The sequence below is a fragment of the Mycobacterium sp. genome (assembly GCF_036490025.1).
Classification (GTDB): Bacteria; Actinomycetota; Actinomycetes; order Mycobacteriales; family Mycobacteriaceae; genus Mycobacterium.
This window is the reverse complement of sequence record NZ_DASXEP010000104.1, coordinates 1-55131: the sequence shown is the minus strand read 5'-3', so window position 1 is coordinate 55131 and position 55131 is coordinate 1. Positions and strand designations below refer to the sequence as shown.

At 66.0% G+C, this 55131-nt stretch carries 57 protein-coding genes, 4 tRNA genes and 3 pseudogenes (1 of these 64 only partly in view); 28 read left to right on the top strand and 36 right to left on the bottom strand.

Annotation, left to right across the window (positions count from 1 at the left end; translation table 11 throughout):
- Nucleotides 1-674, bottom strand: partial view of a PAC2 family protein gene (locus tag VGG53_RS11780; RefSeq protein WP_331518234.1) — the 5' portion only. Its footprint begins 313 nt before the window's first position; only the first 674 of its 987 coding nucleotides appear in the window; the start codon lies at nucleotides 672-674; its stop codon lies off the left edge, out of view.
- A gap of 236 nt (nucleotides 675-910) precedes the next feature.
- On the opposite strand from VGG53_RS11780, the gene VGG53_RS11775 reads away from it, so the two are divergent.
- Together VGG53_RS11775 and VGG53_RS11770 are read left to right on the top strand one after the other, a co-directional pair.
- Nucleotides 911-1687: a trypsin-like serine peptidase gene (locus VGG53_RS11775; RefSeq protein WP_331518233.1), complete on the top strand. Its 777-nt coding sequence runs from the start codon at nucleotides 911-913 to the stop codon at nucleotides 1685-1687.
- Between the two features lie 114 nt (nucleotides 1688-1801).
- A complete protein-coding gene (locus VGG53_RS11770; protein ID WP_331518232.1) occupies nucleotides 1802-2860 on the top strand; it encodes a DUF4192 domain-containing protein in 1059 nt (352 codons plus the stop codon).
- A gap of 10 nt (nucleotides 2861-2870) precedes the next feature.
- On the opposite strand, the gene VGG53_RS11765 is transcribed toward VGG53_RS11770, so the two are convergent.
- The 3 genes and pseudogenes from VGG53_RS11765 to VGG53_RS11755 form a co-directional block, all read right to left on the bottom strand.
- The gene (locus VGG53_RS11765; RefSeq protein WP_331518231.1) at nucleotides 2871-3563 is read right to left on the bottom strand and encodes a metal-dependent transcriptional regulator; all 693 of its coding nucleotides are present in this window, start codon (nucleotides 3561-3563) and stop codon (nucleotides 2871-2873) included.
- A gap of 121 nt (nucleotides 3564-3684) precedes the next feature.
- Nucleotides 3685-4674 (bottom strand): sigma-70 family RNA polymerase sigma factor SigB, encoded by a 990-nt coding sequence (sigB, locus tag VGG53_RS11760; RefSeq protein ID WP_331518230.1) that lies wholly within the window; start codon nucleotides 4672-4674, stop codon nucleotides 3685-3687.
- Between the two features lie 137 nt (nucleotides 4675-4811).
- A pseudogene (locus tag VGG53_RS11755) lies at nucleotides 4812-5197 on the bottom strand (DUF3099 domain-containing protein); the annotation flags it as partial.
- 61 nt (nucleotides 5198-5258) lie between these two features.
- On the opposite strand from VGG53_RS11755, the gene VGG53_RS11750 reads away from it, so the two are divergent.
- On the top strand, nucleotides 5259-5498 hold the full coding sequence (locus VGG53_RS11750; protein WP_331518228.1) for a DUF3039 domain-containing protein: 240 nt from the start codon (nucleotides 5259-5261) through the stop codon (nucleotides 5496-5498).
- Here the strand turns inward: VGG53_RS11750 and VGG53_RS11745 are convergent.
- The gene (locus tag VGG53_RS11745) at nucleotides 5485-6474 is read right to left on the bottom strand and encodes a YihY/virulence factor BrkB family protein (RefSeq protein WP_331518227.1); all 990 of its coding nucleotides are present in this window, start codon (nucleotides 6472-6474) and stop codon (nucleotides 5485-5487) included. The genes VGG53_RS11750 and VGG53_RS11745 overlap by 14 nt on opposite strands.
- A gap of 62 nt (nucleotides 6475-6536) precedes the next feature.
- Nucleotides 6537-6734, bottom strand: a complete 198-nt coding sequence (locus VGG53_RS11740) for a DUF7455 domain-containing protein (RefSeq protein ID WP_331518226.1) — start codon at nucleotides 6732-6734, stop codon at nucleotides 6537-6539.
- Between the two features lie 124 nt (nucleotides 6735-6858).
- On the opposite strand from VGG53_RS11740, the gene VGG53_RS11735 reads away from it, so the two are divergent.
- Nucleotides 6859-7227, top strand: coding sequence for a DUF952 domain-containing protein (locus tag VGG53_RS11735; RefSeq protein WP_331518225.1), 369 nt, complete (start codon nucleotides 6859-6861; stop codon nucleotides 7225-7227).
- Here VGG53_RS11735 and VGG53_RS11730 read toward each other — a convergent pair.
- The 3 genes from VGG53_RS11730 to ppgK all read right to left on the bottom strand — a co-directional run bounded on the left by VGG53_RS11730 (nucleotide 7173) and on the right by ppgK (nucleotide 10152).
- A complete protein-coding gene (locus VGG53_RS11730; protein WP_331518224.1) occupies nucleotides 7173-7589 on the bottom strand; it encodes a RidA family protein in 417 nt (138 codons plus the stop codon). The two genes, VGG53_RS11735 and VGG53_RS11730, sit on opposite strands and share 55 nt — an antisense overlap.
- Before the next feature lie 81 nt (nucleotides 7590-7670).
- Nucleotides 7671-9212 carry an RNA polymerase sigma factor gene (locus VGG53_RS11725; RefSeq protein WP_331518252.1) on the bottom strand — a complete coding sequence of 514 codons (1542 nt, stop codon included), beginning with the start codon at nucleotides 9210-9212 and terminating at the stop codon, nucleotides 7671-7673.
- Nucleotides 9213-9345: 133 nt separating this feature from the next.
- Nucleotides 9346-10152, bottom strand: coding sequence for a polyphosphate--glucose phosphotransferase (gene ppgK, locus VGG53_RS11720; protein WP_331518223.1), 807 nt, complete (start codon nucleotides 10150-10152; stop codon nucleotides 9346-9348).
- A gap of 100 nt (nucleotides 10153-10252) precedes the next feature.
- On the opposite strand from ppgK, the gene VGG53_RS11715 reads away from it, so the two are divergent.
- Nucleotides 10253-11128 carry an inositol monophosphatase family protein gene (locus VGG53_RS11715; protein WP_331518222.1) on the top strand — a complete coding sequence of 292 codons (876 nt, stop codon included), beginning with the start codon at nucleotides 10253-10255 and terminating at the stop codon, nucleotides 11126-11128.
- A 20-nt stretch (nucleotides 11129-11148) separates the two neighbouring features.
- Here the strand turns inward: VGG53_RS11715 and cei are convergent, their stop codons facing one another.
- Entirely contained in the window at nucleotides 11149-11799 is a 651-nt protein-coding gene (cei, locus tag VGG53_RS11710) for an envelope integrity protein Cei (RefSeq protein ID WP_331518221.1), read from the bottom strand.
- Between the two features lie 186 nt (nucleotides 11800-11985).
- On the opposite strand from cei, the gene VGG53_RS11705 reads away from it, so the two are divergent.
- The gene (locus VGG53_RS11705) at nucleotides 11986-12288 is read left to right on the top strand and encodes a DUF4193 domain-containing protein (RefSeq protein WP_045382353.1); all 303 of its coding nucleotides are present in this window, start codon (nucleotides 11986-11988) and stop codon (nucleotides 12286-12288) included.
- A 24-nt stretch (nucleotides 12289-12312) separates the two neighbouring features.
- Here VGG53_RS11705 and VGG53_RS11700 read toward each other — a convergent pair whose 3' ends face one another.
- Complete coding sequence (locus VGG53_RS11700) at nucleotides 12313-12789, bottom strand: DUF3093 domain-containing protein (protein WP_331518220.1); 477 nt, start codon at nucleotides 12787-12789, stop codon at nucleotides 12313-12315.
- Nucleotides 12790-12814: 25 nt separating this feature from the next.
- Between VGG53_RS11700 and dut the strand changes: the two genes are divergently transcribed.
- On the top strand, nucleotides 12815-13279 hold the full coding sequence (gene dut / locus VGG53_RS11695) for a dUTP diphosphatase (protein ID WP_331518219.1): 465 nt from the start codon (nucleotides 12815-12817) through the stop codon (nucleotides 13277-13279).
- Nucleotides 13279-14100: a DUF3710 domain-containing protein gene (locus VGG53_RS11690; protein ID WP_331518218.1), complete on the top strand. Its 822-nt coding sequence runs from the start codon at nucleotides 13279-13281 to the stop codon at nucleotides 14098-14100. Before dut ends, VGG53_RS11690 begins: the two co-directional genes overlap by 1 nt.
- A gap of 1 nt (nucleotide 14101) precedes the next feature.
- On the opposite strand, the gene VGG53_RS11685 is transcribed toward VGG53_RS11690, so the two are convergent.
- Nucleotides 14102-14800, bottom strand: a complete 699-nt coding sequence (locus VGG53_RS11685; RefSeq protein WP_331518217.1) for an alpha/beta hydrolase — start codon at nucleotides 14798-14800, stop codon at nucleotides 14102-14104.
- 123 nt (nucleotides 14801-14923) lie between these two features.
- Between VGG53_RS11685 and VGG53_RS11680 the strand changes: the two genes are divergently transcribed.
- Nucleotides 14924-15292: an OB-fold nucleic acid binding domain-containing protein gene (locus VGG53_RS11680; protein WP_331518216.1), complete on the top strand. Its 369-nt coding sequence runs from the start codon at nucleotides 14924-14926 to the stop codon at nucleotides 15290-15292.
- A 103-nt stretch (nucleotides 15293-15395) separates the two neighbouring features.
- The gene (locus tag VGG53_RS11675; protein WP_331518250.1) at nucleotides 15396-16028 is read left to right on the top strand and encodes a DUF3159 domain-containing protein; all 633 of its coding nucleotides are present in this window, start codon (nucleotides 15396-15398) and stop codon (nucleotides 16026-16028) included.
- Here VGG53_RS11675 and VGG53_RS11670 read toward each other — a convergent pair.
- Entirely contained in the window at nucleotides 15979-16641 is a 663-nt protein-coding gene (locus VGG53_RS11670; protein WP_331518215.1) for a TrkA family potassium uptake protein, read from the bottom strand. The two genes, VGG53_RS11675 and VGG53_RS11670, sit on opposite strands and share 50 nt — an antisense overlap.
- A 61-nt stretch (nucleotides 16642-16702) precedes the next feature.
- On the bottom strand, nucleotides 16703-17371 hold the full coding sequence (locus VGG53_RS11665) for a TrkA family potassium uptake protein (protein ID WP_331518214.1): 669 nt from the start codon (nucleotides 17369-17371) through the stop codon (nucleotides 16703-16705).
- An 80-nt stretch (nucleotides 17372-17451) separates the two neighbouring features.
- Here VGG53_RS11665 and VGG53_RS11660 point away from each other — a divergent pair, with 80 nt between their 5' ends.
- Complete coding sequence (locus VGG53_RS11660; RefSeq protein ID WP_331518213.1) at nucleotides 17452-19443, top strand: APC family permease; 1992 nt, start codon at nucleotides 17452-17454, stop codon at nucleotides 19441-19443.
- Nucleotides 19444-19475: 32 nt separating this feature from the next.
- Entirely contained in the window at nucleotides 19476-20654 is a 1179-nt protein-coding gene (locus VGG53_RS11655) for a class I SAM-dependent RNA methyltransferase (protein ID WP_414688950.1), read from the top strand.
- Nucleotides 20655-20658: 4 nt separating this feature from the next.
- On the opposite strand, the gene VGG53_RS11650 is transcribed toward VGG53_RS11655, so the two are convergent.
- The 5 genes from VGG53_RS11650 to VGG53_RS11630 form a co-directional block, all read right to left on the bottom strand.
- Nucleotides 20659-21966: an ArsB/NhaD family transporter gene (locus VGG53_RS11650; RefSeq protein WP_331518211.1), complete on the bottom strand. Its 1308-nt coding sequence runs from the start codon at nucleotides 21964-21966 to the stop codon at nucleotides 20659-20661.
- Between the two features lie 300 nt (nucleotides 21967-22266).
- Nucleotides 22267-23556 carry an ArsB/NhaD family transporter gene (locus VGG53_RS11645; RefSeq protein ID WP_331518210.1) on the bottom strand — a complete coding sequence of 430 codons (1290 nt, stop codon included), beginning with the start codon at nucleotides 23554-23556 and terminating at the stop codon, nucleotides 22267-22269.
- A 244-nt stretch (nucleotides 23557-23800) separates the two neighbouring features.
- Complete coding sequence (locus VGG53_RS11640) at nucleotides 23801-24247, bottom strand: CBS domain-containing protein (RefSeq protein WP_331518209.1); 447 nt, start codon at nucleotides 24245-24247, stop codon at nucleotides 23801-23803.
- 112 nt (nucleotides 24248-24359) lie between these two features.
- Nucleotides 24360-24803: a CBS domain-containing protein gene (locus tag VGG53_RS11635; protein WP_331518208.1), complete on the bottom strand. Its 444-nt coding sequence runs from the start codon at nucleotides 24801-24803 to the stop codon at nucleotides 24360-24362.
- 28 nt (nucleotides 24804-24831) lie between these two features.
- On the bottom strand, nucleotides 24832-26133 hold the full coding sequence (locus tag VGG53_RS11630) for an ArsB/NhaD family transporter (RefSeq protein ID WP_331518207.1): 1302 nt from the start codon (nucleotides 26131-26133) through the stop codon (nucleotides 24832-24834).
- 349 nt (nucleotides 26134-26482) lie between these two features.
- On the opposite strand from VGG53_RS11630, the gene dxs reads away from it, so the two are divergent.
- On the top strand, nucleotides 26483-28399 hold the full coding sequence (dxs, locus tag VGG53_RS11625; protein WP_331518206.1) for a 1-deoxy-D-xylulose-5-phosphate synthase: 1917 nt from the start codon (nucleotides 26483-26485) through the stop codon (nucleotides 28397-28399).
- A gap of 40 nt (nucleotides 28400-28439) precedes the next feature.
- Here the strand turns inward: dxs and VGG53_RS11620 are convergent, their stop codons facing one another.
- From VGG53_RS11620 to VGG53_RS11610, 3 genes and pseudogenes are all read right to left on the bottom strand, one after another.
- Complete coding sequence (locus VGG53_RS11620) at nucleotides 28440-29753, bottom strand: ribonuclease D (protein ID WP_331518205.1); 1314 nt, start codon at nucleotides 29751-29753, stop codon at nucleotides 28440-28442.
- Nucleotide 29754: 1 nt separating this feature from the next.
- Nucleotides 29755-30386, bottom strand: a pseudogene (locus VGG53_RS11615) (DUF3000 domain-containing protein).
- A gap of 154 nt (nucleotides 30387-30540) precedes the next feature.
- Complete coding sequence (locus tag VGG53_RS11610; RefSeq protein ID WP_331518204.1) at nucleotides 30541-31353, bottom strand: enoyl-CoA hydratase/isomerase family protein; 813 nt, start codon at nucleotides 31351-31353, stop codon at nucleotides 30541-30543.
- Nucleotides 31354-31467: 114 nt separating this feature from the next.
- Between VGG53_RS11610 and hemE the strand changes: the two genes are divergently transcribed.
- Both hemE and VGG53_RS11600 read left to right on the top strand, forming a co-directional pair.
- Nucleotides 31468-32517, top strand: coding sequence for a uroporphyrinogen decarboxylase (gene hemE, locus VGG53_RS11605; RefSeq protein WP_331518203.1), 1050 nt, complete (start codon nucleotides 31468-31470; stop codon nucleotides 32515-32517).
- A complete protein-coding gene (locus tag VGG53_RS11600) occupies nucleotides 32514-33887 on the top strand; it encodes a protoporphyrinogen oxidase (RefSeq protein WP_331518202.1) in 1374 nt (457 codons plus the stop codon). Before hemE ends, VGG53_RS11600 begins: the two co-directional genes overlap by 4 nt.
- Nucleotides 33888-33928: 41 nt before the next feature.
- Here VGG53_RS11600 and VGG53_RS11595 read toward each other — a convergent pair whose 3' ends face one another.
- Nucleotides 33929-35119 (bottom strand): transposase, encoded by a 1191-nt coding sequence (locus VGG53_RS11595; protein ID WP_331518201.1) that lies wholly within the window; start codon nucleotides 35117-35119, stop codon nucleotides 33929-33931.
- A gap of 146 nt (nucleotides 35120-35265) precedes the next feature.
- Between VGG53_RS11595 and hemQ the strand changes: the two genes are divergently transcribed.
- Together hemQ and VGG53_RS11585 are read left to right on the top strand one after the other, a co-directional pair.
- Nucleotides 35266-35961 (top strand): hydrogen peroxide-dependent heme synthase, encoded by a 696-nt coding sequence (gene hemQ / locus VGG53_RS11590; protein ID WP_331518200.1) that lies wholly within the window; start codon nucleotides 35266-35268, stop codon nucleotides 35959-35961.
- A 24-nt stretch (nucleotides 35962-35985) separates the two neighbouring features.
- On the top strand, nucleotides 35986-36738 hold the full coding sequence (locus VGG53_RS11585; protein WP_331518199.1) for a class I SAM-dependent methyltransferase: 753 nt from the start codon (nucleotides 35986-35988) through the stop codon (nucleotides 36736-36738).
- Here the strand turns inward: VGG53_RS11585 and VGG53_RS11580 are convergent.
- Entirely contained in the window at nucleotides 36735-38285 is a 1551-nt protein-coding gene (locus tag VGG53_RS11580; protein WP_331518198.1) for an FAD-dependent monooxygenase, read from the bottom strand. The two genes, VGG53_RS11585 and VGG53_RS11580, sit on opposite strands and share 4 nt — an antisense overlap.
- Before the next feature lie 73 nt (nucleotides 38286-38358).
- Between VGG53_RS11580 and VGG53_RS11575 the strand changes: the two genes are divergently transcribed.
- Nucleotides 38359-38991 carry a TetR/AcrR family transcriptional regulator gene (locus VGG53_RS11575; RefSeq protein WP_331518197.1) on the top strand — a complete coding sequence of 211 codons (633 nt, stop codon included), beginning with the start codon at nucleotides 38359-38361 and terminating at the stop codon, nucleotides 38989-38991.
- On the opposite strand, the gene msrB is transcribed toward VGG53_RS11575, so the two are convergent.
- The 4 genes from msrB to VGG53_RS11555 all read right to left on the bottom strand — a co-directional run bounded on the left by msrB (nucleotide 38943) and on the right by VGG53_RS11555 (nucleotide 43114).
- A complete protein-coding gene (gene msrB, locus VGG53_RS11570) occupies nucleotides 38943-39356 on the bottom strand; it encodes a peptide-methionine (R)-S-oxide reductase MsrB (protein WP_331518196.1) in 414 nt (137 codons plus the stop codon). The two genes, VGG53_RS11575 and msrB, sit on opposite strands and share 49 nt — an antisense overlap.
- On the bottom strand, nucleotides 39353-40651 hold the full coding sequence (gene aftC, locus VGG53_RS11565; RefSeq protein WP_331518195.1) for an arabinofuranan 3-O-arabinosyltransferase: 1299 nt from the start codon (nucleotides 40649-40651) through the stop codon (nucleotides 39353-39355). The genes msrB and aftC overlap by 4 nt, the downstream gene beginning before the upstream one ends.
- Nucleotides 40652-40742: 91 nt before the next feature.
- Nucleotides 40743-42311, bottom strand: a complete 1569-nt coding sequence (locus tag VGG53_RS11560; protein WP_414688949.1) for an alpha/beta fold hydrolase — start codon at nucleotides 42309-42311, stop codon at nucleotides 40743-40745.
- A 5-nt stretch (nucleotides 42312-42316) separates the two neighbouring features.
- Complete coding sequence (locus VGG53_RS11555; protein ID WP_331518194.1) at nucleotides 42317-43114, bottom strand: pyrimidine reductase family protein; 798 nt, start codon at nucleotides 43112-43114, stop codon at nucleotides 42317-42319.
- A gap of 34 nt (nucleotides 43115-43148) precedes the next feature.
- Between VGG53_RS11555 and zapE the strand changes: the two genes are divergently transcribed.
- Nucleotides 43149-44174 (top strand): cell division protein ZapE, encoded by a 1026-nt coding sequence (gene zapE / locus VGG53_RS11550; RefSeq protein WP_331518193.1) that lies wholly within the window; start codon nucleotides 43149-43151, stop codon nucleotides 44172-44174.
- On the opposite strand, the gene VGG53_RS11545 is transcribed toward zapE, so the two are convergent.
- The 4 genes from VGG53_RS11545 to VGG53_RS11530 all read right to left on the bottom strand — a co-directional run bounded on the left by VGG53_RS11545 (nucleotide 44171) and on the right by VGG53_RS11530 (nucleotide 46544).
- Complete coding sequence (locus VGG53_RS11545; protein WP_331518192.1) at nucleotides 44171-44707, bottom strand: GNAT family N-acetyltransferase; 537 nt, start codon at nucleotides 44705-44707, stop codon at nucleotides 44171-44173. The genes zapE and VGG53_RS11545 overlap by 4 nt on opposite strands.
- Nucleotides 44695-45201 carry a hypothetical protein gene (locus tag VGG53_RS11540; protein WP_331518191.1) on the bottom strand — a complete coding sequence of 169 codons (507 nt, stop codon included), beginning with the start codon at nucleotides 45199-45201 and terminating at the stop codon, nucleotides 44695-44697. The genes VGG53_RS11545 and VGG53_RS11540 overlap by 13 nt, the downstream gene beginning before the upstream one ends.
- An 80-nt stretch (nucleotides 45202-45281) precedes the next feature.
- The gene (locus VGG53_RS11535; protein WP_331518190.1) at nucleotides 45282-45995 is read right to left on the bottom strand and encodes a Clp protease N-terminal domain-containing protein; all 714 of its coding nucleotides are present in this window, start codon (nucleotides 45993-45995) and stop codon (nucleotides 45282-45284) included.
- Nucleotides 45996-46058: 63 nt separating this feature from the next.
- Nucleotides 46059-46544 (bottom strand): polyketide cyclase, encoded by a 486-nt coding sequence (locus tag VGG53_RS11530; protein WP_331518189.1) that lies wholly within the window; start codon nucleotides 46542-46544, stop codon nucleotides 46059-46061.
- Nucleotides 46545-46737: 193 nt separating this feature from the next.
- Between VGG53_RS11530 and VGG53_RS11525 the strand changes: the two genes are divergently transcribed.
- The 3 genes from VGG53_RS11525 to VGG53_RS11515 all read left to right on the top strand — a co-directional run bounded on the left by VGG53_RS11525 (nucleotide 46738) and on the right by VGG53_RS11515 (nucleotide 49113).
- The gene (locus tag VGG53_RS11525; RefSeq protein ID WP_331518188.1) at nucleotides 46738-47079 is read left to right on the top strand and encodes a DUF732 domain-containing protein; all 342 of its coding nucleotides are present in this window, start codon (nucleotides 46738-46740) and stop codon (nucleotides 47077-47079) included.
- Nucleotides 47080-47172: 93 nt separating this feature from the next.
- Nucleotides 47173-48276, top strand: coding sequence for an LLM class flavin-dependent oxidoreductase (locus VGG53_RS11520; protein ID WP_331518187.1), 1104 nt, complete (start codon nucleotides 47173-47175; stop codon nucleotides 48274-48276).
- A gap of 552 nt (nucleotides 48277-48828) precedes the next feature.
- On the top strand, nucleotides 48829-49113 hold the full coding sequence (locus tag VGG53_RS11515) for a hypothetical protein (protein WP_331518186.1): 285 nt from the start codon (nucleotides 48829-48831) through the stop codon (nucleotides 49111-49113).
- Between the two features lie 61 nt (nucleotides 49114-49174).
- On the opposite strand, the gene VGG53_RS11510 is transcribed toward VGG53_RS11515, so the two are convergent.
- From VGG53_RS11510 to VGG53_RS11500, 3 genes are all read right to left on the bottom strand, one after another.
- A tRNA-Val gene (locus tag VGG53_RS11510) sits at nucleotides 49175-49249 on the bottom strand.
- 16 nt (nucleotides 49250-49265) lie between these two features.
- A tRNA-Cys gene (locus VGG53_RS11505) sits at nucleotides 49266-49336 on the bottom strand.
- A 28-nt stretch (nucleotides 49337-49364) separates the two neighbouring features.
- Nucleotides 49365-49437 (bottom strand) — tRNA-Gly (locus VGG53_RS11500).
- A gap of 169 nt (nucleotides 49438-49606) precedes the next feature.
- On the opposite strand from VGG53_RS11500, the gene VGG53_RS11495 reads away from it, so the two are divergent.
- The 6 genes from VGG53_RS11495 to VGG53_RS11470 all read left to right on the top strand — a co-directional run bounded on the left by VGG53_RS11495 (nucleotide 49607) and on the right by VGG53_RS11470 (nucleotide 54723).
- Nucleotides 49607-49678, top strand: a tRNA-Val gene (locus VGG53_RS11495).
- Between the two features lie 196 nt (nucleotides 49679-49874).
- Complete coding sequence (locus VGG53_RS11490) at nucleotides 49875-52379, top strand: SpoIIE family protein phosphatase (protein ID WP_331518185.1); 2505 nt, start codon at nucleotides 49875-49877, stop codon at nucleotides 52377-52379.
- Nucleotides 52379-52699, top strand: a complete 321-nt coding sequence (locus VGG53_RS11485) for an STAS domain-containing protein (protein WP_331518184.1) — start codon at nucleotides 52379-52381, stop codon at nucleotides 52697-52699. Before VGG53_RS11490 ends, VGG53_RS11485 begins: the two co-directional genes overlap by 1 nt.
- Before the next feature lie 87 nt (nucleotides 52700-52786).
- Nucleotides 52787-53023: an acyl carrier protein gene (locus VGG53_RS11480; RefSeq protein ID WP_331518183.1), complete on the top strand. Its 237-nt coding sequence runs from the start codon at nucleotides 52787-52789 to the stop codon at nucleotides 53021-53023.
- A 63-nt stretch (nucleotides 53024-53086) separates the two neighbouring features.
- Nucleotides 53087-53545: a lipoprotein LpqH gene (locus VGG53_RS11475; protein WP_331518182.1), complete on the top strand. Its 459-nt coding sequence runs from the start codon at nucleotides 53087-53089 to the stop codon at nucleotides 53543-53545.
- A 44-nt stretch (nucleotides 53546-53589) separates the two neighbouring features.
- The gene (locus VGG53_RS11470; protein ID WP_331518181.1) at nucleotides 53590-54723 is read left to right on the top strand and encodes an MAP_0585 family protein; all 1134 of its coding nucleotides are present in this window, start codon (nucleotides 53590-53592) and stop codon (nucleotides 54721-54723) included.
- 256 nt (nucleotides 54724-54979) lie between these two features.
- Here VGG53_RS11470 and VGG53_RS11465 read toward each other — a convergent pair.
- Nucleotides 54980-55131 (bottom strand): annotated as a pseudogene (locus VGG53_RS11465) (hypothetical protein); the annotation flags it as partial.

The window sequence follows — 55131 nt, the reverse complement described above, 5'->3', positions numbered from 1 at the left end:
TAGTCGGTCTGCGCCAGGTAATGCGGGACGTGAACGGTGAAGCCGACGACCTCATGTCCGTGCTGGGCCATCCGGTATTCCAACAGGTTCGACGCGCTACCGGGAACTTGCACCTCCGAAATCCACGGCGTGAAGTCGGCTATCAGCTCGCGGTTGTTGGAGTGGGCGGTCAACGTGACCGGCCGGGTGTGGGGAACCGCCATCGGGATGGTGCCCAGGCCGATGGTTTGCCGGACACCGAGACGCTCCGCCAGCAACCGCACGGCGGTGATGAAGCGCTCCCATTTCAAGTCCGGCTCCATGCCGGCCAGCAACAGGAAAGGGGTCCCGACACTGTCGTGCATGGCATGCAGGCTGAGCTCGGGATCGTCGTAATTGGTGAAGTGGTCGGTCTTGAACGTCATCAGCGGACGCCGCGACCGGTAGTCGAGCAACTCGTCGATCGCAAACGAGGCCACCAACTCGGTGTCCAGGATGTCTTTGAGGTGGCCGGTGGCCAGCCGGATCGCGTGGCCGGCGTCCGAAAAGCCTTCCAGTGCGTGAACCAGAACCGGGCCGCGCCCATCAGTCGACGCCAACTGTGGCGCCGGGAACTCGAGTTCGTACATCCCGTTCTGCTCGGGCTGGTAACGCTGACCCCGGTCGGGTGTGTCGGGGGGCTCGTTGTGGCCCATCGCTGTTGCCTCCTCGCCACGGTGCGGTTTGTGCCGCGCCGTGTCAGATAGTGTCCCTCAGATCGGCGAGCAACGGATACCGGACCCGCTTGTACTTCGCGCCGATACGCTGCAAAACACGGTCAGTACTGGCCGCATTCCAACCGGGGTACCCGCTTCGCGCAGCGCCGAATTCGGCGGGCCGACATCGCGCCCGTCATCGCCGGTGCCCACCGAATCGGGCATGATCGATACCGATGCGCATTTTGGCGGCGACGGTGGGCCTGGCCATGGTTTTGGCCGGCTGCGGACATCAAGCCCAATCTGCACCCGATACCAGCAAACCCGACAAGCCCGCCGCGAACCGGGTGATCGCGGGGCCCGTCGACCCGGACCCACGAGTGGGAGCGATCTTCCTCTCCGACGGTGATCTGCACGCCTGTACCGGCTCGGTGTTGCATTCGCCGACCGGAAATCTGGTGCTGACCGCCGCACACTGCCTGAACGGCGGGACCCCGGCACGGTTTGTTCCCGGCTTCGCCCGCAAAGCCGCCCCCGACGATTTTTGGACGGTGGACGCGCTGTATCTGGATCCGCGATGGCTGGCGAACAGGGACCCGCTGGCCGACTATGCGATCGTGCGGGTGAGCCGCCCGGCCGGCGGATCGGTCGAGGTCGTGGCCGGCCAGGCGCTGTCACTGGGCACCGCACCGGCGCGGGGGAGCCGGGTTACGGTGGTCGCCTATCCCGCCGGCGTCGGCGGCCTGCCCATCGGCTGTCAGGCCGGCACCGGACTCAGCGACGGCGGGTACCCCGAGCTACCGTGCGCGGGCCTGGTCGACGGCACCAGCGGCGCGCCCTGGATCAACGGCTCGACTGTCACCGGGGTGATCGGCGGGCTGCACGGCGGCGGCTGCGCGCAGAACCTGTCCTACTCTTCGCCGTTCGATGAGCACATCACTGAGCTCTTCGCGCGTGCGCAGGAAGGTGGTTCGGGCGACGCGCCGCCGAGTTCATTCGACGACGAGTGCTAGCTGGAACGTCGCGGGAGCAGGTGTTATCCCCAGCCGCGGGTTCATCCACAGCACGCCGGTCGCGCCAGGGCTGCCGCCGACGGGGTGACGGTGTCAGTTGCCAGCGTCGTCGCCATGACCAAGCAGCGACGCGACTTTGAACTGAACCGACCCGGCGCGGTGATCGCCGCGCTCCCGGCAGTGCTGGGCTTCGTGCCGGAAAAATCGTTGGTGTTGTTATCGATCGACGGCGGCGAACTCGGGTCGGTGATGCGAGTCGACCTGTCCGACGAGCTGGCCGACCAGATCGGGCATCTGGCGGAGGTTGCCGCGGCCGCCGGGCCCGAGGCGGCCATCGCGGTGATCGTCGACGCCGACGGCGCAGGCTGCCCGGTGTGTAACGAGCAATACCGCGACCTGTGCCTGACGCTGACCGGCGAACTGTCCCGGCACGACATCGCGCTGTGGGCGGTGCACGTCGTCGACCGGGTGGCCATGGGCGGACGCTGGCATTGCGTGGACCGGTGCGGCGCGGGCGGTGTCGTCGATGATCCGGGCTCGTCGCCGCTGGCGGTGGCGGCGGTGTTCGACGGGCGCCGGCTCTACGGGCGGCGCGCCGACCTGCAGGCGGTCATCGCGGTTCACGACCGAGCCCGCAGTGCGTCGCTGACCCCTCTGATCGCCGAACACGCTGCGACCCGCGACGAGGCGCACCGGGTGAGCCCGGCGGCCTGCGTCCGTCGCGATGTCGAGGACGCGATGGCTGCCGCCGCCCGGGTCGGCGACGGTCAGCCGCTCTCCGACACCCAGCTTGCCGGCCTGGCGTGCGCGCTGGCCGACGTAGAGGTACGAGACACGCTGTATGCCCTGGCAGTCGGTCACAGCGCCGGTGACGCCGAGGCGCTGTGGGCGTTGTTGTCGCGCAGTCTGCCCTCGCCGTGGCGTGCTGAGGCCTTGGTGTTGCTCGCGTTCAGTGCCTACGCCCGCGGCGACGGACCACTGGCCGGGGTATCGCTGGAGGCCGCGCTGCGTTGTGAACCGGGCCACCGGATGGCGGGCATGCTCGACACCGCTTTGCAGTCAGGCCTGCGGCCCGAGCACATTCGGGAGCTGGCGATCACCGGGTACCGGTTGGCCGAACGGCTAGGCGTGCGGCTGCCGCCGCGACGGGCGTTCCGCCGCCGGGCGGTGTGAATGGCCCGGTCTAAACCTTTTCGACCTTGACGGCGTGGGCCATTTCGTGCGGCAGGCTGACCTTCTCGTGGCCCGGGATCACGATCGTCACGCCACCTGCCGGGTTGGATTCGGCGGTCACGCGGGCGTTGGGAACAACGCCGGCGTCCTTGAGGCGGGTGATCAGGTCGATGTCGCCCTGCACGTGCTCGGTCAGCTGGCGCACCACGACCGCGACGGGCGGACCGGCCGGCAGTTCCGTCAACCGCACCAGGTTGCCCTCGTCGGCGCCGAACCCGTCACCGATGCCCAGATCGATGAGCCCAGGAATCGGGTTGCCGAACGGCGACGTGGTCGGGTTGTTGAGCACTTTCATGAGCCGGCGTTCGACGTCCTCACTCATGACGTGCTCCCAGCGACACGCCTCGGCGTGGACCTCTTCCCACGGCACACCGATGACGTCGACCAGCAGCCGCTCGGCCAGCCGGTGCTTGCGCATCACCGAGACCGCCAACGTCCGGCCTTTGTCGGTCAGCTCGAGATGGCGGTCACCGGCCACATGCAGCAGCCCGTCCCGCTCCATCCGCGATACGGTCTGGCTGACCGTGGGCCCGCTCTGGTCAAGCCGTTCGGCGATCCGGGCACGCAGCGGGGTTACGCCCTCTTCCTCGAGGTCGTAAATGGTCCGCAGGTACATCTCGGTGGTATCAACCAGGTCGTTCATTCCGCACCCTCCATCGCCGCCGAGTCTACTTGCCCAGCTGCGCGAATGGCTCGCTAACACTCCAGCGCAGCAGTATGCCCGCCACGGGCGTGGCGGGCATACATGTCGAGCGTGCGGCTTGTCAGCTTGCGTACGACCGCAGCCGGTCGGCTCGCTCGCCGTTGCGCAGCTTGGCCATCACCTCGCGCTCGATTTGGCGAACCCGTTCGCGGGACAGACCGAACAGCTTGCCGATCTGATCGAGCGTCCGGGGCTGTCCGTCGTCGAGCCCGAATCGCAGCCGGATCACCTGGTGCTCACGCTCGTCGAGCGTGGCGAGAACGCTGCGAATGTCGGTGTGCAGCAATTCGGCGATCACCGAGTTCTCCGCGGACATCGCTTCGGCGTCCTCGATGAAGTCACCCAGCGGCGCTTCCTCTTCGGATCCGACCGGCATGTCGAGGCTGACCGGATCGCGGCTGTGCTCGAGCAGGTCGTTGATCTTCTCCACGGGGATGCCCGATTCGGCAGCCAGCTCGTCGTCGGTGGCTTCGCGGCCGAGGCTCTGGTGCATCTCGCGCTTGATGCGCGCCAGCTTGTTCACCTGCTCGACCAGGTGAACCGGCAACCGGATGGTGCGGCTCTGGTCGGCCATGCCCCGGGTGATCGCCTGGCGGATCCACCACGTCGCGTAGGTGGAGAACTTGAATCCCTTTGCGTAGTCGAACTTTTCCATGGCGCGGATCAGCCCGAGGTTACCTTCCTGGATGAGGTCCAGCAGCGGCATCCCGCGGCCGGTGTAGCGCTTGGCCAGCGACACGACCAGCCGCAGGTTGGCTTCCAGCAGGTGACTTCGTGCGGCTTCGCCATCGCGGACAACGGCCGCCAGGTCGCGCTTGCGGTTCTCGCCGAGGCGCTTGCGGGTCTCCAGCAGATGCTTGGCGTACAGGCCGGCCTCGATGCGCTTCGCGAGCTCGACTTCGTCAGCCGCGTTGAGCAGGGCCGTTTTGCCGATCCCGTTCAGATACACCCGCACCAGGTCCGCGGCTGGGCTCTGAGCATCCAGGTCGCTATCTACCCGGCGTGCGGTGGGATTTGCCATGGCGGCCTCCTGATCGGCGTCAACTGTCATGGGGTACAACGACCCAACCGGGGTAGTAGTTCCCACCGGGTGGCCATCTCACACCCGCTGACGTGCGTGAATGTCCGCCCGCCCTGAGAATGTGCTGAGAACCCCCTGCAGCGCCGGGCTATTCGGAACCGGCGCCCGCCGTGAAAGGCGATTCCGGTTGCGGCGCTGAGCGACTACGACCCTCGATTGCGGGTCGTTCGGCCGTCGGGAAGAGCGGGGTCCGCCGCACGGACTCATCGAATCGTCGTGGTTCCTCGGCGCGCCGGGGCGGACGGTCGTTGGCGATCAGCACCGCAATCCAGGGCAACGGGATTGACGCGGCGATGATCGCCAGTGAGATAAGACCGTTGTGCCACAGGCCGTATGCGACGGCGGCCAGCAGCAGCGCCGGAATACGAAACGACATGATCGTCAGATATTTCCGCACGCGCTGACGGTGTTGGACTTCGTACGCGGGTGCGGCGGCGGTGATGAGGATCGGTCGGCCATCGTCGTCGAAACCCAGCTCTTGGCTGCGCCTCATTTCTCCACTGTTGCACAAATTGGCACACGGCGGGGTGCGCAGTTCCGGCACAATATGTGCCATGGAGACCCAGACGATCGAACGCACCGACACCGACGAACGCGTCGACGACGGGACCGACAGTGACACCCCGAAGTTCTTCCACTACGTCAAGAAGAACAAGATCGCCGAAAGCGCGGTGATGGGCACGCATGTTGTGGCGCTGTGCGGCGAGGTGTTTCCGGTGACGAAGTCGGCGAAGCCCGGCTCGCCGGTGTGCCCGGACTGCAAGCGGATCTACGAGTCGCTCAAGAGGAGCTGACCGGATCGGTGCGCGCGGAGGACGGTTCCTCATCGTCCGTTGCCACACCGGCGTCGTCGACGACCTCCTGGGCGCGCTTGACCAGCCACCGCCGCAGCCGGTGGGCGTGCGTGCGCGGTGCCGGCCACTCCTCCTGGATGGCGGCGTTGAACTCCGCGCCCAACATGATCGAAAAACCCGCAAAGAACGCGAACAACAGAAACGCGATCGGGGTGGCCAGTGCGCCGTAGGTGTAGCCGGTACCGGTGATGTAGCGCAGGTAGATGCGCAGCCCCAATGTGGCGATGACGAATGCCACGCTCGCCAGTGCCGCACCGAATACCAGCCGGTGCGTCGGCAACGGTTCCGGCAGGGCCACGCGGTACAGGACGACCACGGTGGCGATCAGTCCGGTGAGCAACGCCGGGTAGTACCCGTAAGCCAGCACGTCCTGCAAACCGTCGGGAATCAACTCGGCGAGCTTGCGCGGCCCGCGCACCATCAGCGGGGCGGTGACGATGACGAAGAGCAGCATCACCACATACAGTCCGAGCGCGAACAGTCGCTGACGCACCGGATGCCGCAGCGGGGTCTGATCGTGCGCCTCGACGACCGAATCGACAAAGGCAGAGATTGCCGACGACCCGGCCCATAGTGAAATGAGAAAGCCCAGCGACACCACTTCTCCGCGGGCGCCGCGATCGATGTCGTGGATGGTCGGCTCGATGATCTCGTGAACGACGCTTGGCGAGAACACCTTGTTCGACATCGACACCAGACGTTGCTCGATCACCGACATCGTGTCGGGCCCGAACAGCGGCGCCACGTAGGCGAGGCTGCCCAACATTCCCAGCAGCAGTGGTGGCAGTGACAACGCCGACCAGAATGCGGCCTGCGCGGACTCCGAAAAAATCGAGTCGTCCCAGCTTTTCGACAACGCCCGCCGGGCGATGCGCCAGATGTGATGTCGCGAAGGTTTGACTGGGTGGTAGGTCATGACCCGTTCAGGATTCCTGACGAAGGCATCTACCGCCAGGATTGCAGGTGGCGAGTTGCGTCTTAAGCCTCGACCACGTCGCCGCTGATTTCCAGCACAGCGGACAACTCGATCAGCTTCGCCTCATGCTCGTTGGCGTGGTGCTGGCAGAACAGCAGCTCTGCGCCGGAGGGCAGCTTGGCGCGGACCCGTGCAGCAGCGCTGCATCGATCGCACCGATCAGCCCGGGTTAACTCTGGACTGGTCAACGTCGCATTCATGGCTACTCCGTTCTGCCTTCTCCACTGTCTCAGATGACAACGCGTTTGACCGTCTTCACCGGGTGTTTACCCGCTGTGTCGTTTCTCACGCCTGCCCCTTTGGCGCTCCGGGCAGGATGGCCGTATGAGCCGTCACGCGCCGGTGCTGGTACACCTGTGTTCCACCGCTGAGTGGTCGGTTGCCCGGATCCGTGGCGACCTACGACCCGAGTCGCTTGCCAGCGTCGGCTTCGTCCACTTGTCGACGCCCGAGCAAGTGCATCTGCCTGCCAACCGCCTCTATCGCGGCCGCCACGACCTGGTTTTGCTGCATATCGATCCGACCCGTCTGGACTCACCCATTCGTTGGGAACTAGGTGTAGCAACTGATCCGGAGTCGATGCTGTTCCCGCATCTGTACGGAGCCTTGCCCGTTGACGCTGTGATCAATATCACCAGCTACCGGCCGACCGCTGATGGTGCTTTCCCGGCGATCGGATCGGCCGGCGAGTAAGCGTCGACTTCGACCTCCACCAACAGCTCCGGGGCGATGAGCGCCGCCACTTCGACCATGGTGGCCGCAGGGCGGATCTGGCCGAATACGTCGGCATGCACCGCCGCGACCTCGCGCCACCGAGAAATGTCGGTCACGTAGATGCGGGTACGGACCACATCGCTCAGCACCGCGCCCGCCTCGTTGAGGGCAATTTCGATGCGACGCAATGCTTCTCGTGTCTGCGCGCCGATGTCGCCGACGGGTCCGGGACCGGTCGTCCCGGCCACGGCGACGTGTGGCCCGACGCGCACCGCGCGCGAGTAACCCACGGTTGACTCGAAGTCGGATCCGGACGAGACGAGGATGCGGCTGGTTGACATGCCGTCAACCTAGGACAGTTGTTTCTCCGGCGCAGCTGGATTAATTGCGCGACAAGTCTTTTAGCGACCGTTGAACGGTCGCTAGTCGAGGTAGTCGCGCAGCACCTGAGAACGGCTGGGGTGACGCAATTTCGACATCGTCTTCGACTCGATCTGGCGAATGCGCTCACGGGTGACCCCGTACACCTGGCCGATTTCGTCGAGGGTGCGAGGCTGGCCGTCGGTGAGGCCGAAGCGCAGCCGCACGACGCCGGCCTCACGCTCGGACAGCGTCTCCAGCACCGACTGCAACTGGTCTTGCAGCAAAGTGAACGACACCGCGTCGACGGCCACCACCGCTTCGCTGTCTTCGATGAAGTCGCCGAGCTGGCTGTCGCCCTCGTCGCCGATGGTCTGGTCCAGCGAGATCGGCTCCCGGGCGTATTGCTGGATCTCCAGCACCTTCTCCGGGGTGATGTCCATTTCCTTGGCCAGCTCTTCGGGCGTGGGCTCGCGGCCCAGGTCCTGCAGCAGCTCACGCTGAATACGGCCCAGCTTGTTGATCACCTCGACCATGTGCACCGGGATGCGGATGGTGCGGGCCTGATCGGCCATGGCGCGGGTGATCGCCTGGCGGATCCACCAGGTTGCATACGTCGAGAACTTGTAACCCTTTGTGTAGTCGAACTTTTCGACTGCACGGATCAAGCCGAGGTTGCCCTCCTGGATCAGGTCGAGAAACGCCATGCCGCGGCCGGTGTAACGCTTGGCCAGCGAGACCACCAGTCGCAGGTTGGCTTCCAGCAGATGGTTTTTCGCGCGGTCGCCGTCACGGCAGATCCACACCATGTCGCGGCGCTGGGCGGCGGGCAGCTTTTCGCCGCGGTCGGTCAGCTCCGTCATCAGCTGGGTCGCGTAGAGGCCGGCTTCGATCCGCTTGGCCAACTCGACTTCCTCTTCGGCGTTGAGCAGCGCCACCTTGCCGATCTGCTTGAGGTACGCCCGGACCGAGTCCGCGGACGCCGTCAACTCGGCATCCTTACGGGCCTGCCGCAGAGCTTCCGACTCGTCCTCATCCCAGACGAAATCGCCTGAGGCCTTGTCCTTTTCGCTCGGCTCGACAATCTCTTCGTCGTCGGCTGATTCCGCGCCGGCGGCTTTGGCCGGCTTCTTCGGGGACGCTTCGCCGGTCGCGGCCGGCTCGGTGTCGTCGGCCGGGTCGACCTCGAGATCTTCGAGGTTCAGGTCTTCTGCGTCGAGTTCGATCTCGTCGTCGGGTCCGGCTTCGAGTTCGGCGTCGCTGTCCAGGTCCCCGATCTGTTCGTCGGCCGTCGTGGCCTCGGCGTCCGCGGCGCCTTTGGAGGTCGCTTTCTTCGGGCGACCACGGGCCGGTGCCGACTTGGCCGCCGCGCCCTTGGTGGCGGCGCGGGTTTTGGTTGCGGTGGCGGCTTTGGCGGCCTTTGCCGGCGCTTTGGCTGTCTTGGTGGCTGAGCCATTGGCGGCCTTGGCCGGCGAACGCTTTGCCGCGGTAGCGGCGGGGGATTTGGCTGCGGTGCGCTTCACCGGCTCATCGGTTGCCGGTCGTGCCTTGGTCGCTGCCACGTAAACCCCTTCGGTAGAACTCACTTCCGGTGCTCTAGGCATGCTCATCCGGAAAATGTCGGCTATGTCGGATGTTGGCGTCGATTACCAGGTTGGATATTCGCCGCTATCGGTTGGGCGGCTGCCGGTGACCATTGTAACGACAGCATGGCAATACTCCCGCCAGAGCACGCAATCAGTGCGTCACGTCGCGCGTCGCCGCCATCGCCGCTCCGACGATTCCGGCGGTGTTCTGCAAGGCAGCGGCAACGACCGGGGTCCGGTTTTTCAGCAGCGGCACCCATTTGTCGGCTTTGCGGCTGATTCCGCCGCCGGCGATGAACAACTCAGGCGACATCGCGTTCTCGATGGCGACCAGTACCTTCGTCACCTGCTTGGCCCACTTTTTGTAGCTCCAGCCGCGCCGGTCTCTGACCGAGGACGCGGCGCGGTGTTCGGCCTCTTTCCCCCCGACTTCGAGATGTCCGAACTCGGTGTTGGGCAGCAATATCCCATTGTGAATGACCGCCGAGCCGATTCCGGTCCCGAATGTGAGCAGCACCACCACACCGGTGGCGTCTTTGCCGGCGCCGTAGCATTCCTCGGCCAATCCGGCCGCGTCGGCGTCATTCAGAACGACGACCCGCTGACCGTGCAGTTCCGCGCTGATGATGTCGCACGCATTGGTGCCGATCCACTTTTTGTCGACGTTGGCGGCGGTCCGGACGATGCCGTGCGTGACGACGCCCGGATAGGTCACACCGAGCGGGCCGGTCCACCCGAACTCGCTCACGACCGCGGCGATCGTCTTGGCCACCGCCGACGGGGTGGCTGGGTGGGGTGTCAGCAACTTGACCCGGTCGCCGATCAGCTGACCGGTGTCGAGGTCGACGATGCCGCCCTTGATTCCGCTTCCGCCGACGTCGATGCCGAAACCGCGGCGTGGCGGCGTCGTGGTCCCGCCGCCCGCGGACGACGTGCTGGTCGAGTCGGCACTGGTCATCGAATCTCCTCGGCGAGACGTAAGTGTCGACCAAACCCTAATGCGTAGCTGTTACCCCCGGCGTTGCGGAACCCGGAGACACCTGTGATGCGATGAGTCGGTGAGCACACCTGAGAACCAACCGGCGCAGCTGCAGGAGGTGGCCGAGACGCTGGCCGGCGAAGCGGCCGAGTTCGTCCGGCGCCGCCGTGGCGAGGTCTTCGGCGCCGACGCGGGCGCCGGCGGCGATGCCGCGGTGCAGACAAAGACGACCCCGACCGACCCGGTCACCGTCGTGGACACCGAAACCGAACGGCTGCTGCGTGATCGGTTGGCGCAACTGCGATCCGGCGACGCCGTTCTCGGCGAGGAGATCGGTGGCCCCACCGATCCGGCGGGCACCGGCGCCGGCACCGTGACGTGGGTGCTGGACCCCATTGATGGCACGGTGAACTTCGTCTACGGGATTCCGTCGTACGCGGTGTCGGTGGCGGCGCAGATCGACGGTGTCTCGGTGGCCGGCGCGGTCGCCGATGTCGTCGGCCGACGGCTGTACTCGGCCGCGGCCGGACTGGGTGCGCAGGTGACCGACGCCGAGGGCACCCGCCGGCTGCGGTGCAGCGCCGTCGATGACTTGTCGCTGGCGTTGGTGGGCACCGGATTCGCCTACTCCAGGCAACGCCGCATCGTCCAGGCGGAGCTGGTGTCGAAAATCCTTCCGGTGGTCCGCGATGTGCGCCGGATCGGCTCTGCGGCACTGGATTTGTGCATGGTCGCGGCCGGGCGACTCGACGCCTACTACGAGCACGGTCTACACGTGTGGGACTGCGCGGCCGGGGCGCTCATCGCCGCCGAGGCCGGCGCCCGCGTGCTGCTGCCCGAGCCGGGGGACCCGCAGCAGACTGCGGCCCTGGTGGTCGCCGCGGCACCCGGGATCGCCGACCAGTTGCACACGGCACTAAGGCAATTCGACGGCCTGGCCCCGATTCCGGGCTGACCGGACAGCGGCTGCCGCGATCAGCAGGTGCCGGCGTGGATCTTCGCCAGCAACGCGGAATCGGACGGCTCGGTGGCGCCCGGGCGTAGTCCGGCGAGCACCGCGGCGATGTCATCGCTGTGTGCCAGCGCACCGAACTCGGTGCCGAGCACCAGGTCGACCGAGTCGTCGCTGCGGTCGTCGCGGTACAGCTCGGCGCACGGCGCCACCAGCCACACCGCCGCCGCGCCGGCCTGCCCGGCCTCGCCGAAACGGATCTGCCCCTGGCAGTTCAGCCGGGTGTGGTCATAGACGGGGTCGTTGGCTGCGGCCGGCTGCGCGAATCCCAGGTCCCGCAAGGCGCCGGCGACGTCGGCGGCCTGACCGCCCCGCCCGCTGGCGTTGAGGACGCGGACTTTGGCATCGGGCAGCTTCGCCGGTGCGACGTTGACCATCGTGCTGCGCGACACCGCGGTACCCAGGCGGGGCTGGCCTGGATCGGTCGGCTCGGGCGGCGGGTTGCACACCGTTGCCTCGTGGACTTCGGGCGGACGGGTCAACGCGATCGTCCACACCACCGCGCTGGCCACCAGCAGCACCACGAGCAGGGCGATCGCGGGCCGGGCGTTGCGACGACGGAACGGGCGCCCGTGCTTGTCGAACGCGGTGCCTTCCGTGATTTGCGCGACCACGGTGGCACTCTAAGGCACTCCGAAGGCCGATGTTTAGCGCGAGGTAGCGCGGCTAAATCGCGGATGTGACGTAAATCACAGTTGAACTCGGTGTCATACGGGCACGAATCGTTTGGTGGATGCGTTCGACGCTGGTACAAAGCTTTGCTTGCGGGGTTTCCCTGCAGGGTTACGAGGGGACAGATGATGGCTACCGATTACGACGCCCCACGGCGTACCGAAACCGACGACGTTTCAGAGGATTCCCTCGAGGAACTCAAGGCACGGCGAAACGAAGCGGCGTCGGCGGTGGTTGATGTCGACGAGTCGGAGTCCGCCGAGTCGTTTGAGCTGCCGGGCGCCGACTTGTCCGGCGAAGAGCTGTCCGTGCGGGTGGTGCCCAAGCAGGCCGACGAATTCACCTGCTCGAGCTGCTTTCTCGTGCAGCACCGCAGCCGGCTGGCCAGTGAGAAGAATGGCGTGATGATCTGTACGGACTGCGCGGCCTGATTCCGATGGTCGGGACGTCTCCGACTAACTGCGCAACGCCGACAACACCCGCTGCGGGTGGCGGGAGCTCACCAGCCAGTACGGCGTCGGGTCGTCGGCGTCATCCAGCACGACGAGCACCATCGGGCCGACCCAGCCCCGGTGCACGACGTATGCCGCCGGGTCGAGCTGTCGTCCCAGTGCCGCCGACTTGGCGGAGCGGGGAATGTCGGCGGACCGGGCGATCACGGTGACCGGCAGATGCGCCTCGCCGGCCCACAGTTCGACTCCGGCGTCACCGGCGGTGATCCGGATCTCGATGCGGCCTAGCCACAGCAATGCTCCGGTGGCTACCACGAACAGCGCGGCGAACGGTAGCCAGCGCGGCAGGCCTGGCACGCCCATGTTGACTTCGACCGCGATGAGCGCCGCCAGCGCGAAACCCAGTGGCCACCACCACCACGGCACCCACAAACGTTCGCGATACCGCGCGCTTTGCGGCGTGACTGGCGTCCCTGACACGCGGTCAAGGGTAATCTGTGCCCCCGTGTCGACCAGTCTGGCGGTTGTTCGTCTCGACCCCGGGCTTCCGCTGCCCGCCCGGGCCCATCACGGTGATGCCGGCGTGGATCTCTACAGCGCCGAAGACGTCGAGCTCGCGCCCGGGCACCGGGCGCTGGTGCGGACGGGGATCGCGGTGGCGATCCCGGTCGGGATGGTGGGGTTGGTGCACCCGCGGTCCGGATTGGCTGCGCGAGTAGGGCTTTCGATCGTCAACAGCCCTGGCACGATCGATGCGGGTTACCGTGGTGAGATCAAGGTCTCGTTGATCAACCTCGACCCCTCGGTGCCGATTGTCGTCAACCGTGGAGACCGGATCGCCCAGTTGCTGGTGCAGCGCGTCGAGTTGGTCGACCTGGTCGAGGTGTCCTCGTTCGACGAGGCTGGATTGACCGATACCACCCGTGGCGCCGGCGGCCACGGCTCCTCCGGCGGACATGCGAGTCTGTAATGGCATTCGGTAGGCGTAAACCCGCAGAGCAATCAGTCGACGAGCCGGAATCCGTGGGCGCACATCGAGAAAAGGAAGCGTCCGTCGTGAATCCGGTTGCCGACGAGCTCGATGGCCCGTTCGACATCGAGGATTTCGACGACTCCGCGGCCGCCGCGGCAGGCCGCCTCGACCTCGGCTCGGTGCTGCTGCCGCTGCCCCCGTCCGCCCAGCTGCAGGTTGAGCTGACCGAGACCGGCGTGCCCAGCGCGGTGTGGGTGGTGACGGCCAACGGCCGCTTCACCATTGCCGCGTACGCCGCACCCAAGACCGGCGGCCTGTGGCGCGAGGTGGCCGGCGAACTGGCCGAGTCGCTGCGCAAGGACGGGGCTGCGGTGCGCATCGAGGATGGTCGCTGGGGTCGTGAGGTGGTCGGCACCGCGACCGGCGTAGTGCGGTTCATCGGGGTCGACGGCTACCGCTGGATGATCCGCTGTGTGGTGAATGCATCAGCGGAGTCCGTCGATGCGTTGACTGATGAAGCGCGGAATGCGTTGCTGGACACGGTGATTCAGCGTGGTGACACTCCTCTTCCAGTGCGCACACCGCTGCCGGTGCAGCTGCCCGAGCCGATGGCTTCACAGCTGCGTGAGGCTGCGGCCGCCCAGGGCGCGGCCGGAGGGCAGGGGGTCGTCGCGCCGCCGACCGGTGACGTCGCCGGCGAGGCCGGCGAGGACCTAGTCGGCGAAGACGTCGCGGGCGAAGAAGGCACTCCGACGCCGACCGAGCGCCGCAGTGCCTCCGGGTCGGCGATGCAGCAGCTGCGCGGCACCGGCGGCTAGTTCAGGAAGCGTCGAGCGCCGCCAGACAGGCGGCACCGAGCGCGGCCGGGTCTACGCCGATTTGGTCCAGGGTTACCGTGCGTAGCGCTGCCTGCGGAGCGGCGTCCGCCCATTGACGCCCGACGTCGAGCGGGTGGATCGGGTCGTCGCTGGCCGCGGCGACGCCCATCGGCGCCGTCAGTCGTTGCAGCTGCGCGTGAGTCGGGGCGACGTAGCCGGCCGCCGCCTCCATGGCGTCGGGCAGATGCGGCCACTGGCTCCGCCACGACCGGGTCAGCTCCTCGGCCAGCCACGGCGGACTGGACGCGCGCATCTGTGCCGTCGTCGCGTCCAGGCCGTCCTCGCGCAGCTGTCGAGCGCAGTGCCGCGCCGCGGTCGCGGCCGGCGAGCTGTCGGGTGCACCAGTCCAGGGCGGCAGCGCGGCCAACACCGCGACGGTGCGCTCGGGATGGCTCAGCGCCCACGCCACGGCCACCGCGGCGCCGATCGACACGCCGCCGACCACGATCGGGCCGCCACGCGCGGCGTCGTCCAAGTGGTGCAGATAGCCGTCGATCAAGCGGTCGGGTTGCGATCGCGGCGCCAGCAACCGGGCGCCGGCGTCGCGCAGTGGCCTGGCAAACGCCCGACTGACGTAGTCGTCGTCGGACCCCGTTCCCGGCAGCATCACGGCGGTCGCCCCGCGCAGGTCGATAATCACTCCTCGATACTGCCCCGGCGCCGCGTGGCATTGGGGAACCATTGCGTCTACGGTGTCCGTTGGGATAAGAGGACCGGCGTTACCGGTCCGGTGCGAACCAAGTGCGGATGCTCAGGAGAGGTCATGGCGGCGGAAGGTTATCTGCGCCGGCTGACTCGTCGGTTGACGGAGGACCCCGAGCAGCGTGATGCCGAGAAGCTGTGCGACGAGGCGGTGACCACCGGCGCGCAGCGGGCGATCGACTGCCGGCGCGGCGAAGAGGTCACTGTGGTCGGAACACTGCGCAGTGTGGAATGCAACGGAAAGGGTTGCGCCGACGGCGTTCGCGCGGAACTCTTCGACGGCACCGACACCATTGAGCTGGTCTGGTTGGGGCAGCGCAAGATTCCCGGGATCGAGTCGGGCCGAACGCTGCGGGTGCAGGGCCGACTGGGCAAGCTGGAAAACGGCACCAAAGCGATTTACAACCCGCACTACGAAATTCAGCGGTGAGGCGCGCTCGGTGAACCGTGCGACAGACGCCGGCGACAGGGCTGACGCCGTCGAGGGCGAAGTGGATTCAGTCGATACCAGACGCACCCCGGCCGACCGGGTGATGGAACAACTGGGCGGCGTTGCGGGGATCATCTACTCCTCGGCGCCGGTGCTGGTGTTCGTGGGCACCTCGCGGCTGATGGGCCTGGCCGCGGCGGCCGGCGCCGCCCTCGGGATCGCCACGCTGATCCTGCTGTGGCGGCTGGTCCGACGCGAATCGGTGCAGCCGGCGGTGTCCGGGCTCATCGGCGTCGCCGTCTGTGTGCTGATCGCCTACCTGCTAGGGGAGTCCAAGGGCTATTTCCTGCTAGGCATCTGGACGTCGTTGCTGTGGGCGGCGGTGTTCGGGGTGTCGATGCTGATCCGACGGCCCGTCGTCGGCTACCTCTGGAGCTGGCTGCACGGCCACGACCGAGAATGGCGCAACGTGCGTCGCGCGGTCTACGCCTTCGACGTCGCCACGCTCACCTGGGTGCTGGTGTTCGGCGCCCGTTTCGTGGTGCAGCGGGTGCTCTATGACACCAATCACACGGGGTGGCTGGTGGCGGCACGGATCGGGATGGGCTGGCCGCTGGCCGCGGCGGCGGCCCTGGTGACTTTCCTGGCGATCAGGGTGGCTCAGCGCGCCGTGCAGAACGCCTCGGTCACTGTGGCGGCAGTAGCAGCCGGTGCAGCTCCTCTTCCGCCTCGGTGACTGCGACGAACAACAGCTCGTCGCCACCTTCGAGCGGCTCGTCGCCCTGCGGCACGATCACCCGGGGCCCACGCAGAATCGTCACCAGCGCAACGTCCCGGGGCAGCTGCAGCTTTCGCACCGGCTTGCCGCCCCACCGGGTGTTGTCGGGCAGCGTGATCTCCACCAGGTTGGCCTGACCTTTACGGAACTCCATCAGCCGGACCAGGTCCCCGACGGCGACCGCCTCTTCGATCAACGAGCACAGCATCCGTGGGGTGGACACCGCCACATCGACGCCCCAGGCGTCGGTGAACAGCCACTCGTTGCGGGGGTCGTTGACGCGGGCCACCACCCGCGGCACCGCGAATTCGGTCTTGGCCAGCAGGCTGAGCACCACGTTGGCCTTGTCGTCGCCGGTGGCCGCCACCACGACGTCGAATTCCTGCAGTTGCAGCGACTCCAGCACGCTCACCTCGCAGGCGTCCCCGAGCCGCCAGTGCGCGGCCGGGATGGCGTCGACGTCGATGTGTTCGGGGTTGCGCTCGATCAGCGTCACGTCGTGTTCGTTGCCGACCAACTCGCGGGCCACCGAGCGGCCGACCGCGCCGGCACCTGCGACGGCGACTCTCATCTGGGGCCCCCGCTGGCCCCTGCGACGCAGGCGTCGCAGCCAAGCCCGTCGTCGGCGCGTTTCATTCGAGGTCCTCACTGGGAGGCAACGCCGCGATGGCCACTGCCTCGGCTGCGCGCCCGGATATGGCGGCGATGTAGACCTGATCGCCGGCCTGAATGACCGTCTTGGGTTCGGGCAGCACACCGGTGCCGAATCGGATCAGGAATGCCACCCGGGCGCCGGTGGCCGTCTCCAGCTGGGTGGCCGGGCGGCCCACCCAGTCCTCGTGCAACGCCACTTCGACCACGGCGACGGTCCCGGTGGGGTCGCGCCACTTGGTGGTCTCAGTCTCCCTGGTGAGTGCGTTGAGCAGCCGGTCCGTCGTCCACGGCACGGTGGCAATCGTGGGAATGCCGAGACGTTCGTACACCTCGGCGCGTTTGGCGTCGTAGATCCGCGCGACGACCCGCCGCACGCCGAACGTTTCCCGGGCCAGCCGGGCCGAGATGATGTTGGAGTTGTCGCCGGATGACACCGCCGCGAACGCCTCGGCTTCCTCGATACCGGCTCTGAGCAGCACATCCCGATCGAATCCCAAGCCGAGCACGCGTTCACCGGCGAACTCGGGGCTCAGCCGGCTGAACGCGGTGCTGTCACTGTCGATGACTGCGACGTCGTGGCCGATCCGGGACAGTCCGTCCGCGACCGACGAGCCCACCCGACCGCACCCCATCACAACCACACGCACTTGCGGGTCCTCCCGGGGCCGGAACGTTGTCGTCAACAGAACCGTACCGGCGGGCACGGTTACGCTTACTCTTGGCTCTCGTGTCCAAACTTTCGACTGCGGCGCGTCGATTGGTTTTGGGTCGGCCGTTTCGCAGCGACCGGCTGAGCCACACGCTGCTGCCCAAGCGGATCGCCTTGCCGGTGTTCGCTTCCGATGCGTTGTCCTCGGTGGCCTACGCCCCCGAAGAGATCTTCCTGACGCTGTCTGTGGCTGGGCTGGCGGCGTACTCGTTGACACCGTGGATCGGCCTGGCGGTGGCGGCGGTGATGCTGGTGGTGGTGGCCAGCTACCGGCAGAACGTACATGCCTACCCGTCCGGCGGCGGCGACTTCGAGGTGGTCACCACCAACCTGGGTGCCAACGCCGGTCTCACCGTGGCCAGCGCGCTGATGGTGGATTATGTTCTCACGGTGGCTGTTTCGACGGCCTCGGCCATGTCGAACATCGGATCCGCGATTCCGTTTGTGGCCAACCACAAGGTGCTGTTCTGCGTGAGCGCGATCGTGTTGGTGATGGCGCTCAACCTGCGCGGTGTGCGCGAATCCGGGGTGGCCTTCGCGATCCCGACGTATGCGTTCATCGTCGGCGTAGGCATCATGCTGGGCTGGGGCCTGTTCCGGATCTACGTGCTAGGCGAGCCGATCCGGGCTGAATCCGCCGAGTTTGTCATGCATGCCGAACGCAGCTCGATCACCGGTTTCGCGCTGGTGTTCCTGGTGGCGCGGTCGTTCTCGTCGGGCTGCGCGGCGCTGACCGGTGTCGAGGCGATCAGCAACGGGGTCCCGGCCTTTCGAAAGCCCAAGTCGCGCAACGCGGCAACGACACTGCTGATGCTGGGAACAATCGCGGTCAGCCTGTTTATGGGCATCATCCTGCTGGCCAAAGAGACCCGCGTCAAGATCGTCGACAATCCGGCCACGCAGCTGAGCGGTATCCCGCGCGACTATCAACAGAAGACTCTGGTGGCGCAGATCGCCCAAGCGGTCTTCGGCAGCTTCCAGATCGGGTTCCTGCTGATCGCCGCGGTAACCGCGCTCATCCTGGTCTTGGCGGCCAACACGGCGTTCAACGGGTTCCCGGTGCTGGGCTCGGTGCTGGCGCAACACAGTTACCTGCCCCGCCAGCTGCACACCCGTGGAGACCGGTTGGCATTTTCGAACGGAATCGTGTTTTTGGCGGTGGCGGCGCTGGCGGCGATCATCGCGTTTCGGGCGCAAGTCACCGCGCTGATCCAGCTCTACATCGTCGGGGTGTTCATTTCCTTCACGCTGAGCCAAATCGGCATGGTCCGGCACTGGACCCGGTTGCTGCGCAACGAAACCGACCCCGCGGTGCGGCGAACGATGATGCGCTCCCGGGTGGTCAACACGATCGGATTCGTGGCCACCGGATCGGTGCTGCTCGTCGTGATGGTCACCAAGTTCCTTGCCGGAGCCTGGATCGCGGTGGTGGCCATGACACTGCTTTTCGCCGTGATGAAGCTGATCCGCAAGCATTACGACACGGTCAGCCGGGAAATCGAGCAGCCCGCCGACGACGAAGACGTCGTTTTGCCCAGCCGCAATCACGCGGTCGTGCTGGTGTCGAAGTTGCATCTGCCGACACTGCGCGCCCTGGCCTATGCCCGCGCGACGCGGCCCGATGTGCTGGAGGCCGTGACGGTCAGCGTCGACGACGCGGAAACCCGTGCGCTGGTCCACCGCTGGGAAGACAGCAATATCAATGTGCCGCTGAAGGTCATCGCGTCGCCGTATCGCGAAATCACCCGCCCGATATTGGATTACGTCAAACGGGTAAGCAAAGAGTCGCCGCGTAGCGTGGTGACCATCTTTCTTCCGGAATATGTTGTGGGCCACTGGTGGGAGCACGTGCTGCATAATCAGAGCGCGTTGCGGCTCAAGGGCCGGTTGCTGTTCATGCCGGGGGTGATGGTGACATCGGTTCCCTGGCAACTCAATTCGTCGGAGCGTCTGAAAACCATGCAACCGCATGCGGCGCCTGGTGATGCACGCCGGGGGATTTTCGATTGACATCAGAATCCACCGCGCCGCCGCCGTCGGCACTGGAGCACCTGACGTTGACCGTCGGGGATCCGGCCAACGGGGGCAGCTGCGTTGCCCGCCACGACGGTCGGGTGGTGTTCGTCCGCTACGCGCTGCCCGGTGAGCGGGTGCGGGTCCGGGTCACCGCCGACCGGGGGTCTTACTGGCACGCCGAGACGATCGAGGTGATCGAACCGTCCGGCGACCGGACCGCGTCGCTGTGCCCGATCGCCGGTGTGGACGGCGCCGGCTGCTGCGATCTGGCCTTTGTCGACCCGGTGGCGGCTCGCGCGCTGAAAGCTGCGGTGATATCCAATCAGCTTGCCCGCCTTGGCAATTACCAATGGAACGACGCTGTCCAGCCGATATCGGACGCTGGGCCCACCGGCTGGCGGACGCGGATCAGGCTCGACGTCGGTGCCGACGGCCGCGCCGGCTTTCATCGCTACCACAGCGACGAGCTGGTGACCGATCTCAACTGCGGGCAACTGCCGTCCGGGATGGTCGACGGGCTGGCCGGCACCGACTGGCCACCAGGTGCGCACCTGCATGTCGTTCTCGACGACGACGGTCAGCGGCACGTGGCACGCACCGTGCGCCAGGGCCGGCGAAATTCGACCGATGTGGTCGAGGGCGGTCAGCTGAGCGTTCAGCGGGCCGGGCGGCGTAATTGGCACCTGCCGGTCACGGCCTTCTGGCAGGCCCACCGCGACGCGGCGCGGACCTACAGCGACCTGGTGGGCGAGTGGGCTCAACTGGAACCCGGGATGACCGCGTGGGATCTCTACGGCGGCGCAGGGGTATTCGCCGCGGTTCTGGGTGACGCGGTGGGGGAGTCCGGGAAGGTGGTCAGCATCGACAGCTCACGGGCGGCGTCGCGGGCGGCACGCGCCAGCCTGGCCGATCTTCCGCAGCTCAGTGTGATCAGCGATTCGGTTCGGCGGGCGCTGACCGCGCAACGCGGGGGCGCCGACGTGGCGGTGCTGGATCCGCCTCGTGGCGGCGCCGGACGCGAGGTGATCGACCTGCTGGCCGCGGCCGAGGTGCCGCGGATTGTCCATATCGGTTGTGAGGCAGCGTCATTCGCTCGCGATGTCGGCCTGTATCAGCGTCACGGTTACGCGGTCGACAAAATCGCGGCATTCGACTCGTTCCCGCTGACCCATCACATCGAATGCGTTGCGCTGCTGACCCGCTGACTGCTTAGGCGAGGACGAAGTAGCGCAGCCACAGATAAAGCGCGCAAAGGATAGTAGACATCGCGGTGATCACGATGCCCTTGCGGGTGAACTCCCAGAATGAGATCGCGTTGCCGGACCGCACAGCGATGCCAATCATGACGATGTTGGCGGTGGAGCCCACCGCGGTCAGGTTGCCGCCCAGGTCGCCCCCAAGTGCCAGCGACCACCACAACACGTTGTGGTGCTCATGATGCGGCATGGCTGAGGCCAGATGGGTGACGATCGGTGTCATGGTGGCCACATAAGGGACATTGTCGATCAGGCCGGATGCCAGTGTTGACACACCCAGGATCAGCAGGGTCGTGAAAAGCACATTGCCCCCGGTTGCGCCGGCTGCCAGCTCACCCAGGCGTTTGATGAAGCCGGTCTTGAGCAGTGCGCCCACCATGATGAACAGGCCGACGATGAACAACAGGGTGTCCCACTCGACGCTGGACAGATAGTCCGACTTCTCCAGCTTGGACACCAGGATGAGGGCACCGGCGCCCAGCAGCGCCACCAGCGACGGCTGAATGTGGATCGAGGGGGACACGATGAACCCGACGAACACCACACCCATAACCGCGCCGCATCTAACCAACAGCCGGCTATCGCGCAGCGCTTCACGCTCGTTCAGCGACATCACATCAGCAACCCGTTCGGGGGAGACCGTGGAGAAGCCACGAAACAGCAACGGCGAAACGGCGACAAAGACCAGCATGATGATGACGACGATCGGTGCCATGTTGAACAGGAAGGCGTTGAACGACAGTCCCTTACGTGCGCCGATGATGATATTGGGTGGGTCACCGACCAACGTCGCTGCGCCGCCGATGTTCGAGGCGAACACCTCGGCGATCAATATTGGTACCGGGTTGATCGCCAGTCGGTCACACACCAGCAAGGTGACTGGGGCGATCAACAACACCGAGACCACGTTGGGTAGCAGCGCCGAGGCCAACGCCATGACGAGGGTCAGCAGGATCATGATGCGCACCGGAGACCCGTTGGCGCGCTTGGCCGCCCAAATTGCAGCGTATTCGAATACCCCGGTCTGGAGCAGGATGCTGACGATGATCATCATGCCCAGCATCAAAAAGATGACATCCCAGTCGATTCCGGTCTCCTGGGAGTAATACACGTCGGGCGCGTCGATGGCCGGCAAAATTATCATCAAGCCCGCGCCAACTAGTGCGACCGTGGTCTTGTTGAACCTTTCGCTGATAATGAACGCATAGGAGATGACGAACACCGCGACCGCGAAGTACATCTGGATTGTGGTTGCCGTCATCGTCGCAGCCCCCGATGTCTCGTCAAATCGTTGCCCACCCTCGTTGGCGGGCTGCCCATGCCTGACATGACATCGGAGGCTTCGGTGACGGCGTTACCAGCGTTGACCACCGGCATTTCCTCCGCACGCACGAAAGCCTATAGCAATCTCTGGGCCGACTCGCTCGGCGTTCGACGTCCTGATCGGCCGTGCGCATTATCGATCAGCGGCACGCGTTCGCCCACTCAAGCCGTGAAATCTTTACGCTCTCTTGCTGTACGAACCGCTCAACGGTTGGACATGTCGCATGTTGTCGAACCCTTAGCTCAGGACAAAGTAGCGCAGCCATAGGTAGAGCCCGCAGAGCACGGTCGACATGGCGGTGACCAGCACGCCCTTGCGGGTGAACTGCCAGAAGGAGATGGGGTTGCCGGATTTCAGTGCGATGCCGATCATTACGATGTTCGCGCTGGATCCGACGGCGGTTAGGTTGCCACCCAAGTCGCCACCGAGCGCCAGCGACCACCACATCACATTGTGGTGGGAATGAGCCGGAATGGCCGAAGCCAGGTGACCGACGATGGGTGTCATGGTGGCTACGTAGGGGACGTTGTCGATGATGCCGGACAGCAGCATTGAAACGCCCAGGATCAGCATCGTCGTGACCAGCACGTTGCCCCCGGTCGCGTCGGCAGCCATCTGGCCGAGGGTCTTGATGACTCCAGTCTTGAACAGCGCACCGACCATGACGAACAGGCCGACCATGAACAACAGCGTGTCCCATTCGACGTTGGCGAGATAGTCGGACTTCTGCACCCGCGAGATCAGGATGAGCGTGCCCGCGCCGAGCAGGGCCACCAGCGACGGCTGAAGGTGAATGGCCTCGGAGACGATGAACCCGGCGAACACCAGCGCCAGGACCGCGCCGGACTTGATCAGCAGCGACCGATCCTGGAGCGCCTCGCTCTCATCGACAGTCATGACGTCGGCGACCCGGTCGGGATCCACTGGAGGCAGGCCGCGGAACAGCAGCGGCAGAGCCGCAACGAAGACCACCAGGATGATGAGCACAACGGGCGCCATGTTGACCAGGAAGCTGTTGAACGACAGGCCTTTACGTGCGCCGATGATGATATTTGGTGGGTCACCGACCAATGTGGCGGTACCGCCGATGTTGGACGCGAACACCTCAGCGATCAATAGGGGGACCGGGTTGATCGCCAGGCGATCGCAGACCAGCAAGGTGACGGGGGCGATCAGCAGGACGGACACCACGTTCGGTAGTACGGCCGAGGCTATCGCCATGACCAGTGCCAGCAGGATCATGATTCGTAGTGGTGATCCGTTCGCACGTTTTACAGCCCAGATCGCGGCGTATTCGAATATCCCGGTCTGGCGCAGGATGCTGACGATGATCATCATGCCCAGCATCAAAAAGATGACGTCCCAGTCGATTCCGCTGGCCTGCGAATAGAAAACGTCGTGCGATTCGATCACCGGTAGCAGAATCATCAGGCCCGCGCCGACCAACGCAACGGTGGTGTTGTTGAAACGCTCGCTAATGATGCATGCGTAGGCCGCGATGAACACCGCGATCGCGAAATATGTCACCGGCGCCACCCTCGACGCCCGATCAAACTTCTGGTACCTCGGCCTCGATGCTCACGCTAGGGAGCTCCTCCGCGACGTTCTCGGCACCTACGCAGCCTATAACAGGATCCATTGATCCTTAAGTTGAGTCACGGTCTCAGGTCAATCGGCAGGTCAGCGTCGCCCGACAATTACCAGCCCGCCGGATCGAAGCACCTCGCGATTACGAAACCCCCAGGCGCGCTTGGCGTATAGGAATGACCGACTATTCCTTGAGAGCCGCGGCGAGCAGGCGGGACGCGGTGATCACCCCGTGCAACTTCCCATCTTTGACCACGGCGACCAGGGGGCTCCGCAGCCGCGCCATGACCTCAGCCACCTCAATAATGGTGTCGTCTGCGTCCGCTACGGGGACATGCTGGCGTTGCTTCGGCAGCATGTCGCGGATCTTCTTGCCGCCCAGCTTTTCTGCTGCGTGGTCGGCCATCGTCTCAGTCAGAACGCCGGCCAGACCGGGATCGTCCTGCACGTAACCGGGCACGATGAACCGCACGACCTGAGAGGCCGGCAGTACCGCGTACGGCGTTTCGGACGTGTCGGTGACGACCACCAGTCCGCTGAGACGATGCTCGGCAAGCAGTCGGACTGCATCCAGCGCAGCTGAGTCGATGTTGACTACTGGGAACTTCTCGTCGAGATCCTTTGCCCGCACACCGACACAATACGTCCGTCGCGAGCTTTCGGTTAATGGGATGGGTGTAAGGGAATTCTCAGGTTCGTTCGACACAACCGCCAACAACGCCGGCCGGGCGCCAAGGCGCCGCTCAGGATTTGAGCGCCGCGGCCAGCAGGCGTGCCGCGGTGATCACGCCGTGCAATTTTCCGTTCTCGGTCACTGCGATCAACGGGCAGTGCTGCTGCGCCATCTCCGCGGCCACCTTGATGACGCCGTCGCGCGCATCGACGGAGGGGATCCTCCGCGGTTGCTTCGGCAAGACATCGCCGACCGTCTTACCCGCCAGATTCTCGATGGCGTGGTCGGCCAGCGCGTCACCCAGGGCACCGGCCAATGTGATGTTGTCCTGCACGTAGCGGGGCAAGACGAATTGCAGCATTTCGGAGGCCAGAAGTACCGCGTGAGGCTTTCCAGCGGTGTCGCTGACGACGAGGCCGGGCAGACCGTGCTCGGCGACCATCCGGGCAGCGTCGAGAGCGTCAGAATCCACCGGCACGATGGGAAACTGCTCGTCGAGATCCTCTGCTCGCACAAGGACACCATACGACCGAATCCTGGCTCTAGGCGAAGTAGCGCAGCCACAGATAGCTGAGGGAAATGACAAACGACATCGCGGTCACCACTACTCCTCGTTTGGTGAAGTCCCAGAACGAGACGGGATGGCCTGAGCGCTGCGCGATCCCGACCGCGACGATGTTTGCGCTGGCACCGACCATGGTGAGGTTCCCGCCCAGCACGGTGCCCAGCAGCAAGGCCCACCACAGCACTCCTGAGCTGGCGTGCCCCGGGATCGAGTCGGCGAACTGGCCCACGATTGGTGTCATGGCGGCGGCATAGGGCACGTTGTTGATGACACTGCCGATGGTGAAGGAAATGGTGAGGATCAGCATCGTCGCCGTCCAGGCATCGCCGTGGGCGAAGTTGCTGGCCACTTGCGCCAATTCCTTGATGACACCCGTTCGCACCAGGGCGCCCACCATGACGAACAGCCCGGCGAAGAAAAGCAGCGTCTCCCACTCAACGCTGCCCAGGTAGAACTCACGGTCTATGCCGGAGGTCACGATCAGTATCCCGGCGCCGGCCATCGCGACCATGGAGGGCTCCATGTGGATCGTTCGATGCAAGACGAACCCGGCGAAGACCAACGACAGAACGATCGCGCACTGCAGCAGCAGCCGCGGATTGCGGATTACTTCGCGTTCGTCCAGCGACATGACATCGGCGACCCGCTCGGGATCGGCGACGAAGAACCCCGGGTACAGGCGGGGCAGTATCGCTATCAGTGCGACGAGCACGAGCAGCACCGCCGGTGCCATGTTCGCGCTGAATTCGATGAAGCTCAGGTGGGCCCCGGTGCCGATGATGATGCTGGTCGGGTCACCGACCAGGGTCGCCGCGCCGGCGATGTTGGCTGTCAGAGCTTCGATGACGAGAAAAGGCGCCGGATTGATCGCCAGGCGATCGCACACCAGCAGTGTCACCGGCGCGATCAACAACACCGTGGTCACGTTGTCCAGCACGGCCGTTCCCAACGCGGTGACCAGCATCAGCAGGATGATGATCCGTAACGGGGATCCCTTGGCGCGCTTGGCAGACCAGATCGCCAGGTATTCGAACGCGCCGGTTTGGCGCACGACGCTGACGATGATCATCATCCCGAGCAGCAAGAACAGAACGTCCCAATTCACCCCGGTGGTGCGTGAGTAAAAGACGTCCTCGGAACTGATCAGCGGCAGGAAGAACATCAGCGTCGCGCCCGCCAGCGCCACCTTGGTCTTGTTGAAACGTTCGGTGGTGATCAGCACATAGGCGACGACGAACACCGTCGATGCGTAAATGGCATGGAAGAGGGCGCTGCTCATCGGTGGTACCGCCGTCCGGCACGCGCCTGGCTCAGCATTGCCGGGGAAGCGGCACCCAAAATCTGGGCGGCGCGGTCAACGGGCGCGATGTCGCGATCATGCCCACCCCTGACGTCCGTCCGCTAAGCGCGGCCGTGTCGACCGTGCGAGTCATCGTGCACTCCTGAATAGCCATGAATCGCAGGAAGACCCGAACAGCACGACAGAGGCTTCCCGGCACACCGGGGCATTACGCTAGCAGGCTTGTCTGTGTTGTTTCTGAGCGGGAGCATTGTGGTCCGCTCCGGGCACTGGCGCAGTATCTGCGCTGGTCCGCGCATCGCCCCGCAGCCGTGCGTACACTAGCTGGATGCTCGAACAGATCCGTGGGCCCGCCGATCTGCAGCACTTCTCTCAGGCGGATCTGCGCGATCTGGCCGCCGAGATCCGCGAGTTTCTGATCCACAAAGTCGCCGCGACCGGAGGCCACCTCGGACCCAATCTCGGCGTCGTCGAGCTGACGCTGGCCTTGCACCGGGTGTTCGATTCGCCGCACGACCCAATCATCTTCGACACCGGCCATCAGGCCTACGTACACAAGATGCTGACCGGTCGTGCCGCTGATTTCGAAACGTTGCGCAAAAAGGATGGGCTGTCGGGTTATCCGTCGCGTTCGGAGAGCGAACACGACTGGGTCGAGTCGAGTCACGCGAGCGCCGCGTTGTCCTATGCCGATGGGCTGGCCAAGGCGTTCGAATTGACCGGACATCGCAACCGGCATGTGGTCGCGGTGGTCGGCGACGGCGCGCTGACCGGCGGTATGTGCTGGGAAGCGCTCAACAACATCGCGGCGGCCCGCCGGCCGGTGGTGATCGTCGTCAACGACAACGGCCGCAGTTACGCGCCGACGTTCGGCGGCCTGGCCAACCATCTCGCCATGCTGCGGCTGCAGCCCGGCTACGAGCATCTGCTGGAGCGCGGCCGCAGCGCAGTGCGCGGGATGCCGATCTTCGGTGACTTGCTTTACCAGTTCGTGCACAGTGTGAAAGCTGGTGTGAAGGACGCACTTTCGCCCCAACTACTGTTCACCGACCTGGGGCTGAAATACCTGGGACCAGTCGACGGCCATGACGAACACGCCGTCGAGGCCGCACTGCGCCGGGCTCGCGGCTTCAACGGCCCGGTGCTGGTGCACGTCGTCACGCTCAAGGGCAGGGGCTATGGCCCGGCCGAAGACGACGAGGCCGACCAGATGCACTCCTGTGGCGTGATCGACCCGGCGACCGGGCTGGCCACCAAGATTCCGGGGCCGAGCTGGACGGCGACGTTCTCCGAGTCGCTGATCGACTATGCGAGCAAGCGCCGCGACATCGTGGCGATCACCGCGGCGATGCCCGGGCCGACCGGGTTGACCGCGTTCGGACAACGTTTCCCAGACCGGCTTTTCGACGTCGGTATCGCCGAGCAGCACGCGATGACCTCGGCCGCCGGTTTGGCAATGGGCGGGATGCATCCCGTCGTGGCGATCTACTCGACGTTCCTCAACCGGGCGTTCGACCAGATCATGATGGACGTGGCGCTGCACAAGCTGCCCGTCACGATTGTGCTGGACCGGGCCGGGGTCACCGGCAGCGATGGGCCCAGTCACAACGGCATGTGGGACATGTCGATGCTGGGCATCGTCCCGGGCATCCGGGTGGCCGCACCCAGGGACGGCGCGCGGCTGCAGGAGGAACTCGGTGAAGCGCTCGCGATCGGAGACGGCCCCACCGTGATCAGATTCCCGAAAGGCGATGTCGGTGAAGACATTCCGGCACTTCTGCGGCACTCCGGGGTGGACGTGCTGGCGGTGCCTGCCGACGGGCTGGGTGCCGAGGTGCTGCTGGTCTCGGTCGGAGCGCTCGCGACGATGGCGCTGTCGGTGGCCGATCGGTTGCGCGACCAGGGCATTGGCGTGACGGTGATCGACCCGCGCTGGGTGCTGCCGGTCTCGGATGCGGTGGCGGAATTGGCAGTGGCGCACAAGGTGGTCGTCACGCTGGAGGACAACGGGGTGGCCGGTGGCATCGGTTCGGCCGTGTCGGCCGCGTTGCGGGCCGCCGAGATCGACGTGCCGTGCCGCGATGTCGGCCTGCCGCAACAGTTCTTCGATCACGCGTCGCGTGGTGAGGTGCTCGCCGCCGCCGGCCTGACCGACCAGGACGTGGCCCGCCGGATCACCGGCTGGATCGCCGCGCTGGGTAACGGGCTCGAGACCGCGGCCGAGATCACCGAGCACATGGACTGACATCGTCGTCTTGTCGTCGAGATTGACGTCAGCGTCGTGCCTACTCGAACTTTTGCGCGCTGCTGCCGATTTCGGTGGAGTCGACAGGCTGTAACGCCGCGGCCAGGACCGGCACCACCAGTTCGCGCTGCCAACTACGGGCCTGACCGGCCGCCAGGAACTCATCGATCGCCGTCGCCGCCTCGTCCGCGGGTCCGCCGTCCCAATCCCAGCACAGTCGCCGGACCAGCTCCGGCGTCACCAGGTTTTCGGCCGGCACCGAAACCCGCTCGGACACCTCCCGCAGCGCCGCGCGGGCGGCGTCGAGTCGCGCTGCGGCCTCCGGCCTGCGTCGGGCCCAGCGGGCCGGCGGCGGTGGACCGTTGGAAGGGTCGGCTTCCTCTGCGGAGCCGGGGTTTTCGCGCGCGGCCTGCAGCGCTGCCAGCCAGGTGGATGCGCTGCGTCGCTGCCGACGTCCGCCGAATATCGGCAGAGCGATCAGATCGTCGAGGGTCTTCGGGTCGGCAGTCGCGGCGTCGATGATCGCCGAGTCAGGCAGGATTCGTCCGGGGGCGATGTCGCGGCGTTGCGCGATTTCGTCTCGCACCGTCCACAATTCCCGAACAGCGGCCAGACCGCGCTGGTTGCGCATCCGGTGAATGCCGGAGGTGCGACGCCACCGATCCCGGCGCGTCGACGGCGTGGCGCGGCCGACGACGGTCCGAAGGAACTCGAATTCCTCTGCGGCCCAAGCGGTTTTGCCTTGCTCTGCCAGCACGGCGGCGATCGCTTCGCGCAGCGTGATCAGCACCTCGACGTCGAGAGCCGCATAATTGAGCCATGCCGCCGGCAAGGGACGTCGCGACCAATCCGCAGCGCCGTGACCCTTGGCCAACCCCACACCGAGCAGCCGCTGTGCCATCGCCGCCAGGTTGACCCGGTCGAAGCCGGCCAGCCGCCCGGCCAACTCGGTGTCGTACAACGCCGACGGATGCATGCCGACCTCGGCCAGGCACGGCAGATCCTGGTCGGCAGCGTGCAGAATCCACTCATCGTCCGCCAGCACATCGGCGACGGGCCGTAGCACGGCCAGGGAGTCGCCGCCGTGGCTGACCGGGTCGATGAGAACGGTGCCGGCACCGGCCCGCCGGATCTGAATCAGATACGCGCGATTGGAGTAACGGAATCCCGAAGCCCGCTCGGCGTCCACCGCGAACGGGCCGTGGCCGCCGGCCAGCAGCGCTGCCGCGGCCTTGATCTCGCCGGCAGTCGTGGACAGGTCGGGCACGCCGTCGGGGGGATGGAGCAACGGCGTGACGTCGGATTCTGCGGCGTCGGGCGTTGCGGCTGGCGCTTCGGTCGGCTCAGGGACCATGTCAAACGCGCGACCGGGTGCCCAAATCTGTCACCCCGGCCGGTGGTAGCCCCGCGGCGTGCTCGAGCACCTCGCAGAACGCTTCAACGTGAGTACCGATGTCGGTGGTGAGTGCTGTCCACGACGCGCGCAGCTCCAGCTGATGGGCGCGCGGTGGTCCGGAGATGTCCCCGTAGCGCACCGAGGTGGTGGCGGTCACCGTGCCGCCGAGCGCGGTGACCTGCTCGGCGCGGGCGTCCAGCGCCTCGACCAGCCAGCTCCAGGCGACCTCCGGCAGCAGCGGGTCGACCGCTTCGCTGGAATCCAGGTCGGCCTGGATGTAGGCGACCAGCCGCATGGTGCCGTCCCACGCATCGGCGCCCTCGGGGTCGTAGAGCAGGATCAACCGGCCGAACGCATCACCATCGGACCGCTCCGGGACGACGTCGAGTTCGGGCCGCTTGACCTCAGCGCCGAGCGCGTAGCTGTACGGCGCGAGACGCTGCGGCGGTCGGATCGGACCCAGCTCGATCTCGGGTCGGACGCTGGCTCCGCTCATCGCCGCCACGGCCTCGCGAAACGGGACTGGTTCGGCTGCTGTCATCGGCGCCGCTCCTCCTCGTCGCTCCGCCCCCCATTGCTGGCGCGGGTCACAAGCGCCGCTGTTGTTCGTCACCCCGCCCCGCGTCGTTGCTGGCGGGTCACAGCGTCTGACGCTAGACCTATCGAAGGACACGCGGCCACAGGCGCGCCGTTTCGGTCGCCGGGGTCCAATGACGACGGGTTGACGCCTGGCGGTCATGTCGCCCTAGTCGGCGGTGAAACGCGCCGGCCGCTTCTCGCGGTGGGCCGCCAGGCCCTCCCGCACGTCCGGCCCATCGAAGGCCAAAAATTCCAGGCCAAGCGATGTTTCGAAGGCCGGTGCGGCCATCCGGTACCAGTGGTTGAGGCTGTGTTTGGTGAACCGGATCGCCGCCTGGGCGCCCTGCGCCAGCTCCGTCGCGATGCGCGTCGCGGTGGTCAGCACCTCGTCGTCGTCCACACAGAGGGAGACCAGCCCGATGCGTTCGGCTTCGGCGCCGGACAGCGGCGCGCAGGTGAGCAGGTAGTACTTGGCCTTGGCCATCCCGACCAGCAGCGGCCAGCAGATGGCGGCGTGATCGCCGGCGGCGACCCCCAGCTTGGTGTGGCCGTCGATGATCTTCGCGGTGCGCCCGGCCACCGAAACGTCGGCCAGCAGCGCCACGACCAGGCCCGCGCCGACCGCCGCGCCGTTGATCGCCGAGATCACCGGTTTGTCGAAGTTGACCAGGTTGAGCACCAGGTCACGGGCCTCGCGCATGATGCGCATCCGGTCGTCGAACTCGCCCATGGTTTCCTGGATCAGGTCGAAGCTGCCACCCGAGGAGAAGGCCTTGCCTTCGCCGCGGACCAGCACCGCGCGCACGTCGGGGTCGCGACCGATCGCCGGCCAGACGTCGGCGAGGTCGCGGTGCATCTGCGGTCCCACGGAATTGAGTCCGGGCGCGTCGAGAATCAGGTTCAGCACGCCGTGCGCAGCGCGTTCGATTCGCAGACTTGGGAATTCGTCGTAACTGACTTCTGGGTGGCGAACTGGCATCCCGGCTCCTGACCACTGGCTCGCGGACATTGACGTCGACGACGACGTTACGCACGGGCCGGGGCGCTGCCCGCCGCACCCGTCAATCGGCCGCCCGTGGCAGCATTGGACCTGATGAGTGACCGTCGCACGCTTCCCGAATCGCCGTACTTGGCAGCGGCCGCCGGCCGCAAACCGAACCGGGTGCCGGTGTGGTTCATGCGCCAGGCCGGCCGGTCGCTGCCGGAATACCGCGCGCTGCGGACACAGCACAGCATGATGGCGGCCTGTTTCGACGCCGAGCTGATCGCCGAGATCACGCTGCAACCGGTCCGCCGGCATGACGTCGACGCCGCAATCCTGTTCTCCGACATCGTGGTTCCGTTGCGCGGTGCCGGCGTCGACGTGGACATCGTCGCCGACGTCGGCCCGGTGATCGCCGCGCCGGTACGCACCGCCGCCGATGTCGAGGTCCTGCAGCCGCTCGACGCCCAAGGGGTGCAGCCCGTGTCGGACGCGGTTTCGCTGCTGGTACGTGAGCTGAGCGATGTTCCGCTGATCGGTTTTGCCGGCGCACCGTTCACGCTGGCGTCCTACCTGGTCGAGGGTGGCCCGAGCCGCCACCACACCCGGACCAAGGCGATGATGCTGGCCGAACCGGCCTGCTGGCATGCGCTGATGGCGAAGTTGACCGAGCTGACCATAGGTTTCCTGCGGGTGCAGCTCGACGCCGGGGTGGATGCGATTCAGGTATTCGATTCGTGGGCCGGTGTGCTGTCGCTGGCCGATTACCGCCGCTACGTGCTGCCGCACAGTTCGCGGGTGTTCGACACGCTGGCCGACCGCGGTGTGCCGATGACGCACTTCGGGGTCGGCACCGCCGAGCTGCTGGGCGCCATGTCGACGGCCGGCGCGACGGTAGTCGGCGTCGATTGGCGGACCTCCCTCGTCGACGCCGCGTCCCGGGTGGAGGCCGGTAAGGCGTTGCAGGGCAACCTCGATCCGGCAGTGCTGCTGGCGGGCTGGCCGACGGTCGAGCAAGCCGCACGCGCGGTGGTCGACGACGGACGGCGTGCCGTGGACGCCGGCGCGGCCGGGCACATCTTCAACCTCGGCCACGGGGTGCTGCCGGAGACCGATCCCGCGATACTCACCGACCTGGTATCGCTGATCCACTCGCTATGACGTCCGTCCCGCGCTCGTATTGTGTTGTCGGCGGCGGAATTTCGGGCCTGACCGCGGCGTACCGGCTGCGGCTGGCGGCCGGTGACGATGCCGGCATCACCCTCTTCGATCCCGCTGACCGGCTTGGCGGCGTGCTGCGCACCGAACTGGTCGGCGGAGTTGCTACCGATGTCGGCGCCGAGGCGTTCGTGGTACGCCGGCCCGAGGTACCCGCGCTGCTGGCCGAGTTGGGTCTGGCCGATCGCCAGCTCGCCACCACCGGGGCCCGTCCGCTGATCTACAGCCAGGATCGGCTGCATCCGCTGCCGGCCGGAACGCTCAATGGCATTCCGTCGTCGGCGGAGTCGATGGCCGGTCTGGTCGACGAGGCCGCCCTCGCCCGTATCGCCGCCGAACCGGAGCGACCGCTGCGCTGGCAGCCCGGCGACGATCCCGCGGTGGCCGGGCTGGTCGCCGACCGGTTCGGCGAGCAGGTGGTGGCCCGGTCGGTGGACCCGATGCTGGGGGGGGTCTACGCGGGCTCGGCGGCGACGATCGGCGTTCGCTCGGCTGCCCCGACGTTGGCCGCTGCTCTCGACGCCGGCGCCGCCCACCTGACCGACGCTGTGCGCCAAGCGTTGCCGCCCGTGACCACCGGCCCGGTGTTCGGCGCGGTGGCCGGTGGCTACGCCGCGCTGCTCGGCGAGCTGGTCCGCCGCAGCCGGCTGGACTGGGTGCAGGCCCCTGTGCAGGCGGTCGAGGCCGCCGAACGGGGATGGGTGTTGCGCGACGACGCTGGCGGTCACTGGCGCGCCGACGCCGTGATCCTGGCCGTCCCGGCTCCGCGCCTGGTCGGGCTGGTCGAGGCCATCGCGCCGCGCACCGCCGCCGCAACCGCGCGCATCGTCAACGCTTCTTCGGTGGTGGTAGCGCTGGCGGTGCCCGGCGACACCCCGTTCCCGGAGAATTCCGGTGTCCTGGTGGCCAGCGGAGAACGGTTGCGCGCCAAGGCAATCACGTTGTCGTCACGCAAATGGGGACGCCGCGGCGAGGTGGAGTCGCTGCGGTTGTCGTTCGGACGGCTCGGCGACGACCGTGCTGCAACCGCGTCCAACGCCGAGCTGCTGGCCTGGGCAACGCAGGATTTGGCCACCGTGTTCGGCGTGGCCGTCGATCCGGTGGACGCCCATGTGCAGCGCTGGCCCGATGCGATGCCGCAGTACGGGCCCGGCCACCGCGACCTGGTCACCGAGCTGCGGGCCGGTCTGCCGCCGACGCTGGCGGTCGCGGGCGGTTACCTCGACGGGATCGGGGTGCCGGCGTGCATCGGCGCCGCCGGGCGGGCCGCCGCCGACGCCGTCCGTGCGGTCGAAACACCCGTGGCACGATAGATCCCGTGACTTCTCTGACAGCCGAAGCCGGCAGCTTCTTTTCATGCCGCTTGGGCATGATGGGCCAGTCCGGCCCGCAGGATGTTGCGTGCGGCGTGTCCGTCTGCCGGCGCGGTATGACCGCAGCGTTGGCAGGCGAATTCCGCTTGCGTGACGCGGTTCGCCCGCGCTGCGTGCCCACAGGCTTCGCAGCGGTCGGAGGTGTGCCGGGGGTCGACCTCAATCCAAGCCCGCCCAGCCTCTTCCGCTTTGGCGCGCAGTATCGAGACGAACTGACCCCAGCCAGCGTCACTGATCGATCGATTGAGCCCGGACTTCGCCCGAGCACCATTGGGCAGGTAGTGCCCCGGGTTGGCGGGATCCGCGACGGGCTTGGCCCGGCGCAGCATGTTCGCGATCTTCAAGTCCTCCACGACGATCAGGTCGTATCGGACGGCGAGCTCGCGGGCTTGCTTGTGATGAAAGTCCTTGCGCTGGTTGGCGATCTTGCGATGGCGAGCGGCGACGGTTGCCCGTTTGGCCGCACGATTCCTGCCACCACGGCGGGCCCGAGCGAGCCGCTGCTGGGCTGCGGCCAGCCGAGCCGCGGAGGCGCGCGCCCAGCGCGGATTGTCGACGTGCTCGCCGTCGCTGGTGGTAGCAAAACTCACGATGCCGACATCAACGCCGAGCGGACCGCCGGTCACAGGCAGCGGATTGGCAGGAACGTCATCGCAGGACAGCACCAGCATCCAGCGTCGCCCTTGTCGCCTGATCTGGATCGTCTTCACCCGGCCCGCCACCTCACGGTGCAGATCAACCTTGACCTGGCCGATGCCCTGCAGATACACCCGCCGCTGCTCGGGCAGCCAGCGGGCGCCATCACCGTCTTTGGGCCACTCCACACTGTCGAAGCGGCCAGCACCTTTGAAGCGGGGATACCCTGGCTTCACGCCGGCTTTCGCTGTCTTCACCCGGCGAAAGAACCCGGCGAAAGCCTTGTTGAGCCGCCGCAGCGTCGCTTGCTGACTGGAGAACGACCACACCGCTTGATCCGGGCGCACCGCTCGCATCCCCGTCAGCTCCGCCGACTGATCCCCATAGCGGATCCGCGTCTTACTGGGGTGCGACCATCCATCCCTGCGCTCCTGCAACGCCGCGTTGTAAAGCTCGCGGTGGGCGTTCACACACACCGCCAACGCCACATGCTGGCGGGCGGTGGGCCGCAACCGAAACACGTACGCCCGCCTCACAACAGATCCACCCCGATACCAGGAAAGCGACGGCTGAACATGACCGCCCCCTATTCAACGACACCGACAAAACCCGCCAGGCCACGCTGTTCACTGGCCCCGATTCCCTCGACAACTAAAGTCGCCGGTCCCCTCGGGGCGCACTGATGGCACGCCTGGACTACGACACCCTCAACGCCAGCGTTCGCTACCTGATGTTCTCGGTGTTCTCTGTCCGCCCTGGGGCACTGGGCGAGAAGCGGGACGCCGTCGTCGACGAAACCGCGACCTTCTTCAAGCAGCGCGAAGAACACGGGGTCGTGGTGCGTGGTCTTTATGACGTCGCCGGCCTGCGGGCAGACGCCGACTTCATGATCTGGACTCACGCCGAACGCGTGGAGGCGCTGCAAGCCAGCTACGAGGACTTCCGGCGGACCACGACGCTGGGCCGCGCGTCGACGCCGGTGTGGAGCAGTGTCGCGCTGCACCGGCCGGCCGAATTCAACAAGAGCCACATCCCGGCGTTTTTGGCCGGCGAGGAACCGGGCGCCTACATCTGCGTCTACCCGTTCGTGCGGTCCTACGAGTGGTATCTGCTGCCCGACGAGGAGCGTCGGCGCATGCTCGCCGAGCACGGTATGGCAGCCCGCGAGTACAAGGATGTGCGCGCGAACACCGTGCCGGCCTTTGCGCTCGGCGACTACGAATGGCTGTTGGCGTTCGAGGCGCCGGAGTTGCACCGCATCGTCGACCTGATGCGGGAGCTGCGTGCCACCGACGCTCGCCGACACACGCGTGAAGAGACACCGTTCTTCACCGGGCCGCGGGTGCCCGTTGAACAGCTGGTGAACTCGCTACCCTGAACCCAGCAGCAGAGGGGGAAATGCATGACAACGCAATTCGATCCGACCGACCCCACCCGCTTCGAGGAGATGTACCGCGATCAGCGGGTCTCGCACGGCCTGCCGGCCGCGACGCCGTGGGATATCGGTGGTCCGCAGCCGGTGGTGCAGCAACTGGTCGCGCTGGGTGCGATCAAGGGGGAGGTCCTCGATCCGGGCACCGGCCCCGGCCATCACGCCATCTACTACGCGTCGAAAGGCTACTCCGCCACCGGGATTGACGGCTCGGAGGGTGCGCTGGAACGGGCCCGGGACAATGCGCGCAGGGCCGGGGTCTCGGTGAACTTTCAGTTGGCCGATGCAACGAAGCTCGACGGCCTGGAGAGCCACTTCGACACGGTTGTGGATTGCGCGTTCTACCATACCTTTTCGACCGATCCGGAACTGCAGAGGTCCTATGCCAGGGCTCTGCACCGGGCCACCAAGCCCGGAGCGCGGCTGTACATGTTCGAATTCGGCACCGGCAATGTCAACGGGTTTTACATGCCGCGATCGTTGTCCGAGGACGATTTCCGGCAGGTACTTCCCGACGCCGGCTGGAAGATCACTTATCTGGGGCCGACCACGTATCAGGTCAACATGAGCTCAGAGAACTTCGACCGGATGCTCGCGCGCGCTCCCGAACTGGCAGAACAAGTTAAGCCGGTGGCCGAAAGGTTCCGGACGATCGAGCCGTGGCTGACCGGTGGCCGCGCGCACGCCCCGTTCTGGGAAGTTCACGCCACTCGCGTGGATTAGGCGCCGGGAATCCGGGCGACACGACGCAGCGCATGGATCAGGTCAGCCGACGGGTCGGCGGGCATGGTGATCCAACGCGTGGCGATGTATCCGTCGGGCCGTACCAGGCTGGCGCCCCCAGGTCCGACGCCGTAGGCATCCTGAAAAGCCGTCGGCCCCAATACCTCTGACGCATCGAGGTGAATGAACGCCACTGCGATGCGCAGCTGTTCTGCCGCGGCGTCCGCGGCGTCGGTCCAGCTGTCGTCCTGTGACAGCAGCACCCAGCCGCGCTGAAACAGGTCGAGCGTCGACACGCTGCTACGCAGCGCCAGATGCGGTGCCCGGGTCCCGGGCTGTCCGGCCCATTCGTCGGGACGCTGTGCAGGAGATGACTCATCCGAGGCGCCTAACACCGCCGACGAGCGATAGAGCTGGCCGAGTTCCATGGCGATGTCGTCGATGACGTCGACGTCACCGGCCGGCGCGTCAACGCGGGCTTTGTAATCGGCGCGGGCGAAGATCTGGTCATGGCGCAGCCAGGCGATCGGGCGGCGTTCGTCTTCGTAGGTGTCGAGCAGCATCGGCGCGGACTTGCCGCTGAGCACAGCAGCCAACTTCCAGGCCAGGTTGTGTGCATCTTCGATGCCCGTGTTGGCGCCGTAACCGCCTCGGTTGGGCGGCAATTGGTGTGCGGCGTCTCCGGCCAGGAAGATCCGGCCGGAGCGGAAGCGGTCAGCGACGAGCGCTGCAAGCTCCCAACGACCGGTAGTGATCAGCTCGACCGGCACGTCGGGTATACCCACCACTTGACGTATCACCGTCCGCTGCTGATCTGGGTCACGATCGACGTCATCGCTGAGCATCAGCACCCATCGTCCGTCGGAATAGGTGGTGAGGAACGCTGCGAAACCGGGCTGCTCGATTTCGAACTGCACGACGCCGCGTTCCAGATAGTGATCGATCGGTGCCCGGAACAAGATGCTGCGCTGAATCAACAGCAGCCCTTGACCTCTGCGGCCGATGTTCAAAGCGTCGCGTATCTGGCTGCGGGCGCCGTCGGCGGCGACGATGTACTGCGCCCGCAGCAGGTAGCCGGCGCCCTCGCGCGGTTGCAGCGCGACGGACACCCCGTCGTCATCCTGGGTGAAGTCAGTCATGTCGGTGCTGAGCCGGAGGTCGGCACCCAGTGCGACGGCCCGGTCGCGCAGGATGGGCTCGAGGCGATCTTGCGCGATGGCCGTGGCCCGCTCAGGCGAGTATTCGTAGCGCGGCTCGCCGGTATGTGCCGTCCACGGGTACTCGTCGATCCAGGTGCCCGCGAGGCTTTCCACCCGGGCTCGCCGCGGCGGACCATGACCTTGGGCGGTGGCCGGAAGAGCGACACCCGCGGCGCGAAACAATTCCAGGGTCCGCGTGGTGTAGCCGATCGCGCGCGGGTGCGCCGAGCTGCTCGCGTGCTTTTCCACGACGGTGACGGGCACGCCGTGGCCGGCCAGGAACACCGCCGCGGACAACCCCACCAGGCTGCCGCCGACTACCAGCACCGGGATGTCTTCGGTGGCCATATCGTGACCAAATCACAAGTAGTTTAAATAGACAAGTCGCTAAAATTATTGAGTGAATCGCTATCATGGCCGCATGGTTTCCGAAGCCCGTGGGCGTCGAGAACGGAAGAACGCGCAGACGCGCGCGGCGTTGGCCGACGTTGCGCTGCGGCTATTTCTCCAGAAGGGCTACGACGCGGTCAGCGTCAAGGAGATCGCCGACGCCGTCGACATCTCGGTCCCGACCGTGTTCAACCACGTGCCCGACGGAAAAGAAGCCTTGATCTTCGACGATGGTACCGAGCGGCGGGAGGGTCTGCTTGCCGCCGTAGGTGACCGGGCCGCCGGGCAGTCGGTGATGGCCGCTTTACGGGGATTTATCTCGGGCCGTGGGCCTTTCGTCGCTGAACCGACGGAAGAGTTTCGACGACGCACCGAACTGATCATGAAAACCCCTGCGCTGCATGGCTACTCGCGAAAACTCTGGATTCGCTGCGAAGAACCGCTGGCCGCGGCGATCGCCACCGAAATCGGCAGACCGTCCGACGACCTGACCGCCCGCGCCGTTGCCCGCTATGTGCTCGAAATTCCCCAATTCGTCGGCGACGCCGACGATCCGCTGCTCGCACTGCACACCGTGTTCGACCTCCTCGAACACGGTCTGGCCAGCGCGGTCGCTCAGGGGCCGGCCGGTACCAAGCGCAGCGAGATCGAGTTGATGCAGTAGCGCTGGTCGGTCGGCGTCGGATAGCCCTCGCCTTCGAAGACGTGGCCGAGATGGCTGTGGCAGTTGGCGCACAGCACCTCGATGCGGGTTTGGCCCAGTGAGTGGTCGGGGCGCAGGATCACCGCGTCGGAATCGGCTGGGTCGAAGAAAGACGGCCAGCCGCAATGGGATTCGAACTTCTCGGAGCTGCGGAACAGTTCGGCGCCGCAGGCCCGGCACTGGTACACGCCTTCGGTCTTGGTGTCGGTGTATTCACCGACGAATGGTCGCTCAGTGCCGGCCCGGCGCAGCACGTCGAACTCCTGCGGGTTGAGCCTTTGACGCCATTCGTCGTCGGATAGTTGCAGCTTGGCCTGGGGAGTCATGCTTCCACGCTAGCGCCAATGGCGGTGACCCGCTGCGCCCAGACCGGGTCGATCCCGTCGTCCAAGCGGTTTCCCGCCTTGGCGTCCAGGTAGCGGAAGTAGAGGACGGTGAACACCACGATCATCAGCAGCGACCAGCCGTAGGTGATCTTCAGGTACTCCAGCGGCCTGCCGACGTACATCCAGTTGAACAGCAGCCAGCGGTCCATGGTCAGGAATCCGTAGATGCCCAGCCATGCCGGCCAGTTGCGGATCACCGAATTGGGCAGCACCACCGTCATCAGGAACGGGAACAGCATCATCGAGTAGTAGCCCTGGGCCAACGACAGCACCAACCAGGACCACAGCAGCAGCACGCCCGACGATGTGGTGAACCAGAACAGCGGGTCGCGGGTGCGGTAGTAACGATAGAGCAGCCATAAGCTGCCAATTGCCAGCAGTGTGAACAGGATTCGCAGCAACGCGATCAGCCCGAACGGCAGGCCGAAGTACACCCCGTTGCCTTCGATCGAGCTGTTGAAGTAGTCACGAACGCCCAACATGTAGGGCAGCGTGCGGGTCAGGAAGTCCTCCGGATGGACGACCAGCGGTAGCGCGGCGAGGTTGAACACCAGCGGCACCACGACGGCGGCCAGCACCGCGCGCCATTGACGGTTCAGTAATGGCAGCAAGAGCAGCGGTCCCAGCACCGGCTTGACCACCAGCGCCAGACCGATCGCAATCCCGGCCCACCACTGTGGCCCCGCCCGGCCGTCCAACAGCCAGCGCAGGAACAACACCTCTAGCAGTAGGATCACGCCGTTGATGTTTGTGAAAACCAGTGTGTTGGTGACGGATTCGGTGCAGAACATCGCCAGCAGCAGCGCCGGGGCCGCTACCGAGCTCAGGCTGAATTTGAACATCTTCAGCAGCACGTATGCCGCCAGCACGATGGCGGCGCTGTTGATGGCGATGAACAGGTAACGCGACTCCGCGAACGGCAGATAGCCGAACGGCGCCATGATCAGCGTGCCGCCCGGCGGATAGAGATAATGCGGGTCGACGTAGTCGAAATGCTCGTTGTAGATGTCCCAGCCGTGCCGGAAGTTCAGCACCGCACGATAAACCGGCTTGAAATCGTCGGTGATGTTGCCGTTGGTGGTCACCACGATGGTGCGGTGGATCACCGCCAGGATGGCTACCGGCCACAGCACCGACCGCAATACTCGCGCGGTGCTCGGTGCGGCGGTGCGGGGAGCGAACGCGGTATGCGCCCACTCGCGCAGACCGCCGCGAGGGGATTCAACAGAAGTCATGAGCGCCGCTCCTCGTGCCCCTCTTCGATGGCACTGCTCTGGTTATCGTCGTCGGCGCGCGTCACGAGCGCACCCTATACGGGCCGAAGAGTCAGGCAGGACAGTAGGTGTCGGTGGCGGGCAAGTTGCCGCTGTCGAGGTAGCCGATCAGCGGTGGAACCGCGCACGACGAGTAGATGCTGGCGCCGTGGCCGATGCCCTGCCACACCACCCGCTTGCTGGCCGCGGTCGCGTTGATGATGGTCGCAGCGGTGGCCGACACGCCTTCTGAGCCGACGATCGGATCGTTCTGCACACCCATGAGAAGCACGTTGACCTTGAGGATTTTCGGCGGCTGCGGCGGCGCCGTGCTGGGCCAGGAGACGCACTTGACCAGATTGAGCGCGCCGACGGTGCCGAACTGTGGATAGAGCTTTGCCCAGGCAACCACCAATTCGCGGATCCGGTCGGGCGTGGGCCGGTTGACCGCATCACTGCAGGAGTTGACGAACTGCCCATCGGTGCCCGTTGCGCCCTGGGCCCGGTTGATCAGGCTGGTCAGCAGGTTGGTGTCGCCGGAACGCGCTCCGGCCAACGCGGTGGCCACGTCATTGGTGGTGCTGACCCGGTCACCGGCGGGGAAACCGAGCGCGGTGTTGATGGCGCTGGCGATGGTGGCCACCGACGCACCCGCCGGGCCGTGGCCGGCATGGGCGTCGGCGAGCAGCGCGCTCACGGCACCTTTCGGGTCCGGGCCCAGCGCGCAGTTCACCGCCGAGCACTGCGCAGCGAATGCGTCCAGCGCCGCCTGCTGGCCTTTGACCTTCTGCTCGGCCGCAGCTTCGGCGCCCACCCCCAACGCCACTGGGGAGTCGAGTATCAGCCGGGCGACCCGGTCCGGGTGTGCGCTGGCGTATGACAGCGCCACCTGGGCGCCGTTTCCGATGCCGATCAGCGCCAGCGCCGGCACGTCCCAGATGCTGCGGAGACGCTCGATGTCGGTAGCGGCATGGGTGTTGTCGTAGGCGGAGTCACCGGGCGCGATGGTGTCGGTGCAACTGGTGGTGGCGTTTTGCACGATGTCCGCGAGATTGGCGACCGGGTCGTTGCCCGCTTCGAACTGCGCCTGGTCCTGGATCTCCTGGCGATCGAACTGGTCAAGGCAGTCGACCGGGCTCGAGGAACCCATCCCGCGCCGGTCGACGGCGACGATCGGGTGACTGCGCAGCACGTCGGCGCCCGCGCGTGCCAACCAGACCGGCAGTTGCAGCGAGGACGGCAGGTCCGAACCCGTGGTGAAGACCAGCGGACCGGCATCGCCGGGGGTCTGGGGCGAACGCGCGCGCACCACACCGATGCTCAGCGTCCCGGCACCACCGTTGACCGGGTCGAGATCGGCGTCGTAGCTCGCGCATTCCAGCTTCACGCCCACCGGCGCAGGGACCGCGGCGTCACCGAATCCTCGCGACGTGCAGTCGTGCCACGGCAAATCGTTCTTCGGCTTGGCGATCGGCGGTGGGCCGTTGGGCGCCGTTGTCTTGGTTGCCTTTCCCTGCGGCCGGGCGCCGGCGTTGGTGGCGAAACGCGGGTTGGCGGCCAGTCCAGGTGCGCAGCCCACCAGCAACGCCGCCACCACGATCAGTGACGTGGTGGCTGCGGCGCGCGGGCTCATGCCGACCACAGTAGCTATTCGTTGATCGACGAGGCTCGCAGGTAGCGCGTGTACAGGTAGCCGTCGTCGTCGGTGAGGATGTGCGCGCAGTGCATCCCCGTCAGCCCCTGCCCCGGGCCGGTGGTGATGCGGCCGGCTTGGCCACCCACCAGGGTGGGCGCGATCGTCAGGCACAATTCGTCCAGCAGGCCCCGTTCGACGAGTGAGCTGAACAGCATCGGGCCGCCCTCGGTCAGTACCCGCGGCAGGCCACGCTCGACCAGCAGGGCCAGCAGCACCTTCTCGTCGACGCGCGTCGCATCGTCGAATGAGCAGTCGACCACCTCGGCCAGACCCGCCAGCGTGCGCCGGGCGTGGTTGGCCGCCGCCGCGCAGGTCAACACCAGCGGTGGCACTTCGGTGCGGGTGAATACCGGCATATCCCGTTGCAGGAGGCCGGACTTGGTGACGATCGCCAGCTGTGGGACTTCGGTTTGCCCGCGAGCCTGCCGGCGTTGACGCTGGGAAACGGTCGGGCGGGCGCCGGCATAACCCTCGGCTCGCACCGTGCCCGCGCCGACCAGGATCACGTCGGCGACTTCCCGCAGCAGGCTGAACACCGCTCGATCACCGGGCCCGCCCAGCTGGCCGGTTGTGCCGCCGAAGGTCGCGGCGCCGTCGAGGCTGGCGATGAAGTTCGCGCGCAGCCACACGCCGTCGCGCCCGGTGGGGTAGCCGTAGAGCGCGGGCAACTCCCCGCCCTCGACATCGCGGGTGGCGCCGAGCAGTCGCAACTGCACCCCGCCGACGTCGTCGGTGGAAACGTCAGCCATGCGCATGATTGCAACACGTCGGTAGGGTGCCTGCATGCACGGGGCCGCTCGTTTGGTCGATCGGCAGCCGACGGTCACACCGGAACGGCTGATCGCCCAGCTGACGCCGCCGCCGACCTTCGCCGACGCGAGCTTCGCGAGCTATCACCCCGACCCGGCCGAGCCGACGCAATCGTCGGCCGTCGCGGCCTGTCAACGGTTTTGCGAGCGGACTGTCGAACGCCGTCGCGGCCGCAGGAAGCTTTTCGGCAGACGAGAAGCCTCTCCCGGCGTCGGGCTGTACCTCGACGGTGGTTTCGGTGTCGGCAAGACGCACCTGTTGGCCGGCGTCTACCGCCAACTGGCCGATGATGCATTACACCCCAAAGCATTTGCGACGTTCATGGAGCTCACTGCGCTTGCCGGGGTATTCGGTTTTGTCGAATGCATTGACTTGCTGGGCGACTACACGCTGGTGTGCATCGACGAGTTCGAGCTGGACGACCCGGGCAACACAACGCTGGTCTCACGGCTGCTTTCGCAACTCGTCGAGCGCGGCGTGTCGGTGGCCGCCACCTCCAACACCTTGCCCGAACAGCTCGGCGAGGGGCGTTTTGCGGCGCAGGACTTCTTGCGCGAAATCAATACGCTGGCAGCAATTTTCGATGTAGTCCGGATCGAAGGGCCCGACTACCGGCACCGCGACTTGGTGCCCGCGCCACCGCCGCCTTCTGACGACGAGGTCGCCGCCCATGCCGCGACCGTCCCAGGCGCGACCATCGACGAGTTCGACGCACTCTGCGCGCACCTGGCCACCATGCATCCGTCGCGTTACTCGGCGCTGGTCGAGGGTGTGACGGTGGTCTGCCTGACCGGCTTGCACGCCATCGAGGATCAAAATGTGGCGCTGCGACTGGTGGCGTTGACCGATCGGCTTTACGACGCAGGCATTCCCGTGCTGGCCTCCGGGGAGAAACTCGACCGCGTCTTCAGCGAGGAGATGCTGGCCGGCGGTTTCCGCAAAAAATATCTGCGGGCCGCTTCGCGGTTGTTGGCGCTCAGCGCGGCCGTCAACGCTTAGAACGGCCGGACCATCACGTAGTCACTTTCGGTGTGATTGCCTAACCGGAAGCTCCTGGTGCCGTTGACGATGAAGCCGTGTTTTCTGTAAAACTGTTGAGCGCGTTGGTTTTTCTGATTGACGCCCAGCCATACGCAGCCGGCGCCCCATTCGGTGGCGGCCGCGAGCGCGGCGTCCATCAATGCCGTCGCCACGCCCGAGCCGTGATGCGCCGAAAGCACGTACATCTTGGAGAGCTCGGCGGCCGGTCGAATGTCGACGGCCTGCTGGACGTCGGGATCGTCGTTGACACCGCTGATCAGCATGGCGTAGCCAATGATTCGATCGTCGAGGCGGGCGGTGAGGATCAGCCGCCGCGGGTCGCACAGATATTCGGCGAAGCGTGCATCGGAAAGGTTGGCGTCGGTGAACGAGGTGATGTCCTCGAGCGCGACCGACGGGGGACAGGCCAGTGGAAAAGTGCGCGCCGCGACATCGGCTATTTCGTCAGCGTCGACGGAATCCGTCGTGGCGAGCCCAACTACAAGTTCCACTGCGCCAGGTGATAACCCGTCTTCTTGTCCAGCAGAACAACAGTGGAGACCGGGTCGCGGTAAGCCTCCCAGTACACCCCGCCGCGAACGATCGACCCGGCCGGTGCGTTGGTCAACGCGGCATCCAGCGCATCGGGCGCGTCGGAGGCGCGGGACTTGTACGCGTCGCCGAACGGGGTCACTCCGTCGAAGGTGAAATCGGTGACCATCTGATACGCGTTCGGCACCCGGACCGCGTGGATCGCCACGTCCGCGCGCATCACCGCGCTGTTCGGGAAGCTCTTGACCGGGACGCCGACGCGGTTGTAGCCGAACCCTGGCGGCGGATCGACCGGTTGAACGCTGCTGACCGTGACGTCGGCGATCATTTTTCCGGTGTCGACGCGCAACGTGTCGCCGAGATGGCCGATCGGTGCGTCCCCGGCTGACGCGCGTGGCACCGCGATCAGCGTGGCCGCGACGACGGCGAGTACGACAAGCAGACAGCGGCGCATCTTTCCTCCTCGACGACCATCGCATGATGGCACACTGCGGGGCTCACGTGGTCGGCTTGCGTCGGCGGCTTTGTACAACCTCAGGCTTTCTGGTCGGCCACCAGTGACTTCAGCGCAGCGGTCAGACCGGCCTCGGCGCGGTCCTTGTCGATGCCGGCCTGATGCAGCGGGCCGCTGCCGTCTTCGAGTTCGAGCAGCGCGAGCAAAAGATGCTCGGTGCCAATGTAGTTGTGGCCCAGGCGAAGTGCTTCACGAAAGGTCAGCTCGAGTGCTTTGCGGGCGGCGCCGCTGAAGGGGATCAGCGCCGGCATGGTGTCCGCAGCAGGCGGCAGTGTGATCGAACCACGCAGCGATTCGGGGTCGATGCGCTGTGCTCGCAGCAATTTGGTGACCAGTGCTTCGGGGTCGCTCAGCATCCCGAGAATCAGGTGGTCGGGAGTGATCTCGTCGTTGCCGGCCTCATGAGCGGCATTCTGGGCGGCCACCACGGCGTTGCGAGCCCGTGGCGTAAAGCGTTCGAATCCGCCGCTGGGGTCCAGTGTCGTGGTCTCGGCGCGCAAAACGAAGCGCTTCTGGGCGGCTTGCTTGGTCACGCCCATGCTTTTGCCGATGTCCGTCCAGGAGGCCCCGGACCGGCGCGCCTGGTCAACGAAATGCCCGATCAGATGGTCAGCCACTTCACCGAGATGCTCGGCCGCCAGCACTGCGTCGCTGAGTTGGTCGAGTACATCGGAGTGCACCTTTTTGATCGTGTTGATCATCTCGTCGAGCCGGACGGGGTGGAGTTGAACCATGGCGTCAACAGTAGGTTGACAGGATAGCTTCGTCAACTTTTGGTTGACGAACGCCGGGCTGGTTCAGCCTTTCGGGTAGCCGCGCCGGACGGTGCGGTCCAAGATGCCCAGCGATGCGCGCAGCGCGCCCTCGGAGATGACCGGGAAAATCCCGGCTTCGCGCCATTTTTCGTCAATCTGCGACCAGTCGTAGAACGATGTGACGACCGTGCCCTCGCCCTGCTCGTCGGGCTCGAGGCGGTACCCGTAGACGTGGCCGATCTGGGGCCGGATCTGACCCAGAACCGTCCACGCGATCAGCTGGTCTTGCTCGAATTCGCGGATGGTGACGGTGACGTCGTACTTGCCGAGATCCGGAAAGTCGTTAAGAGCTTCACGATCCATGTGCACGACGAAGCTGTCGCCGGTGGCGGCAACCGGCGCGCCGTCGGCGTCCTGCAGCATTCCCGACGAGTCGATGGCGACGTGACCCTGCGGATCGCAGAGAACGGCGAAAATATCGCCTGCCGGTGCGGCGATCGTGCGCTGGACTTCGATTCTTTCGGCCATTCGTCAGATCTTCGCAGGACGACCGCGGCGATGTGGCGGTTCGGTGGCCGGGACAAAGCTACCGGCGTGCGCGACGATGGATGGATGCGACGTCTGGCGATGCTGGTGGTGGCCGCCGCGCTGGCTCTGGCCGCGCCTGCATACGCGAGCCCGGGCGACCCCGACCGAAGCCTCGGTGAGTCATGATGGGGCGATGAGGCATTTCCTGGTGGTGCTGGCCATGGCCTCCGCGCTGGGCATAGCGGTACCGGCGCATGCCGACCCGAACGTCGACGCGAGCTTCCTCGACGCGCTGAAAAAAGCCGGCATCTCGTTCGATGACGAAAAAAGCGCTGTCACCGCGGGCAAGTCGGTGTGCAAGCTGATGAACTTGGGGCATCCCGAAATCGACGTGGTTCACCAGGTGGCGGACCAGAATCCGAAAATTGGCACGACCAGGGCGGCTCAGTTCACCGCGATCGCGGCAAGCGCCTACTGTCCGCAGCACTTGCAACCTGCCGACGACAACGGCGGCGGCCCGGCCCCGATTCCGTAGCACGGGGTGGGAGTATCAGGCGGTACGCACGAGTAGGTCGACGGCTGCCGGGGGTCGAGTGTGAAAGTCGGGTTAGCGGCGCAGGCGCTCCCCATGCGTTTCTCGCCGATGGGCGTGACGCGAAGTAGCTACCTTTCTGCGGTGGCCACCCGGGCCGATTCGTTTTGGCTGGCTGACCATTTGAACTCGTTGTTCCCACGTTCGATGGCCAAGCCGAAATATATCGGTGCCGCGCGACTGGCCCCCAAAGTCGACGCGAACCTCGAACCGTGGACGGTGCTCGGGCATCTGGCCGCCCGAAATCGGTTGGGGCGGATGCGTCTTGGAATTGGTGTTACCGATACCGGCCGGCGCAATCCTGCGGTCACCGCGCAGGCGGCGGCGACTCTGCACCTGCTCACGCGCGGACGAGCGATCCTGGGTATCGGCACCGGCGAGCGTGAAGGCAACGAACCGTACGGCGTGGACTGGTCCAAACCGGTGGCCCGATTCGAGGAGGCGATGGCCACCATCCGGGCGTTGTGGAACTCGGGCGGAGAACTCGTTACCCGCGACTCGGCTTTCTTTCCGTTGCACAACGCGGTGTTCGACTTGTGGCCGTATCGCGGGAAGTGGCCGGAGATTTGGATTGCCGCGCACGGGCCCAGGATGCTGCGCGCCACCGGTCGCTACGCCGACGCGTGGTTTCCGGCGGCGGTGTTCTCCCCGGCGGATTACGCGAGGAGTCTGGAGACGGTCCGTGCCGCAGCGTCGGATGCGGGACGCAATCCGCAGTCGATTGGCGCAGCGACCTTTTTCTTCGTCGTCACGGGGCGCAACCGGCAAGAGATCGAGGACGCGCTGGAATCAACCGCGATGAAGACGTTCGCGTTGAATGCTCCCGCGGAATTGTGGCAACGTCACGGTGTTTCACATCCGCTCGGCGACGATTTCACCGGCTCCCAAGACATCATCCCGCAGGTCTTCGACGAGGAAACCGTGCTCAGGTACACCTCGGACGTACCGCTGTCGTTACTCAAAGACGCATGCCTGCAAGGCACACACGACGAGATTCTCGACCAACTCGCCGACTGGCGCGATCACGGGCTGAGCTATCCGGTCTTGCTGAACTTGAGCACCCTGCAGCCGAGTCTTCGTCGAGGCCTCGCCGCCGGTAACCCGTTCGCGAAAATCCTGCGCGGCATCCGCAAATTGTGAATCCGCTTGCTGCAGAAGGCGACCTGCGCCGTTAGATCCCGCTCCAGACCCAATGCTGGCCGCCTTCGTCCCATCGTGGCTGCATTTGCTGCGCCCACGGCGGCGCGGGAGGGGGCGGCGGCACGTCGAGGGGTGCGTACGGCGGCGCGTAAGCCGGCCGGGGCGTATACCAGTCCGGCGGCCCCGGAGGCGGCGTGCACTCACCTGTCCAGACATTGCGCGACCAATTCGGGTCGCAGGCGGCCGAGCCGACTGCTGACGTTGCGATAGCCACACCCACCAGCGGAATTGACGCCGCCGCGAGAGCGACGGCCAGGCGGCAAAGAAACCTCGTCATACCGGGCCTCTCCATGTGTCGCGGTGGGTGATTTCGGGCATTCTCCAGCTTATGTGCTCAACCTTCCCGGAAACGGCGAATGAAGTCGCGGCCGTGACATGGGTCACGATCGTGCGAGATTGGGCAGTCTGCGCGGCGCTCAGGCGTTGGTAGACGGCAACGGCCACTAATTTAGAAGGTGACCTCGATACCCCAGCGAGGCTGACATGCGGCAGATGACCATCACCGGAAACAGGATCATCCGTTCGTCCCTTATCGGAGCTGGGGCAGCAATCGCAGCCCTGACAATCGCTGCGCCCGTGCAGGCCGGCACCATCAATTCCCGTTTCGACATCTGCGCGGCGCTTCGAAATGGCAGCAGCCTCTCCGCGATCGAAACCACCCTCGAGGCCCGCGGATACAACGCAACAAATGCAGGCGTCCTCACCGGCACCACCATTCGTCAGCACTGCCCGGACCAAGCCGGCAATGCGATGGCGCAAGTGCAGCGGGCAGGCTGAAGGCCCAGCGGTGGCAACAGAGTCAGGCCAACAGCCGACGAGATCTGAGCTGGCAAAAATGTGGTGCGCGGTACTGGGATTGAACCAGCGACCTCTTCCGTGTCAGGGAAGCGCTCTCCCGCTGAGCTAACCGCGCCCGGTCAAAGAAACTGAGGTGGAGACGGGAATCGAACCCGTGTGCACGGCTTTGCAGGCCGTTGCCTCACCACTCGGCCACTCCACCGTGGGGTTTGATGTCACTTACACCCTCGAGCGGATGACGGGATTCGAACCCGCGACCCTCACCTTGGCAAGGTGATGCGCTACCAACTGCGCTACATCCGCGCGCAACGGGCGAGATCGTCGCCCGGTGCGAAGCACGACGATAGTCCACCTGAGCGGGACCGCACAAATTTTTCGCAGCAATGGGCGCGCCGTTATTTGACATCAGGTAGCACGTGCTGCCGAGACGGCGACGCATGCTAATCTTCGACGTCGTTCGCCTCTCGGCACTGGTCTCGTAGCTCAGTGGAAGAGCGCCCGCCTCACACGCGGGAGGTCGCTGGTTCGAACCCAGCCGGGACCACCCCAAATCGTCACCACCGTCCTCCGTCGTGGCGGCCCCCCGAATCTGTTTGAGTTCACTCGGACGAGGGAATGCATGCGGGCGCCAGCAGCAGTAGCGGCGATCTGAATGACCGAGGCAAGGGTTGGCATAATGAATAGCGACCGGATCGGATCTGCATCCACTGCGATCGGTCCGACGCCGGCTGGTGGGGCGAATGCATGATCAGGTTGACGAGCTGCAGGCAGCTCGAGACCACATAGAACAGCTCGTGCAGGTCATCGTCGAGATCGGTTCTGATCTCGACCTGGATCGAACGTTGCACCGGATCGTCAAGGCGGCGACGGAGCTGACCGGAGCGCGTTTCGGCGCGCTGGGCATACCCGGAGCCGACGGTTTCGCCTCTTTCATTCAAGCGGGCATCGACTCCGACATCACACGGCAGCTCGACAACCTGGTGGTTGGCGACGGGCTGCGCATCGACGACCTGAGTGCTGATCCACAAGCGACGACGCTGGAAGCGGGTGAGCTCCCGATCCGGGCACTGCTCGCAATACCGATCACAGTCCGGGCAGCCGACTTCGGCAACCTCTACCTGGCCGACGACCGGCCTGGACGCGTTTTCTCCGATTCGCAGGATCGCGCGGTGCGGGCGCTGGCATCGGCGGCCGCCGTCGCTATCGACAATGCGCGACTCTTCGAGCGGGAACGCGAAACAGCGAAATGGACAAGGGCCAGTCGCGAGATCACGTCCGCGCTGCTGTCCGGCGACCCGCAGACCGGACCATTGCAGCTCATCGTGAACCTCGCGCTTGAGTTGGCTGAAGCTGAGCAGGCGATTCTGCTGGTTCCGAGCGAGTCCGACCTTCCCGGCTCGGACATCAATACCCTTGTCGTAGCCGCGACGGCAGGCCGATATGCCTCGGAAGTGGTGGGCCGACAGGTTCCGATGGATCGCTCAACTACGGGCGGTGTTGCACGGAGCGGCGTACCGCTGATCACTGACTCTTTCCAGTACCCGATCGAAGGATTCACCGACGTAGGCGAGCGTCCGGCGATCGTCATCCCGCTCATTGCCGACGAAGCGGCGCTCGGCGTCATCGCGGTAGCACGGAATCCGCGGCAGCCGCCGTTTGGCACCGATTACCTCGAGCTCGTCAGGGACTTCGCCCGGCACGCCGCAATTGCGCTGGCGCTGGCGGCAGGTCGCGAACATGCGCTCAACCGGCAACTTGCTCAGGCTGACACCGTCGACGATGCGGTCCGGGTCGCAGCCGAGGAACTGCGTCGGCTGTGGCGGGCCCGCCGCGTCCTCGCGGTCACGTTTCCCGCTCATCATCACGCCACGGAACTTTACGGTGGCGCAACAGATTTGGTATCAGTCGGCGAGACCACGTATTGGGACGAGCTGCCACTTCATGTCCGGCAAATCCTCTGTTCGCTGCGCGACGGTGACCTGCTCAGACCCTACACATCAGAGTCGGGAACGGCGGGCATCGCGCTCCAACATCCCGAGGGTGTGCTCGTCGTATGGATTGATCTGGCTGAGCAGCGCCCGTTTACCCTCGAGGATCAGACCTTGCTCACCATGCTGGCGGGCCGGCTTGGCCAGGGCCTGAACCGCGTGCACCAGGTCGACCAACAGCGCGAAACCGCACTGGCACTGCAACATGCCATCCTGGGCCCCGCTCATCTCCCGCAGGGATTCGCCGTGCGCTATCAGGCCGCCAGCCGGCCTTTACAGGTGGGCGGTGATTGGTACGACGTCGTCGACCTAGAGGACGGGCGTATCGGATTGATCGTCGGCGACTGTGTGGGCCACGGCCTTGCCGCGGCGACAGTCATGGGCCAGCTGCGCAGTGCATGCCGCGCGCTTCTGCTCGAACATCCAAGTCCCCGTGCTGCTCTGGCGGGGTTGGACCGTTTCGCCGCCCGGCTACCAGGTGCTCGATGTACCACCGCCGTGTGCGCGGTGCTCCACCCAGAGACGGGTGAATTGGTGTACTCCAGCGCAGGGCATCCGCCGCCCATAGTGGTCGACGTCGATGGCACATGTCAGATACTCGAGGACGGCCGCAGCATTCCACTGGGAGTGCGATCCGACCGTGCCCGGCCCGAAGCGCGCCTAGTTCTGCCGGCGCGTGCGGTCTTGCTGCTTTATACCGACGGTCTAGTCGAGCGTCGTCGCAGCGCGTTGGACGACGGCATCGCCCGCGTCTGCGCGCTCCTGGAGGAGGGTCGCGCCGCCGAGCTGGAGCATTTGGCAAACCAGATCATGTCCCGCCTCGCGCCAAGCGGTGGCTATCAGGACGATGTTGCAATGCTGCTTTACCGCCATCCCGCGCCACTGGAGATGCACTTTCCAGCCGACGTTAATCGCCTTGCCGGTATTCGGGCTGCGTTGCGCCGCTGGTTGATCCGAGCCGACGTGCACCCGGATCAGGTTCACGCCGTGCTCATCGCCGCGGGGGAGGCCGTCGCCAATGCCATCGAGCACGGTCACCGCGACGCCCCCGGGGGCATGGTCAGCTTGCGCGCGAGGGTAAGCGCGAGCGAGGTGCAGCTGACCGTCATGGACTCCGGCTCGTGGAAGCCGCCCCGGCCCACCGCCCATGCGCACCGCGGCCGGGGGATCGCGCTCATGCGAGCGCTCATGCAAGGCGTCGCCATAGACCCTGAAACCGAGGGAACCACAGTGCATTTGACCGCGAGGATCACCTGATGCCTACATTGCTGACTGTCGATACGGCGCGGTCCAGCGACGGAGAACTCGTGCTGACCGCAACGGGAGAAATCGACCTGAGCAATGTTGAGCCCTTCAGTCAAGCCCTCACCTTGGCTGTTGCCGAGGCCGACAGCGGGACGCTGACCGTCGACCTCAGCGGTGTGGAGTATCTGGACAGCGCAGCGGTCAACGCCTTATTTCCTCACGCCGACCACATTCGCGTCATAGCTCACCCCTTCTTGGTTCGCGTCTTCGACATCAGTGGCTTCACCGAGCTGACCACCGTGGAATCCTCGCCAACGCAGGGTGCGAACTGAAACGTCTACTCAGCCTTTTGCGCGTTTAGACCTTCCGCTCACGGGTAGCACTGATGAGTCAGCACATCACAGCGATTGGGAGGAATCATGGCGACAGGGGAAACCGGATTCGGCGACGTCGAGTTCGATCTTATTTCGGTGCAATATCACTCGCTGAAAGCAGGCCATGACTACGGCCAGTACGTGCGCGACGCCAAGAATGCCGGACTCGATGACGTGGCTTCGTTTTTCGAAGAGGTGAGGGGAGAAGACTCGAAGCGGGCCCAACGCTGCCACGAGCTTCTCGCCAAGCTGCAGTCGGCTTCGGTGCCGTCACCCTCATAACTGCCGGCGTGCTCACGTGAAATCGTTCCGTGGATGTTCGATACGAGAGGCAAAGGGAGACCAGTGGCAAAGCGCGGGATTGTGGTCGGCATCGTGGCCGCTAGCACGGTGGTAACGGCTCTGGCCGGTTGTTCGAGCCCCAAATCCGGTACGAACGCGAGCACGAACCCACCGGCGGCCGGCGGCAACAAGGTCATCGTCGACGGCCAAACTCAGAGCGTCACCGGCCAAGTCAGCTGCACCCAGGTGAATGGGAACCTCAGCCTCGGGATCGGTGACCCAACTGACGGAATCGGCGCGGTGGTGACGAACGCTGATCCGCCAGTCGTTCAAGCAGTCGGGCTGGGCAATCTCACCGGCGTCACACTGGGCTATTCGGCCGGTGCGCCGAACCAGGCCAACGCACAGGCCACCAAAAACGGCAATTCCTACACGATCAAGGGCACCGCGACCGGGATCAACTCGGCCAACCCGCAGCAGGCCCTCAGCAAAACATTCGAGATGGACGTGACTTGTCCCTAACGGCGCAGACCTCCTTGACCCAATCTCCGAAGGGACTGACAGGTATGTATGTGAAGCGCGTAGCAGGCGCGGCATTTGCGGCAGCCGTTGGCATGTCGGGATTGGCAGTCGGCGCAGGGGTTGCCGATGCCGCTCCGTTGAAGCCGGCTCCGACTTACACCGGTTTCGAACCGAGTCTTACTGGACCGGGGCATGGCCCGATCGCTGACGAGCCGCCCGGACCCGGGGGGCCAGGAGGACCCGGGGGACCGGGCGGGCCCGGCGGCCCCGGTGGTCCTGGGCCTGGTGGGCCTGGGCCTGGCGGCCCCGGTGGGCCGGGTGGAGCTCACGGGCCTGGCGGACCTGGCGGACCGGGCGGACCTGGTCCCGGAGGGCCAGGTGGCCCAGGTGGTCCTGGTCCTGGCGGGCCGGGCGGGCCTGGACCCGGAGGTCCTGGGCCTGGCGGCCCCGGTGGGCCGGGTGGAGCCCACGGACCGGGTGGACCTGGCGGACCGGGCGGGCCGGGTGGTGCTGGGCCTGGTGAACCCGGCGGGCCGGGTGGAGCTCACGGACCGGGTGGACCTGGCGGACCGGGTGGGCCGAGTGGTGCTGGGCCTGGTGGTCCAGGTGGGCCTGGTGAACCCGGCGGGACTGGGCCCGGTGGTCCGGGTGGCCCCGGGTCTCACGGACCGGGCGGACCGGGCGGCCCCGGTGGGCCCGGTGGTGCTGGCCCCGGTGGCCCGGGCGGTCCCGGGCCTCATGGGCCCGGTGGTCCCGGTGGTCCCGGTGGACCCGGCGGGCCGGGTGGACCGCCTCCGCCGCCATACGTACAACGTGGTGTTTACGACCGGGGTGGCCCGGAGTGGGGTGGCCCCAGGGATGCACCGCACGGCTTCAGCGCGCCGAATCATGGCGCACCGCCTCCGCCGCCGCAACACGGATTCGGCTGGAACGGTGGACCTCCTCCCGGAGCGCCGCCGCCAAACTGGGACGGCCCGCCGCCTCCTGGTGGCTGGGACGGGCCGCCGCCTCCTGGTGGCTGGAACCCGCAATGGAACGGTCCGGCACGCGACATAGGTTTGGCACAGGCCGATTTCGGTCCGTTCAATTACAGCGGCTACAACGCCATACCGGTCTTCAACCCGGTCTTCGGCGGATGGGGCTTCTGGTTCTTCGGCAATTGGATTCCGCTGTACTGACCTGACCGCACCGTCACGCGACTGACCTCTCGTCTTCAAGCTGTACGCCGAAGACGAGAGGTCAGTCGTCACCTCTGGGGCTTCGCGAGGCGGCTGTAACCCGACTTGGCTCAAATTAAGTACGCACGTCAACGAGGATCGTGATGAGGGTCCTGGGTATCGGGTCGGCGGCGGTGTGGTCCTGGTTGTCGGCCGTAGCGGCAACGAAATCCAGCTATGCACCAACGGGTTTCATCTTCGATACCATGCCTACATATCAGTTGTTGTTTGGTGGTGGCTGGGGCTGGAAGGGTTGGTACCACCACCAGTCGGCGCGCTCGCCGGTGGGCCCGGGGCAGGGCGGGACGGCGGGTGGGGGGTGGTTGGGTGGACGTGCGAGCGATCCTGCGCTGAGCGGTCGGCCGGTGC

Bases quoted from the DNA above. Each gene is read 5' to 3' on its own strand.
- VGG53_RS11775 (WP_331518233.1), top strand. From the start codon at position 911: ATGCGCATTTTGGCGGCGACGGTGGGCCTGGCCATGGTTTTGGCCGGC.
- VGG53_RS11770 (WP_331518232.1), top strand. From the start codon at position 1,802: ATGACCAAGCAGCGACGCGACTTTGAACTGAACCGACCCGGCGCGGTG.
- VGG53_RS11765 (WP_331518231.1), bottom strand. From the start codon at position 3,563: ATGAACGACCTGGTTGATACCACCGAGATGTACCTGCGGACCATTTAC.
- sigB (WP_331518230.1), bottom strand. From the start codon at position 4,674: ATGACAGTTGACGCCGATCAGGAGGCCGCCATGGCAAATCCCACCGCA.
- VGG53_RS11750 (WP_331518228.1), top strand. From the start codon at position 5,259: ATGGAGACCCAGACGATCGAACGCACCGACACCGACGAACGCGTCGAC.
- VGG53_RS11745 (WP_331518227.1), bottom strand. From the start codon at position 6,474: ATGACCTACCACCCAGTCAAACCTTCGCGACATCACATCTGGCGCATC.
- VGG53_RS11740 (WP_331518226.1), bottom strand. From the start codon at position 6,734: ATGAATGCGACGTTGACCAGTCCAGAGTTAACCCGGGCTGATCGGTGC.
- VGG53_RS11735 (WP_331518225.1), top strand. From the start codon at position 6,859: ATGAGCCGTCACGCGCCGGTGCTGGTACACCTGTGTTCCACCGCTGAG.
- VGG53_RS11730 (WP_331518224.1), bottom strand. From the start codon at position 7,589: ATGTCAACCAGCCGCATCCTCGTCTCGTCCGGATCCGACTTCGAGTCA.
- VGG53_RS11725 (WP_331518252.1), bottom strand. From the start codon at position 9,212: ATGCCTAGAGCACCGGAAGTGAGTTCTACCGAAGGGGTTTACGTGGCA.
- ppgK (WP_331518223.1), bottom strand. From the start codon at position 10,152: ATGACCAGTGCCGACTCGACCAGCACGTCGTCCGCGGGCGGCGGGACC.
- VGG53_RS11705 (WP_045382353.1), top strand. From the start codon at position 11,986: ATGGCTACCGATTACGACGCCCCACGGCGTACCGAAACCGACGACGTT.
- VGG53_RS11690 (WP_331518218.1), top strand. From the start codon at position 13,279: ATGGCATTCGGTAGGCGTAAACCCGCAGAGCAATCAGTCGACGAGCCG.
- VGG53_RS11680 (WP_331518216.1), top strand. From the start codon at position 14,924: ATGGCGGCGGAAGGTTATCTGCGCCGGCTGACTCGTCGGTTGACGGAG.
- VGG53_RS11675 (WP_331518250.1), top strand. From the start codon at position 15,396: ATGGAACAACTGGGCGGCGTTGCGGGGATCATCTACTCCTCGGCGCCG.
- VGG53_RS11670 (WP_331518215.1), bottom strand. From the start codon at position 16,641: ATGAGAGTCGCCGTCGCAGGTGCCGGCGCGGTCGGCCGCTCGGTGGCC.
- VGG53_RS11650 (WP_331518211.1), bottom strand. From the start codon at position 21,966: ATGACGGCAACCACAATCCAGATGTACTTCGCGGTCGCGGTGTTCGTC.
- VGG53_RS11630 (WP_331518207.1), bottom strand. From the start codon at position 26,133: ATGAGCAGCGCCCTCTTCCATGCCATTTACGCATCGACGGTGTTCGTC.
- dxs (WP_331518206.1), top strand. From the start codon at position 26,483: ATGCTCGAACAGATCCGTGGGCCCGCCGATCTGCAGCACTTCTCTCAG.
- VGG53_RS11620 (WP_331518205.1), bottom strand. From the start codon at position 29,753: ATGGTCCCTGAGCCGACCGAAGCGCCAGCCGCAACGCCCGACGCCGCA.
- VGG53_RS11610 (WP_331518204.1), bottom strand. From the start codon at position 31,353: ATGCCAGTTCGCCACCCAGAAGTCAGTTACGACGAATTCCCAAGTCTG.
- hemE (WP_331518203.1), top strand. From the start codon at position 31,468: ATGAGTGACCGTCGCACGCTTCCCGAATCGCCGTACTTGGCAGCGGCC.
- VGG53_RS11600 (WP_331518202.1), top strand. From the start codon at position 32,514: ATGACGTCCGTCCCGCGCTCGTATTGTGTTGTCGGCGGCGGAATTTCG.
- hemQ (WP_331518200.1), top strand. From the start codon at position 35,266: ATGGCACGCCTGGACTACGACACCCTCAACGCCAGCGTTCGCTACCTG.
- VGG53_RS11585 (WP_331518199.1), top strand. From the start codon at position 35,986: ATGACAACGCAATTCGATCCGACCGACCCCACCCGCTTCGAGGAGATG.
- VGG53_RS11580 (WP_331518198.1), bottom strand. From the start codon at position 38,285: ATGGCCACCGAAGACATCCCGGTGCTGGTAGTCGGCGGCAGCCTGGTG.
- VGG53_RS11575 (WP_331518197.1), top strand. From the start codon at position 38,359: ATGGTTTCCGAAGCCCGTGGGCGTCGAGAACGGAAGAACGCGCAGACG.
- msrB (WP_331518196.1), bottom strand. From the start codon at position 39,356: ATGACTCCCCAGGCCAAGCTGCAACTATCCGACGACGAATGGCGTCAA.
- aftC (WP_331518195.1), bottom strand. From the start codon at position 40,651: ATGACTTCTGTTGAATCCCCTCGCGGCGGTCTGCGCGAGTGGGCGCAT.
- VGG53_RS11555 (WP_331518194.1), bottom strand. From the start codon at position 43,114: ATGGCTGACGTTTCCACCGACGACGTCGGCGGGGTGCAGTTGCGACTG.
- zapE (WP_331518193.1), top strand. From the start codon at position 43,149: ATGCACGGGGCCGCTCGTTTGGTCGATCGGCAGCCGACGGTCACACCG.
- VGG53_RS11540 (WP_331518191.1), bottom strand. From the start codon at position 45,201: ATGCGCCGCTGTCTGCTTGTCGTACTCGCCGTCGTCGCGGCCACGCTG.
- VGG53_RS11535 (WP_331518190.1), bottom strand. From the start codon at position 45,995: ATGGTTCAACTCCACCCCGTCCGGCTCGACGAGATGATCAACACGATC.
- VGG53_RS11530 (WP_331518189.1), bottom strand. From the start codon at position 46,544: ATGGCCGAAAGAATCGAAGTCCAGCGCACGATCGCCGCACCGGCAGGC.
- VGG53_RS11525 (WP_331518188.1), top strand. From the start codon at position 46,738: ATGAGGCATTTCCTGGTGGTGCTGGCCATGGCCTCCGCGCTGGGCATA.
- VGG53_RS11520 (WP_331518187.1), top strand. From the start codon at position 47,173: ATGCGTTTCTCGCCGATGGGCGTGACGCGAAGTAGCTACCTTTCTGCG.
- VGG53_RS11515 (WP_331518186.1), top strand. From the start codon at position 48,829: ATGACCATCACCGGAAACAGGATCATCCGTTCGTCCCTTATCGGAGCT.
- VGG53_RS11490 (WP_331518185.1), top strand. From the start codon at position 49,875: ATGCATGATCAGGTTGACGAGCTGCAGGCAGCTCGAGACCACATAGAA.
- VGG53_RS11485 (WP_331518184.1), top strand. From the start codon at position 52,379: ATGCCTACATTGCTGACTGTCGATACGGCGCGGTCCAGCGACGGAGAA.
- VGG53_RS11480 (WP_331518183.1), top strand. From the start codon at position 52,787: ATGGCGACAGGGGAAACCGGATTCGGCGACGTCGAGTTCGATCTTATT.
- VGG53_RS11470 (WP_331518181.1), top strand. From the start codon at position 53,590: ATGTATGTGAAGCGCGTAGCAGGCGCGGCATTTGCGGCAGCCGTTGGC.